Origin of the sequence: Mesorhizobium sp. CA4, assembly GCF_020165075.1 — a bacterium.
Classification (GTDB): domain Bacteria; phylum Pseudomonadota; class Alphaproteobacteria; order Rhizobiales; family Rhizobiaceae; genus Mesorhizobium.
In genome coordinates this window covers 1-57,671 of record NZ_JAIUHK010000030.1, presented here as the reverse complement: position 1 = coordinate 57,671, position 57,671 = coordinate 1, and the positions used below count along the sequence as shown (strand labels likewise).

46 protein-coding genes and 5 pseudogenes (1 of these 51 running past the window's edge) are annotated in these 57,671 nt (G+C 61.3%); 23 read left to right on the top strand and 28 right to left on the bottom strand.

The annotated features are described in order from the left end of the window. Together LB528_RS22475 and LB528_RS22470 are read right to left on the bottom strand one after the other, a co-directional pair. A protein-coding gene (locus LB528_RS22475) for an ATP-binding protein (protein ID WP_224716335.1) crosses the window boundary here: on the bottom strand, positions 1-653 show its start. The gene continues 1,789 nt to the left of window position 1, outside the view; only the first 653 of its 2,442 coding nucleotides appear in the window; the start codon lies at positions 651-653; its stop codon lies off the left edge, out of view. A gap of 678 nt (positions 654-1,331) precedes the next feature. Beyond that, positions 1,332-2,282: pseudogene (locus tag LB528_RS22470) on the bottom strand (IS110 family transposase); the annotation flags it as partial. Positions 2,283-2,512: 230 nt separating this feature from the next. Here LB528_RS22470 and LB528_RS22465 point away from each other — a divergent pair. Beyond that, complete coding sequence (locus LB528_RS22465; protein WP_224516843.1) at positions 2,513-2,749, top strand: hypothetical protein; 237 nt, start codon at positions 2,513-2,515, stop codon at positions 2,747-2,749. 29 nt (positions 2,750-2,778) lie between these two features. On the opposite strand, the gene LB528_RS22460 is transcribed toward LB528_RS22465, so the two are convergent. Together LB528_RS22460 and LB528_RS22455 are read right to left on the bottom strand one after the other, a co-directional pair. Beyond that, on the bottom strand, positions 2,779-2,946 hold the full coding sequence (locus tag LB528_RS22460) for a hypothetical protein (protein ID WP_224516842.1): 168 nt from the start codon (positions 2,944-2,946) through the stop codon (positions 2,779-2,781). Between the two features lie 1,111 nt (positions 2,947-4,057). Further along, a pseudogene (locus tag LB528_RS22455) lies at positions 4,058-5,148 on the bottom strand (ISAs1 family transposase). A 198-nt stretch (positions 5,149-5,346) separates the two neighbouring features. Between LB528_RS22455 and LB528_RS22450 the strand changes: the two are divergent. After that, the gene (locus LB528_RS22450; protein ID WP_224516838.1) at positions 5,347-5,655 is read left to right on the top strand and encodes a hypothetical protein; all 309 of its coding nucleotides are present in this window, start codon (positions 5,347-5,349) and stop codon (positions 5,653-5,655) included. 368 nt (positions 5,656-6,023) lie between these two features. Then, the gene (locus LB528_RS22445) at positions 6,024-6,251 is read left to right on the top strand and encodes a hypothetical protein (protein WP_224516836.1); all 228 of its coding nucleotides are present in this window, start codon (positions 6,024-6,026) and stop codon (positions 6,249-6,251) included. 237 nt (positions 6,252-6,488) lie between these two features. On the opposite strand, the gene LB528_RS22440 is transcribed toward LB528_RS22445, so the two are convergent. The 4 genes and pseudogenes from LB528_RS22440 to LB528_RS22425 all read right to left on the bottom strand — a co-directional run bounded on the left by LB528_RS22440 (position 6,489) and on the right by LB528_RS22425 (position 8,522). Then, entirely contained in the window at positions 6,489-6,782 is a 294-nt protein-coding gene (locus tag LB528_RS22440; protein ID WP_224516832.1) for a hypothetical protein, read from the bottom strand. A gap of 184 nt (positions 6,783-6,966) precedes the next feature. Beyond that, a pseudogene (locus LB528_RS22435) lies at positions 6,967-7,528 on the bottom strand (SOS response-associated peptidase). A gap of 126 nt (positions 7,529-7,654) precedes the next feature. Further along, positions 7,655-7,918, bottom strand: a complete 264-nt coding sequence (locus tag LB528_RS22430) for a hypothetical protein (protein ID WP_224516829.1) — start codon at positions 7,916-7,918, stop codon at positions 7,655-7,657. Positions 7,919-7,931: 13 nt separating this feature from the next. Continuing rightward, positions 7,932-8,522 carry a hypothetical protein gene (locus LB528_RS22425; RefSeq protein WP_224716334.1) on the bottom strand — a complete coding sequence of 197 codons (591 nt, stop codon included), beginning with the start codon at positions 8,520-8,522 and terminating at the stop codon, positions 7,932-7,934. A gap of 100 nt (positions 8,523-8,622) precedes the next feature. Here LB528_RS22425 and LB528_RS22420 point away from each other — a divergent pair, with 100 nt between their 5' ends. Next, on the top strand, positions 8,623-8,940 hold the full coding sequence (locus LB528_RS22420) for a hypothetical protein (RefSeq protein WP_224716333.1): 318 nt from the start codon (positions 8,623-8,625) through the stop codon (positions 8,938-8,940). 23 nt (positions 8,941-8,963) lie between these two features. On the opposite strand, the gene LB528_RS22415 is transcribed toward LB528_RS22420, so the two are convergent. Beyond that, positions 8,964-9,830, bottom strand: coding sequence for a sulfotransferase family protein (locus tag LB528_RS22415; RefSeq protein ID WP_411962241.1), 867 nt, complete (start codon positions 9,828-9,830; stop codon positions 8,964-8,966). 29 nt (positions 9,831-9,859) lie between these two features. Beyond that, a complete protein-coding gene (locus LB528_RS22410) occupies positions 9,860-10,315 on the bottom strand; it encodes a MucR family transcriptional regulator (RefSeq protein WP_224516822.1) in 456 nt (151 codons plus the stop codon). 643 nt (positions 10,316-10,958) lie between these two features. On the opposite strand from LB528_RS22410, the gene LB528_RS22405 reads away from it, so the two are divergent. Together LB528_RS22405 and LB528_RS22400 are read left to right on the top strand one after the other, a co-directional pair. After that, positions 10,959-11,426, top strand: coding sequence for a metallophosphoesterase family protein (locus LB528_RS22405; protein ID WP_224716331.1), 468 nt, complete (start codon positions 10,959-10,961; stop codon positions 11,424-11,426). Positions 11,427-11,721: 295 nt separating this feature from the next. Beyond that, positions 11,722-11,877: a protein phosphatase 2C domain-containing protein gene (locus tag LB528_RS22400; protein ID WP_224516921.1), complete on the top strand. Its 156-nt coding sequence runs from the start codon at positions 11,722-11,724 to the stop codon at positions 11,875-11,877. A 662-nt stretch (positions 11,878-12,539) separates the two neighbouring features. Here the strand turns inward: LB528_RS22400 and LB528_RS22395 are convergent. Next, positions 12,540-13,062: pseudogene (locus LB528_RS22395) on the bottom strand (transposase); the annotation flags it as partial. Between the two features lie 472 nt (positions 13,063-13,534). On the opposite strand from LB528_RS22395, the gene LB528_RS22390 reads away from it, so the two are divergent. Next, a complete protein-coding gene (locus tag LB528_RS22390; RefSeq protein ID WP_224716330.1) occupies positions 13,535-14,416 on the top strand; it encodes a hypothetical protein in 882 nt (293 codons plus the stop codon). Positions 14,417-14,609: 193 nt separating this feature from the next. On the opposite strand, the gene LB528_RS22385 is transcribed toward LB528_RS22390, so the two are convergent. Beyond that, positions 14,610-14,879, bottom strand: coding sequence for a hypothetical protein (locus LB528_RS22385; protein ID WP_224516815.1), 270 nt, complete (start codon positions 14,877-14,879; stop codon positions 14,610-14,612). Between the two features lie 148 nt (positions 14,880-15,027). Here LB528_RS22385 and LB528_RS22380 point away from each other — a divergent pair, with 148 nt between their 5' ends. From LB528_RS22380 to LB528_RS22365, 4 genes are read left to right on the top strand one after another with little or no spacing between them, the layout of a single operon-like run. Beyond that, positions 15,028-15,498 (top strand): hypothetical protein, encoded by a 471-nt coding sequence (locus LB528_RS22380; protein WP_224716329.1) that lies wholly within the window; start codon positions 15,028-15,030, stop codon positions 15,496-15,498. Between the two features lie 38 nt (positions 15,499-15,536). Further along, positions 15,537-15,914 (top strand): hypothetical protein, encoded by a 378-nt coding sequence (locus LB528_RS22375; protein ID WP_224516812.1) that lies wholly within the window; start codon positions 15,537-15,539, stop codon positions 15,912-15,914. After that, positions 15,881-16,456 (top strand): hypothetical protein, encoded by a 576-nt coding sequence (locus LB528_RS22370; RefSeq protein WP_224516811.1) that lies wholly within the window; start codon positions 15,881-15,883, stop codon positions 16,454-16,456. Before LB528_RS22375 ends, LB528_RS22370 begins: the two co-directional genes overlap by 34 nt. A gap of 10 nt (positions 16,457-16,466) precedes the next feature. Continuing rightward, positions 16,467-16,913: a hypothetical protein gene (locus LB528_RS22365; protein WP_263487416.1), complete on the top strand. Its 447-nt coding sequence runs from the start codon at positions 16,467-16,469 to the stop codon at positions 16,911-16,913. Between the two features lie 1,010 nt (positions 16,914-17,923). On the opposite strand, the gene LB528_RS22360 is transcribed toward LB528_RS22365, so the two are convergent. Beyond that, on the bottom strand, positions 17,924-19,897 hold the full coding sequence (locus LB528_RS22360; protein WP_224716346.1) for a putative bifunctional diguanylate cyclase/phosphodiesterase: 1,974 nt from the start codon (positions 19,895-19,897) through the stop codon (positions 17,924-17,926). Positions 19,898-20,194: 297 nt separating this feature from the next. Between LB528_RS22360 and LB528_RS22355 the strand changes: the two genes are divergently transcribed. Both LB528_RS22355 and LB528_RS22350 read left to right on the top strand, forming a co-directional pair. Further along, a complete protein-coding gene (locus LB528_RS22355) occupies positions 20,195-21,238 on the top strand; it encodes a class I SAM-dependent methyltransferase (protein WP_263484201.1) in 1,044 nt (347 codons plus the stop codon). Between the two features lie 665 nt (positions 21,239-21,903). Next, a pseudogene (locus LB528_RS22350) lies at positions 21,904-22,791 on the top strand (cation:proton antiporter); the annotation flags it as partial. On the opposite strand, the gene LB528_RS30620 reads toward LB528_RS22350, so the two are convergent. The 10 genes from LB528_RS30620 to LB528_RS22300 form a co-directional block, all read right to left on the bottom strand. Further along, complete coding sequence (locus LB528_RS30620; protein ID WP_411962240.1) at positions 22,743-23,078, bottom strand: tyrosine-type recombinase/integrase; 336 nt, start codon at positions 23,076-23,078, stop codon at positions 22,743-22,745. The pseudogene LB528_RS22350 and the gene LB528_RS30620 overlap by 49 nt on opposite strands. 110 nt (positions 23,079-23,188) lie before the next feature. Further along, positions 23,189-23,377: a hypothetical protein gene (locus LB528_RS22340; RefSeq protein WP_224516929.1), complete on the bottom strand. Its 189-nt coding sequence runs from the start codon at positions 23,375-23,377 to the stop codon at positions 23,189-23,191. A gap of 562 nt (positions 23,378-23,939) precedes the next feature. Then, positions 23,940-25,742: an allophanate hydrolase gene (atzF, locus tag LB528_RS22335; RefSeq protein ID WP_224516807.1), complete on the bottom strand. Its 1,803-nt coding sequence runs from the start codon at positions 25,740-25,742 to the stop codon at positions 23,940-23,942. Further along, a complete protein-coding gene (locus tag LB528_RS22330; protein ID WP_224516805.1) occupies positions 25,739-26,089 on the bottom strand; it encodes a cupin domain-containing protein in 351 nt (116 codons plus the stop codon). Before LB528_RS22330 ends, atzF begins: the two co-directional genes overlap by 4 nt. Further along, positions 26,082-26,750, bottom strand: coding sequence for a cysteine hydrolase family protein (locus LB528_RS22325; protein ID WP_224516804.1), 669 nt, complete (start codon positions 26,748-26,750; stop codon positions 26,082-26,084). Before LB528_RS22325 ends, LB528_RS22330 begins: the two co-directional genes overlap by 8 nt. Further along, on the bottom strand, positions 26,750-28,282 hold the full coding sequence (locus tag LB528_RS22320) for an ABC transporter ATP-binding protein (RefSeq protein ID WP_224516802.1): 1,533 nt from the start codon (positions 28,280-28,282) through the stop codon (positions 26,750-26,752). Before LB528_RS22320 ends, LB528_RS22325 begins: the two co-directional genes overlap by 1 nt. 10 nt (positions 28,283-28,292) lie before the next feature. Next, entirely contained in the window at positions 28,293-28,994 is a 702-nt protein-coding gene (locus LB528_RS22315) for a cysteine hydrolase family protein (RefSeq protein ID WP_224516801.1), read from the bottom strand. Between the two features lie 14 nt (positions 28,995-29,008). After that, a complete protein-coding gene (locus LB528_RS22310; protein ID WP_224516914.1) occupies positions 29,009-29,935 on the bottom strand; it encodes an ABC transporter permease in 927 nt (308 codons plus the stop codon). Further along, positions 29,935-31,059 carry an ABC transporter permease gene (locus tag LB528_RS22305; protein WP_224516799.1) on the bottom strand — a complete coding sequence of 375 codons (1,125 nt, stop codon included), beginning with the start codon at positions 31,057-31,059 and terminating at the stop codon, positions 29,935-29,937. Before LB528_RS22305 ends, LB528_RS22310 begins: the two co-directional genes overlap by 1 nt. Before the next feature lie 20 nt (positions 31,060-31,079). Continuing rightward, positions 31,080-32,207, bottom strand: a complete 1,128-nt coding sequence (locus LB528_RS22300) for a BMP family ABC transporter substrate-binding protein (RefSeq protein WP_224716328.1) — start codon at positions 32,205-32,207, stop codon at positions 31,080-31,082. A 290-nt stretch (positions 32,208-32,497) separates the two neighbouring features. Here LB528_RS22300 and LB528_RS22295 point away from each other — a divergent pair, with 290 nt between their 5' ends. Continuing rightward, entirely contained in the window at positions 32,498-33,172 is a 675-nt protein-coding gene (locus LB528_RS22295) for a GntR family transcriptional regulator (protein ID WP_224516795.1), read from the top strand. 1,120 nt (positions 33,173-34,292) lie between these two features. Here LB528_RS22295 and LB528_RS22290 read toward each other — a convergent pair. The 3 genes from LB528_RS22290 to LB528_RS22280 form a co-directional block, all read right to left on the bottom strand. Further along, positions 34,293-35,159, bottom strand: a complete 867-nt coding sequence (locus LB528_RS22290; RefSeq protein ID WP_318011523.1) for a glucose 1-dehydrogenase — start codon at positions 35,157-35,159, stop codon at positions 34,293-34,295. A 1,287-nt stretch (positions 35,160-36,446) separates the two neighbouring features. Further along, positions 36,447-37,634: an NADH-quinone oxidoreductase subunit D gene (locus LB528_RS22285; RefSeq protein WP_224716327.1), complete on the bottom strand. Its 1,188-nt coding sequence runs from the start codon at positions 37,632-37,634 to the stop codon at positions 36,447-36,449. A 483-nt stretch (positions 37,635-38,117) separates the two neighbouring features. Further along, positions 38,118-38,585: a hypothetical protein gene (locus LB528_RS22280; protein WP_224716326.1), complete on the bottom strand. Its 468-nt coding sequence runs from the start codon at positions 38,583-38,585 to the stop codon at positions 38,118-38,120. 318 nt (positions 38,586-38,903) lie between these two features. Here LB528_RS22280 and glgX point away from each other — a divergent pair, with 318 nt between their 5' ends. From glgX to LB528_RS22250, 6 genes are all read left to right on the top strand, one after another. Beyond that, on the top strand, positions 38,904-41,009 hold the full coding sequence (gene glgX / locus LB528_RS22275) for a glycogen debranching protein GlgX (RefSeq protein WP_411962242.1): 2,106 nt from the start codon (positions 38,904-38,906) through the stop codon (positions 41,007-41,009). Next, positions 41,002-42,831 (top strand): malto-oligosyltrehalose trehalohydrolase, encoded by a 1,830-nt coding sequence (treZ, locus tag LB528_RS22270; RefSeq protein WP_224716325.1) that lies wholly within the window; start codon positions 41,002-41,004, stop codon positions 42,829-42,831. The genes glgX and treZ overlap by 8 nt, the downstream gene beginning before the upstream one ends. Continuing rightward, positions 42,815-44,659: a 4-alpha-glucanotransferase gene (gene malQ / locus LB528_RS22265; protein WP_224716324.1), complete on the top strand. Its 1,845-nt coding sequence runs from the start codon at positions 42,815-42,817 to the stop codon at positions 44,657-44,659. The genes treZ and malQ overlap by 17 nt, the downstream gene beginning before the upstream one ends. Further along, the gene (gene treY / locus LB528_RS22260; protein ID WP_224716323.1) at positions 44,659-47,295 is read left to right on the top strand and encodes a malto-oligosyltrehalose synthase; all 2,637 of its coding nucleotides are present in this window, start codon (positions 44,659-44,661) and stop codon (positions 47,293-47,295) included. Before malQ ends, treY begins: the two co-directional genes overlap by 1 nt. A 1,037-nt stretch (positions 47,296-48,332) precedes the next feature. Continuing rightward, positions 48,333-48,632 (top strand): hypothetical protein, encoded by a 300-nt coding sequence (locus tag LB528_RS22255; protein ID WP_224516778.1) that lies wholly within the window; start codon positions 48,333-48,335, stop codon positions 48,630-48,632. A gap of 28 nt (positions 48,633-48,660) precedes the next feature. After that, a complete protein-coding gene (locus LB528_RS22250; RefSeq protein ID WP_224716322.1) occupies positions 48,661-52,038 on the top strand; it encodes a helicase-related protein in 3,378 nt (1,125 codons plus the stop codon). Between the two features lie 99 nt (positions 52,039-52,137). Here LB528_RS22250 and LB528_RS22245 read toward each other — a convergent pair whose 3' ends face one another. Together LB528_RS22245 and LB528_RS22240 are read right to left on the bottom strand one after the other, a co-directional pair. Further along, positions 52,138-52,494 (bottom strand): hypothetical protein, encoded by a 357-nt coding sequence (locus LB528_RS22245; RefSeq protein WP_224516774.1) that lies wholly within the window; start codon positions 52,492-52,494, stop codon positions 52,138-52,140. A gap of 417 nt (positions 52,495-52,911) precedes the next feature. Then, complete coding sequence (locus LB528_RS22240; protein WP_224516772.1) at positions 52,912-53,448, bottom strand: hypothetical protein; 537 nt, start codon at positions 53,446-53,448, stop codon at positions 52,912-52,914. 335 nt (positions 53,449-53,783) lie between these two features. Here LB528_RS22240 and LB528_RS22235 point away from each other — a divergent pair, with 335 nt between their 5' ends. The 3 genes from LB528_RS22235 to LB528_RS22225 all read left to right on the top strand — a co-directional run. Further along, positions 53,784-55,814, top strand: a complete 2,031-nt coding sequence (locus LB528_RS22235; protein ID WP_224516771.1) for an AI-2E family transporter — start codon at positions 53,784-53,786, stop codon at positions 55,812-55,814. A gap of 469 nt (positions 55,815-56,283) precedes the next feature. Then, positions 56,284-57,222 (top strand): ubiquinol oxidase subunit II, encoded by a 939-nt coding sequence (gene cyoA, locus LB528_RS22230; RefSeq protein WP_224716321.1) that lies wholly within the window; start codon positions 56,284-56,286, stop codon positions 57,220-57,222. A 2-nt stretch (positions 57,223-57,224) separates the two neighbouring features. Continuing rightward, a partial coding sequence (locus LB528_RS22225; RefSeq protein WP_224716320.1) for a cbb3-type cytochrome c oxidase subunit I occupies positions 57,225-57,671 on the top strand: 447 nt, incomplete at its 3' end.

The window sequence follows — 57,671 nt, the reverse complement described above, 5'->3', positions numbered from 1 at the left end:
AAGCGGCCGTGGACATCCTTCACGTTGAGGCAATCCGGCAGCTCGCGAACCATGGCCCGGTAGATCATATTGGACACGGCGAGATCGCGACGCCTCTGCTGCCGATCAAGCAGCACGGAGATGATGAACGTGCTGAGGAAGCGGAGCACGAGGGAGGGGAACGTGCTCTGCTGAACGAAACCGGTCACGACGTGCGACGGTATGACTAGAAGCATGATCAGTCCGGCAAGCGCGATCGACACGCCGAGGCCGAAAACGTCGAACATGGAGCGTGAGCGCGACCCAACAATGTGGTGCCATACTAGACCGACTACAGCGCTGATCAGTATGCTCATGATGCCGACGCTGGCACCCTGCCCGCCAAGATAGAACCGATAGACGATTGAGCCGGCGGTAGCGATGAACATCGCCGGCCAACCGCCAAAGAATGCGGCCGCACCAATAAACGCGGCGCGCAGGTCGACAATGAAACCTGAGACAGACAGGGCCGTCGCCATGGAAATGATCGAACCCACGGCCATCACCACGCCGAGAAGCAGCGATTGCATCAACCGCGACAGACGCCCGGTAAAATCCGCCACGAGATCCCAGGCGACGACTAGGATGGAGACCAAGGCAAGATTGGCGAGGAGTGAGTGCCATATCTCGGACATGACTTCCGGCTCCTTTTTCCAAATAAATACCGTCAAAACCTATCCGAGGTCTAAACGCCTGCTCACTTGCCGTAGTGCCTGAGCGGTGGCGCCCCGAGGAGACAATGGCGGGCGCCATCAGCGCGGTTCTGGAAGCATCAGGTAAAATCTTGGGCGAGACTGACCGCTTGTGGTCCCCACAACCTCCATATTGTTTTCTCCGGACTCTGTTTCCCCGGCGGCGGCCAAAAGATCCTCGTATGGCCTAAAATTGCAGCACTGCTGCTCGGCATTTTAGTGGCATCGCCGGCTCCGGGCGAGACTTTAGAATTCACTGCTCTAAGGCGGCCCAGTTGGGGCCGGAGCGCGTTTCTGGCGTGCGCCGCGAAGGGGGCCACGCGGCTCTCAAAGCTAATTTAAAACCGACGGAGATCTACTGGATCGCACTCGATCGGGCTGCGCAACCCCGACCAGCTGACGCCCGATCGGGCGCTCTCGTCGCGGCCGGCAGGTAGTTTGCTGAGAGTTCTGCAAATTCGTTGAGGGAGGCGGTCATGGCACGCCGGTGATGTTCAACGTTACCTGATTCCCACGAAGGAACGCCACCGAAGACCAAGACTGAAAACAAGACTGCCATAGCTGCGTCAAAGACATTCTGCTTTCGAACCCGGATGGGCTGCCCGAAGTGATCCGCGCGGCGATGCAGGAAGTGCGCGCCACGGCGACACAGGCCTTGCAGTGGCATGATCGTTTGGCGATCGCCTGGCCCTTGACCTTATCGGAGCCTTGAAGCGCGTCATCAGCCCCGACGCCGCCTCGTAAAGCGAGCGCCGCACATCCGCGTCGCCGGCTTTCGATATGCGACCCTGAACGTCGATCGAGGTGCCCGACTGCCAGCGCCGCGAGGTCAGGCCGCGACGTCGCGCGAGCGACGGAAACGCGACGGATCGTCGATCGCCGTCATGACGAGAGTGCCGGCCCCGGCCCGACGCCGGGGATTGCCATGAAGCGCCGGCACAGCTCGCTGCGGGCCACAATTTTGACGACGAGATCGTGCAGCCGGCAATACTGTGTCCACAGCGCTGCGCGCGCCGACAGCATGGCGTCCATCAACTCGGCGGACAGCGGATCCTCCGCCACCGCGGTGCGCACCGCTTACTCGAAAGCCCCTCGCCCGACCTTGCCCAGTCGCATGCCGAATGCCTTCAGCGAATGGCGTATGGCGTTCTCCAAGTCGAGGAACTTTGGCTTCCAGATTGCGCCGATGCGTCAGCAAAAGCTTCGTCCGGTAGCAGCTTTGCGACTTGAGATGGGTCTGCCGGGACCAGCCGGAGCGCATGATGTGGGCGATGCCCAGCGCATCGGCCTTGTCGGTCTTGTTACGCTTCGCCGACACCGCGGCGCGCACGTGCTGCGTCTCCAGGCAGACGGCCGGCAGGCCGAGTTCTTGAGCTCTGGATGCAGCCACGGCGACAACGCGCCGGCCTCGTACCGACACGCCGCAGGTGCGGCAGAAATGGCTTCAGCACCGCAAACAGCAGCGTCGGGATCAGTCACCGCCGTTATCTCAAGATGCACGACGCCATGATCGTCGACGACGCACACCGCTGTCTCGTCCATCGCTACGTCCAGTCCGCAAAAGAATTCCATCGTTCGCCTCCTGCGTTGCTTCACAGGAGCAGATTTTGCCGCCGAGTCGCCGGCGATCGCCAGTTGACCTTCAGTCGACGCACAGTTTTGCTGCTTGGCCAGGCGCTTGCCCCGACTACGGGCGGCAATCGGCCGGCAGCGCGATCTTTCGATCAGGAGCATTCGAGCTGTGGATGCACCATCTGGTGAGCAACGATGACCTGCGCTAGCGTGCGAAAAAGCTGCAGAATTTGCGTCGCAAGAAGACCGGACGCCAGCGCAAGGCGCCGCAGCCGAAGGGTTACCAAAGGCGGTCGCGCTATCGCTACGGCAAGCGCACGGACAGCGGTCCGATCGCGCTTCGGGCGTTGTGGAGCATGCATGTCGAGGCGATGAACTGGAGCGGCATGCGCCATGCCGAGTACGCCGCAGCGCTCGGACTTTCGCGACATGCGCTGCGGATCGATCTGCTGAAACGCTGCACCTGAGGGTGGGAAGTCGCCACCCTTGGGCAGGACTACTTTTTCAGCAAAAGCGCTTCACGCACCAGCGACGGCAGATTGCCCACACCGAGCAAGTCAATAAGCTCATAGGCCTGTGTATTGGTGATGCCAGTTCTGTCTACAAGCCAGTTGACTTGCTTTTGCTTAGCAGTCTGAGTTTCGCGGCCGCTCTCGCTGGGCATGGCTTTCCTCCGGTTGGGCGAAAGCCTGATCGTCTCTTCCAAGCGTCCGTTGCCAGTTATGCGCGGGCGACCAAAACAGCTTACGCCCTAACAAGACTTATGGCTAGCGTTATGGATCCGGTAATGTCTCAGTTTGATTTGACGTTCTTAGATTTGTCGGCAACTGTGAGCCGTATCAGCGTTATGGGGGCAAGCGGGCGATCGTTAGGAGTGTAGCCACACCGCGCTTGCCTGCCCAACTTCGGCGCAACGGCGTCCATCTGCTCGCATACGTGTTCCATCGACCTTCGCAGCGGGCTTGGGCAATGGGATGGGAGCCACAGTTTGAGCTGGTGTCGTCTGTCGTCGGCTTCCTCGCCAGTGGCGATGCGGCATAACGCGAACGGCGTTGCCGATCACGTCGGCGGGTCTCGCTTCAGGCCTTTAGGTCCGGTTGGCATCTTGCTTGCCTTTGTTGGGCGGACAAGCCGGCAGATCATCGATACCGGGCGCGTAAGCCTTTGCCTCATATTCCCTGGCTGGCATCTCCAATTCCTTGCCGTCGCCGTACCGAACCCACACGCTATCCTGCGTGGCCCAGCCATTCTTTATCCTGCAAATTCCGATCGCCAACTGAAGACCTCGCTTATGCTTTGTCCGTTAAACATATAGGCGGTTCGGTCTATGGGAGCAAACGCGGTGAGGCGGTTCGGCCTGCCGTCAAATTTCGAAATGAGACACTACCGGGACCCGGCTGGGTCTGCCAAATATATGTCGCCCTCAGCAGCAGAAACGATATCCAACACAGGCTGCCCATACGCGCCCGTGTGCAGCGCTTGAAGCACTGGCGGCCCAAATCCGCGGTCAGTGTAACCGTCGTTACCTCCGAGCAGGAACAAGGCTTCGCGATCATCGTTGGTCGGTGACCGACGGGAGCACTGCATGAAAAGTTACGTTGTCGAGACAGTGGCCGGTGAAGTGGTGACAGCCAGTCAAAGAGTGGTAGCCGAAACACCGCTGTGTGCGGCCAGAATAGGAACTGCCAGCTAGACTAGGTTCACGAAAGGCGCGAGTTACCGACGAGACGGAGGCCGCCGTGTTTTGGTTCGCCTTCTCCCGGGTTGCACCAGGGCTATCGCATATGGGTTAGCGCCTGGACTAGGTAGTCGTCGTTCCATGCGCATTTCTTAATGCGATGACTGATGGGGACTTTGTCAACATCGGCGGCCTGAAGGACGTTTCTAGCGATGCGGGTGAGAAGCGCGGTGTTGGCCGGGGCATTGTCCTTGCGGGCACGTGATTGATCCTCATCCAGATGAACGTCGAGCATCCAATGCAGGCCGTTCTCGATCTGCCAATGAGCTCTCGTGAGCTCGAGCGCCCGCTGTGGCGACAGTAAGGTGGAAGCCATGAACAGGCGCGTCATCGGCTTGGCCTGATCGCGCTGGCTGGTGATGCGGATGAAGGCTTCGTGGCCGGCCATCAGTGGCTTGATGGCGGCCACGACCTCGGCCTGCCGCCATTCGCTGCGACCATGGCTGGTTTCGCTCCGCTCCGCCACAGCGAGGGCTGTTTCGGCCAGATGTTGTTTGGCATGAGCGACCCAATGGCGGCGGTTGCCTTTGAGCGCGAGTAAGTAGTCCCCGCCGCGTTCGGTGATGGCCTGTGCCATGCGTTTGTGACAGTGGAGCGCATCGGCCGTGACCATTCTGCCCGCAAGATGAGTTCGACGACCTTGAGGGCTGCCTCGACCTCATTCTCTCCATCGCCCGGCGACACCGCCGCCAGGCACAGCCGCGTCTCGGCGGCAAAGGCCGACACCGTCAGGGGCGGGCTGGCCGCAAGGCCCTTCTCATAGGCTCGCCGCAGCGTCTTGCCGTCAAGCGAGACCACCTCTTGGCAGGCCCGCGCGAAGCCTGCGGCAAAGGCGGCGAAGGCCCGACCGAATGCCTCCGGATCAAGCAGCCGCAGCAGCCGGGAAAAGGTGTCGTGGCTGGGCGCCACCTCGTACTCGATCAACCGCGACAGCGCCTGCTGGCGCTCCTGTGCGAACAGCGAGAACTCAGTCGCATTGCTTGCCCCACACAGGCTTGCGGCGATCATCATCACGATCAGATCGCCAAGCCGATGCGTGGCGTTGCCAGCGCGCGGATCGGGCAGCGCGCCGAAATAGCTCTCAAGGCTGGAAATGGCAGTCTCTCCCTCGTTCGACTGCCTGCCCAAAGAATCCCTTCTCAGGCCAACTTCAAGTCCCAAAAAGCCATATGCGATTCCCCTGCGGGTTGCACGGACAGACGGGTCGGGAGACGGCTGTTCCCTGGCGTATGTACCATTGTAGCTCGTCCAAGCTTCAGAACACCCGGCTGCGGCAATATGTTAGAGGTCGCTTGACGAAGCCGTCGGCCGCACCAGAATCCCGGGATGGTGAAGGGCAGCATCAACATCGGCGATGAAGTTGCTATCACAGCCACGGTTCGCAGGCGGGTGACAAAAGACTGGGTGAGCGTCTGGATCCCGTCATACAATCAGCCGCATTCCACCGTGGATCGGACATCGACCGTGAAGCAGGGCCAACCGATCAAGCTGATAGGCGATGTCACGCGCGTCGGCGATGGCAAAGTGACGGTCAATCTCGGCGTGCCGCTCACTGTGAATGCCGATACGGTCAGGCTGGTGACTGCCTACGTGCCACCTAAGAGAAAGACGCCGCTGGTCGACAAAGCCACCTAGTGGGGCGCTTTCTCTGGCGGTCCAGGTCATTTAAGAACCAGGCGAGCTCATCCGTCATCTCGAAAGGTGAAATGCTTCCAGAGGAAAACGCTGGAGATCATCGGCTACCAGCGTGACCCTGGCCAGGCCACGCGCGTGCTGATGGCCGACAAGGGCCGTTACGTCGGCGCGGCGGTCGTCCACTCAAGCTCGACCAGCGGCAGAAATTATGGGATCAGGTCCAAGGCCTGACCGGCGCGCCGTCCCCAAAGGAATTGAAGAAGGAAAGAGCGCAGTGGCTGAGGCCTGGCCTCGTTGGCCAGGTCGAAACCCTGAAGGGCGAGGAGAAGCTGCGTCACGCTTCGCTGAAACGAGCCTGGAGACAATAAATGGCAGTCGCCAAGAAAGGCCAGGAGCGCGTCACCTACGGTTGGATGTATGGACAGCAGGCGCGCAAAGACGGCAAGGAACGTGCCGTGCCGGACTATTGGGCAGAGCATGCCGACGCTTGGCTGCAGGGCTTCGACGGCGTGCCGATTGGCACCGAGGCGAAGCCGGTGAGTGATCCGTTCGAAACAGAGCTCGACGAAAGCGCGCTCGCGAAGGGCGACAACTAAAGCGCCTTTCCCGCCCGGATCATCGCCCGAGCAATGGCAAGCTCTGCCTCGACCTTGGCGTTTTCCTTCTGGGTCATGTTGTCGGCGGCGATCAGGCGTCGCAGGGAGCGCATGACTTCGGCGCGCCCCATCCTGCTTCAAGCATGCAATCCACGATCGCCTGAAAACCGGGCTCCATAGCTTCCTGACTGTCGACCTCTCGGTCGGGGTAGTCGCCTTCGCGTCTCGGTCTGCTGATCATCCGTTGCCGTCCACCGTGCTTTCTTCGTCCAACTGGCGCGGCACCGGCAGATAAGCATTGGCGACGAGCCATTCGCCGACGATCTTTTCCACCAGATCCGGCTTAGCAGTGCCCATCTCGGCCGCCAGGCTGGTCAGCGCGTCGTCGGTGCGGGGATCAAGGCTGACCCCACCGGCGTTTCTGATCAGCAGCGCGGCCCGCCGCAACAGCACCTGCATGTCCGCCCGAGAAGCGTCCGCAATGTGGTCGGCGGTGCTTTCCAGTTCATGCACGAATTGATATCGGGACATCGGTCATGCTCCTACAGGAAGTGCTCGCCTTCAGCCCTATGCTCAAAGCAGAACCAGTGCGGCGCCTGCTTCGGCTTGGCAAAGCCCCAACCGGCGTCCTTGCTGCAGCCGTCGTGCTCGCAAACGTGGTGCTGGACGCCAGCCGGCGTAGCGTATTCGGGCCGTGGAAGTCTGATTTCGTCGCTCATAGCGGGTTGATGGGTCCCACAAGGCCGGAATGGTCGTTGGGCTGCTTGTTGATCGTGGCGGCGTTGACCTCCCGTTCGACGCGGTTGAATTGAAGCTGCCCGTCAATGTCGCGGGAGAGCAGCGCCTTAAGGTCGCTCGCCGGCGTGTCCGCATTCAGCCAGACGTCGTAGTAGGCTGGATCGAGGATTAGCGGCTGTCTGTCATGAAGCTGGCGCATCGGCTCGCCGGCGGGCTCGGTGATGATCGTGCAGCTCGTCATGTCCAGCGTCTTGTTGTAAGCCCACAGGCCTGCGAAGGAGAAAGGCGCGTGACCGGGCAGGAAGATGTGCCAGGGGTCCTTGCCGCGATCGGCCGGGCTGATAGTCCATTCGTAGAAGCCATCGGCAGGGATCAGGCAGCGTTTAGACTTGAACGCATCTCGAAAAGCGGTATCGACGCTCTCGATGCGCATTGAACATCGGTGCCTTTGGCATTTCCTTCGCCCAAAAAGGCACAAGCCACCAACGGCCCGAGCGAACCTTATGGTCACCGTCATCTGCGGCGGTGATGAAAGGCACCTCGTCGGTCGGCGCGATATTGTACGCGGCGCATCGTTGCGCCCGACATCGGCCGCGCCGTCAGCCGATAGAGGCGATGGATTTCCGACCAAGGGAGATAACGGGTGTAGCGCCCACACATGTCTATCACTCCATGTCGGGCACATCACCGCTCACAAACAAAGTGTTTGGCGGGCCGTAGTCCCCAAGCGCCGGATCGGCATCCCTGCTCCATGCGATGACGCCCGCATGCTTGCCGGCGAGTGCTTTTGCAGTTCGGATCGCCCGGTCTTCGCTTTGCTGGTCGGCCGGGCCGTACATAGGAAACAACTCGCCGTCGTCGCCGCGATCGAATGCGACCACAACAATCAGCTTCGGCTTTCTCTGCTCCGGAAGGACGTGCGTGGACATTCAATGGCCTTTCTCAATTGAGCGGCGCTGATCCCGCCTCAAGAGCGTCGATCGCGTCGAGCACTGCCTGGCGCTTTGACACGATAGGCTCATTTGGGTGGAACCCTGCGAGCGACAGAGACGTATAGGCAACCGTTACGGCGCTGACGAGTTGCTGCGCTTCCGAACTATCCGGAACCTCAGCAGTGGCGGCCAGAGCAAGCAAGAAGACCCTAGGGTCATGATATTCGTGCTTGCCGTCCTCGGCCTGGATGAGGGCCCGCATCCGGCGGAGTGCAGTGGTGCGGTCGGCGAGTTGCACATCCGGATTATGCAGCAACTGCAGGCCGCTGACCTGCATACGCTTCTCGTCCGGCCACCCTTCGCAACACGCCTTGATTGCGGCATTGCTAGCCGCCCACCAAACGTCAGCCGCAGCATACTCGTCTTCCGATGGCTCTTGGTCCGGCGGGAAACCCATCTCATCCCAGCCTTCAACTGCGAATGAGCCTTCCGCCGCTTCCTCGGCCGTCAGGCCAGATTGCTCGATCACGGCCCGAGCTGCGGCGAGGCCGCGCTGTTTTTCTTCAGGGGTGGCTCCCCTGGCGTTCATAATAATGTCCATGACCGGCCTCCTGTGGCTGTCAGAGCATCAGTGAACAAAATGAGAACACTGGAGTCAAGAGCCTCTTGACCAGGCAGGAATATGTTCCTCATTTCAGAGTATGCCGGAACAACCGCAAAAATGGCCGAGAGGCGCCGCCTGGACCCTGACGCATGCCCATGACGCGGGGCAGGTGGCGGGCATCCGCTGCGCCCGCTGGAATATCACGCGCTACTATAAGCCGCTCGAGCTACGGGAGGTGATCGGCAACGTCACGATCGATGAGGTGAGGGACAAGGCGCGCTGTCAGAAGTGCGGCAGCCGGGACTGGATGAGCGCGCAGCTATTCCACGCGACCGGCGAGCAGGCCCATACGATCCGCTTTCGGCGCCTGGTAGAAATCCGATGGGAGAGGCGGGTGATTTGGCGGGATGAGTAGCGGAGGGCCCCACGAAACCATCTTCAAAAATACCGACCATACGCAAGCTTCTCGAACAACGTCGCACGTCGCGCCGGAGGGATCGCACCGCGTTGTGTGTATCCGAGATCGGCCAGTGTAGGCTCCATTATGGCGGCCAAAGAGTCGAGATCAGTCGGCGATAATCGACGCCATTTTCCAATCGACTTCGCTGAGAGCCGCGGCTTCTTGGGCGGAGCCTCTGGCAAGTTCAAGCGGGAAAAGAGCCTGTCGAGAGTGACATCGCAATTAAGAACAAGGTCTTCGTATTTTACCTCGATATAATGGTCGCCAAGCCATTGAGAAAACCCTCTGGCGAGGTCGACGTGATACCTCCACCTGTGCGCATTGAAGAGCATGCCATTGGCTCGGTATGCTCGTTGCGTCATCGGAAATCCGTGCCACGACGAAAGTTCGGAACTGCCGAAATAGACTTTTCGCCACAATGGCGCCTTAGGCGCCACGAAAGGGCTCAACGCCACATCACGACCATCCCTGATCAGGTGAACGAATTTCGCTTGCGGAAAATAGGCCTTTATCAAAGGAACAATGAGAAGCGTCTCGCACAGCTTCCATCCCCACCGCTCCGCTTGGCCAATGTTCTGCAGGTGTTTGCCGATATGACATTTCGCCAGGCGCCGGCTTTCCGGGTCGCGAAGTTCGTTCCCTGTAGGCACGCCGCTTCTCGAAGATAGAATGGCGTGCTCAACCAATGGCACCATCTCCAGGCAGTCTAGTGAGCCACTGACGTTACTGCCCATGTAGACGCCAGCGTCCACCAAAATGCTAGTGAGAAGTCGACTGCCCGAGTGAGCAGTGTTGACGATCACGATAGGAGGCGTCGCTTCCGAAAATAGACTTGATGAGTGCATTGCAATTTACAGTGAGCGGACCTTGGCTTTTAGGCTTTTTGCATTCGCCTTCTGGTCTGTTTAGCAACGCGCGTTGCTCCCGTTTTTCGACCGAGTCCGCTCGCCTTGGCCAATTCTGACCGTTGGGCGGCATAATTTGGCGCCGTCATTGGATAGTCGCGCGCCAAGCCCCACTTGGCCCGGTACTCGTCAGGCGTCAGGCCGTAGTGCACGCTGAGATGACGCTTCAGAGATTTGAACTTATTCCCGTCCTCGAGGCAGATGATGTAGTCAGGGAAAACCGATCGCTTCGGATTGACCGCGGGCGCCTGGGCCGGCGTTTCTGGTTCGGCCGATCCTCCGATCTTCGAAAGCGAGAAGTTCACGTTCGCGATCAGATCCGAGAGAGACGCAACCGGCACCGCATTGTTGCTGACGTACGCGGACACTATATCGGCAGTGAGTTCGATCAACTGGCTTCGGCTGTTCTCAATCTCTTCCGGCATGCATATCTCCGATCCTCGCAACAAATAGCCTAACTCTCTTAGCCGGTTTCTGGCCAAGCGCAACAGCCCGAGGATGCGCGAACCTGAAGCTCAAGCGTTGAAGTCATAACGATAATCCAGCTGCCTGAGAGTGATCAGTCGTGCTACTGTGGGGCGAAGAAAGGGAACGTCCCCTCCGGTGCCGTGGCGCAAAAAATGCATTGCCTTTTGATTGGACGTAGTCAGGACTGCGGCCGTTATCTCAGCCCCCAATAAAAATTACTGGGCATCGGTAAACGGAAATGTCAGGTCGAATTATTGCGGTGACGTGATCATGCGAAGTACAGATTAGCAAGGGCGTATGTTTATTCTCACCGAGCCCGTTTACAGGTTTTGGTGAACAACACGTTAGGATGATCCCTCCATTTTACTCACCTCGCCAAACCACCCGCTTCTCCCCTCAGATCCCGACCGGCGCCCGAGCGGATCGAGTGGGCCCGCTCGCCAATCGCGTGAAATCCGGCGGGTCAGCCAACATTTTGGCTAATTGAGCGGCGAGCCATCGGACCCGGAGATCTCCGCGCGCGCGTACCAGATTTATGGGGACGCGCCTTTACATCGATTGTTTCTGATCACAAACACCTTGGGTCCCATGGCTCAAACGATGATATTCAGGATCGGCATCATTTCGGACACGCACGGCTTGTTGAGGCCTGAGGCAGAGCGTCGCCTGGCCGGTGTCGATCACATCATTCACGGCGGAGATATAGGCGGGCCGGAGATCATCGCCGCGCTTCGCAGGATTGCGCCGGTTACCGCCATCAGAGGAAACGTGGACACCGGAAGCTGGGCCGCGCAATACGCTGACACTGAGCACGTGCGGCTTGCGGGGCGAACCATCTATGTGCTTCACGACCTAAAGACGCTGCAGATCTCGCCCGCGGCGCTTGGCGTCGACATGGTAATCTCGGGCCACTCTCACGTGCCGATGATCGAGACCGTTGATGGGGTGCTCTACTTAAATCCTGGCAGCGCCGGCCGGCGGCGCTTCAAGGTGCCGATCACGTTGGCGACAGTCGATGTCACGCCCAGCCACATGCAACCGGTCATTCACGAGTTGGGCGACGGTTGATACGTCGCACGCAGATAGAGGCGCCCGTGATCATGGCCGAGTGGGCGGCCATCAGAACTTTCTAAGCGGCCGGCAAACAGCGAAAGAACCCGTCGCAAGGGTTCTACGGCGGGCAGGCAACCGGCTGCAATCCTAATGGGGGAAATGGGACCGGGTCGTGTGCGTCAAGGCCTAAGAAGGGGCGGCCAAGGCGCGGCGATCGAGCATGGCTTGGAAATGCTCCGGCGCCGCAAACAAGGCCAACGGCATCTCCTATTACCCCCTTGGGTGTTCCTAATCACGGACGGAGCGCCGGCTGAAAGCGTGGCGGCGGCCGAACAGGCGATCAAGGCTTTTCGACGGCCCCGAAGGTCAGGTTCTGACGGCTGTCGTATGCGATGGCGCTGGGAGCGCAGCCTATTCTGAAGTCGGGTCCTGGCTTGCCAGCCAGACACTGCTTGAACTCGTGTGACCACCCGTCATCCTGGCCGACACCACCATCGCGCCGTCCCCGTGAGACGGCTGACAGTCGGCACTCCGCCCCAACGCAGACTGATGACTTCGCTGCGCCGGCAGCCCACGGCTATCACCCGGATGAGTGCCGCGGTGGTCCTGCCGGTCCTCGGCCACACTGCATTAAGACGCGGGACTCACCGCGACATCGCGCTTCTCGCAATGTGCGGTAAACCCCCGCACATTGCAAAACCGCGTCGTAATTCATTGCAAATACAACCAACCGACTGCGGCACAATGTGTGTCATTTTACCTTGCCGTCTTAATCGGTCGTACTTTGGAGGACTTATTAATGCAATAATATGCCACTCTATGCTCTATACCACGATTCCGTTTGCTGGCGCTGATTTCGGATGCGCCGTGCAGTCTTCCGCGCTCTGGGACGGCGTAGCTGCGCTGCTTATTTGCAGCACTGGAACCCTCGCGGCGCACTTTCCCTCGGGCAGACGGAGCATCGTCATAGGCAATCCGGCGTGGTCCTGCCGCCTCGCAATCGGGCGGCCGCAAGCGAGATAACGTGCGTTCCATCGTTCCTAGTCCTCATCCGCCGGAGCGGTTTCCTTGTGTCAGATGGCGCCCGACAGCGCGCCGACGCCACGCGTTTCAACGTCCGTTGCGCGTTCATGGATGCGCTCCCGGAAGCCGGCGGTCCTTCCTATGAGCGCGCCGGGCAGCATCGCTTCGGTTCGTCGCGGAATCGCCGGCATGGACCATTCCGTCGCTTCACATGGCGAGCATGGTCACCGCCAGTTTGCACGCCACGGCGACACAGGCCTTGCGGCGGCCAGGAGCGTTTTGGCGATCGCCTGACCTCAGCCCTTGACCTTGTCGGAGCCTTGAAGCGCGTCATCACCCCGAAGCCGCCTCGTAAAGCGAGCGTCGAACATCGGCGTCACCGGCTCCTGATATGCAACCCTGAACGTCAATCGAGGAGCCCGATTGCCATCGCCGCGAGGTCAGCCCGAAGTGGGCCGCGACATCGCGTGAGCGGCGAAAGCGTGACGATCGTCGATCGCCGTCGTAAACGAAAGTGCCGTGACCGGACCGACGCCGGGATCGCCATGAAGCGTCGGCACAGTTCGCTGCGCGCCACTTCTTTGACGACGAGATCGTACAGCCGGCAATACTGCCTCCACAGCGTAGCGAGATTGGGTTTGAACCGTCGGCACGACGGATGCGAGATCGGCGCACTTTTGATAGCAATGAGACGTGTCGCTATCTTATTCTTGGTTTCGCTCCGCGTCGACCTAGCATTATGCCGTAATTCGGCGCCTCTGCTTTCGTGAAGCGAACAACTTCATGCTTGCATTTCCTACGCAAGTCGAACTGCTAGCGCATGCGTACGCACAATCGAAATCAGGGCAGCGCAGATCGATGACCAAGGGAGCGAGTGTGATTGATGTCAGGTCGATCCGGGAGCGTGAGATCACCCTTCATGGCCTTGCTAAGGCTGATGATAGGTACATAATTTACTACGACGAGACGAACAACATTCGCCGGTTGCACGTGCGATCGGACGGGCTCAACGTGCGCGAGCCAAAGTGCTTTGTCGTGGGCGGCATTGTGCACCGCGGGACGCCGCGACCGTTGCCGATTGCCGAGCTTCGGCTCTACGTATGCAACTCAATGCCCCCGAGATAAGACTCAAGCATGTGGCGGCCGGAGAAATTCTTGAGCTGCTCAACGCGCCAAGGTTGGAGATTTTCCTGAAATGGCTCATCGAACAGGAGCTGTTCGTCCAATACTCGATTATTCCGCTCTATTGGTCGATTGTGGATACAATCGACTCAATTCTGAAAGCGCGAGCCGCGGCCGCTCTGCTGGCGGTTGCGTCTCAGCTCAAGAATGACCTTTATACGCTCCTCCGCCACGACTGCGACGACACCGTTGATATTTTCATTCGCTACCGGTACCCGGATGTGGGGCCAGAACGGCGGCCGGCTTTCGTGGCCGAACTCCTCGATCTCCTGGAGCACCGGCGGGAGTTGCTCCCGCAGTTCAACCACATGATGCTGAAAGGTGTGCTTCAGATTGCGGAACCGCTCGATGCCCTTCCTTATCTTGAGGACGAGACAGCCAACGTGCTGGTCGAGAGTTGCGCGCCCTTTTATGTGCAGAGGCTCTGTCTCTTCAAGAACTCCCAGCACATCCTCGGCGTTGAGGAGATCGTGAAGGAGCGTATCGAGCGGTTGTCATTCACCGACCGCGATCGCGAGCTGAAACACTTTGCGATTTCCCATGACGAACCTGGTATTCAACTGTCCGATATCATCGTCGGTATTCTCGGCAAATTCCTCTCGTTCGTCTGCTCGTCAGACGACGCGGGATTAATGGCTGCGCGGCGCGGCCTGGGGGAGCGGGAACAGCGAAGCCTGAGCCTACTGAATGCATTGCTCGATCGGTCGGTCGCGGAGACCAAGGCGTTTGAACACTACCTGCTGAGCCTAAGAGATCGGGAAGCCGCAGCGTTCTTCCTGGATCCGTCGGTCTCGCCTTAGGCGCGTGATCGTACTTTGTGGCCGACCGGATGGCCGCCATACTTGGCCTAGAGTCGTGTCGCATTCACAATGTCGGTCAGGAGGTCGTCGATGCTTCCAGACGATGTGGTAAGCCTTCCGTCAACAGCATGAGGAAGATTGTGCTCTTCTTCATAGCGATAGCTCGCCTCGAATTCTTCAATCGCCTCTCCCGCTAGAGGGACGCCACGAATTTCAGGCGCTCATATGCTGCAACGACGAAGTTGAACAGGGCCGGGTTGATGTTCACCACCGAACCATACCAATGGAACATGCGCCGGCAGGCTTGCCGAGTCTCTTCTTGGCATCGTCTAGTGGTCTCAATCGCTGCGACAACGATGTCGCGCGGAACGAGGCACAACGTCATCAGATCGGCCATGATCGGGCAGGTCGCGCATTGAAGAATAAATTGGGACAAGACAAGCAGGTGAACCGTTTTAACCATGAAATGCAACCTGTAACAACCTGGGGTTCAGACCGACATTCTTGGAACTGCTTACCGAACGTATATTAATTAACGCTAAATTAACCACGACGAATGGATGATAAGCACTACGTTGAGCCGCATCGTCCGGCTCGAAAGAGGGATCTCAATGAAGTTCTTTCGCGCCATCATGGCTGCGAGCCTGCTGGCCGTCTGCGCTGGCCAGAGGGCATCGGCCGCCACCGGAAATGTGCTGTTCAGCGGCACGGTCACCGCGACCTGCACTATCACGATCAACTCCAACGGCACTATGACCGTGAGCAGCAATCTTCAGTCGCTGAGCTCACATAATGCCGCCGGCTCGGCAGGCAGCGCTCAGGTCGATACGACGGGCGGCGTCTCGCTCAGCGTGGACCCCGTGACCACGACGACCGTGCCGGTCTCGGACACCACGGCGACGACATGGATCCCGACCTTCGCCACTTCAGGCGCGCAGACGATTGCCGAAACCGGCACCGCAACCGCGCTGACGGTGCCGGGCACATCGACGGTGGCGGTCAATCTCGCCGGCACCAAGAGCGGCACGAACCGGTTCTCCGCCGGCAACTATCAGGCGACGGTGACGCTGCGCTGCGAATAGTCCTAATGCGAAAGGATCGGTCCTTGAGAAGAATTTCAATGCTTGGGGCGGGCCTGATCGCCGCGCTGTCTCCCGTTGCAGCGATCGCCCAGTCGATGACGCCGATGCGGGGTGAGGTGCGATCCTTCACCGATGCCTTTGCCGTCCGCGTCTTTCCGGGTAATCCGTACAACCAGCGCATCCGGGTCGAGGTCCATGTCTACGACCAGGATTTCCAGCCGGTCGCGGCCAGGATCACGCCGGGCACCTTCCTTCTGGCCGGCCAGGCCTCGCGCCCTGTCCTAGTGGTCGTGCCGTTCGACGGCGCGAATGAGCGCAAAGTGCGCATCTGTACCGAGAGTATCCCCTTTCCAAGCGAGCAGACCCAGATAAGGGCACAGATATGCGGAAAGTTCTTCGGGCATCGCAGGTTCTGACCTTGTCCTTGCTGCCCGCCCTGGCTGCCGTCAGTCAGGGGCTTGCCGAGGATATCCTGAACCTGAACCTGAACCAGAACCAGACCGGTTTCAGCCTGCCCGGCGTCACCCTGCCCCAGGGCCAGGACGAGGTTCATGCCAGCGATGGCACCACCTGCCGCTCGGCCGTTTCCGGCAGCGGCGCCTATCTCGACCTCGGCATCATCCGCGGCAATAACAACAGCAACCAGGCCAACAGCGACATCGCCACCTATGGCCGCGTGGTGATCCCGATCGGGCGGACGCCGAAACGCGTCGATTGCAGCCGCCTCTACGAGCTGGAAGTCGAGCGCCTGCAGCTTGAATTGAAGCTGCTCAAAATGGGCCTCGGCGCCGACGGCCAGACCGTGGGGAGTGTGGCCGCCTCTCCACCCCAGGGCGCCGAACCCCAAGCCGGCGCGGCTCAAGTCAGCGCGGCCCAAGCCAAATCAAGGGGATGGGCCAACGAAGGCTGGAGTATCAGAGGCACGGCCGGTGGTGAAAAGAAAAAGAAACGGAAATAGCCGCGCGCTGTTGGCGTTGGCAGCGCTTGCCTGGGTCTGTCTCCCGGCGCAGGCGGCGATCATCGGCACCTGCACAATCGTGATCGGGGCACCGGGAACGATGAAATCGAACCCCGCTATCAACATCTTCGGCTCCAAGCAGGCGGGCGGCTCGAGCGCCGGCGCCACCATCACCGCGAACTCGACGCTGTGTTCCATCCTAAACCTGCTAGACTGCTATACCGTTTCCGCGCCCGCGCCGGCCGCATTCACGTCCGCGCCGACCGGCGGCGACACCAACCTCACCTTCGCCTCCGTCTTCCGCCTCGACGGCTCGGGGCTGGATGTCCCGGGCAGCTCGCCGCAAAAGCTGACCAACGGGACCCATACGATCCAGGTCGATCTGACCGCCACAAAGTCGCCGGGCATCTTCCCGGCAGGCAGTTATCAGGCCGAGGTCACTGTCCGCTGCGAATGATGCCTGTGGGCCACGGGCGCGCGCAACCGACATGATCTGGAAACCGACGCTCTTTCCAGCTGGGCAATCCCAGGAAAGTGGTGACCCGGCCCGGGGCAAGATGCCGATCGACAGAATCGGCCTGGTCCAGGCTAATTTAAATGACAACGACGGAGAGCCTGCGTGTTCCCGGCACACCTGTGCCTTGCCCCGCCAGTCGCAAAGCGCGTGAGACGAACGCCTTATCCGCCAACTCGTAAATCCCGACGGAAAACTGCTTCCGCAGATGTTCATTCAGGTGCTGGCGAGCATAGCCCCGTCATAGTCGGCTGAAAGGCGCCCGCTGACGCCATCGAAAGCGTCCTATCAGCCCAAAGATACCAGATTGCAACGCCGCGCTCAGGCTTGGATACCCCGAAAACCTCCACCTCTTTGAGAAGCCCAAGCATCTAAGCAGACGGACCCACGATGCCGATGTTGTAAGATGCACGCCGGTCCAAGCCAGCGTGTGGAATGCAAGGGTTCAACCGCACGGTAGGGCCGAGCGCTACCGGCAGCTGGGTTCAAACACGGCGGCGACTCCTGAGACCCGCAGCGGCGATGCCGTTGCTGCTGGGGCGACCAATGGAGCTACGAAACCGGTGGAAAGACATAAACATCTATATCAATGCGGGGGCGCTAATTTAGCCTCGCGTTTTAGCCGACTCTTCCCCTACCGAGTCGGTTAGGCCCGGCGGTTCAACCCAACGCACCCCAACGCGGAGCTGTCGGGCCGCTACTATGAAAGACGACATCCAAGCTTTGCGCCGCCCGGAAGGAGATATCAAGAGCAGACAGCACGAACATTAGCATGGCGAACCGCGCATCAAGCGACGCGATCATGGCGACGGTGCGCCGGCGAAGCAGCGAGGATCGTGTCAGCGTCCCGTTCCCGTCCGCCATTCGATCGCCGATCAGAGATCAAAAATCAGCAAGGCCGCCCGGTCGGAGCCCCGGCGGCTTTCCCACCCTGAACGCCGCCGCCTGCTCGGTCATGCGGACTTTAGCACGGTAAATGGCCGTTTCTGGTTGGTCCGCTTTGCCTGGAAGCTTCCGGCGGCAGCAGGGCGGCCAACACGGTAACCTTGGACCTTGTCGATGGCGAACTCGTGCATGAGCGCCATCTGCTCGTCGGTTTCCACCCCCTCGACCAGGATTTTGGGGCCGCGATTTCGGACCAAGGCGACGATGTCCTGGAGCATCGCCATGCCCTTCTGGGTACCGCAGGCGTGAAGGAACGAACGGTCGATCTTGACCGTATCGAAATCGATGAGACGCAGCCACGAAAGGCCTGCGAAGCCCGTCCCGAAATCATCAAGCCATATCTTGATACCCAGCACTTTCAGGTCGCTGATGCAGCGTAGAACGTCCGAATGCATCTCCATCTCGAGGCCTTCGGTAATTTCGAAGGCCAGCCTGCTGCCGGCAACACCGGTCTCGCCCAATATGCCGGCGACGGACGTTGCGAAACCGGGCGTCTTGAGCTGGATCGGCGAGACGTTGACGCTGACGACGCCGATGTGGTCGTCCGCCAGGAGCTCGGTGCAGACCGATCTTATCACCCAGCGCCCGAGTTCCAGGATGGCGCCGGTTCTTTCCGCCACGGGAATGAACAGGCTTGGCGGAACCAAAGTGCCGTCCAGCATCTTGAGGCGCATCAAAGCCTCGGCGGCGTGGACCTTGCCCGAAGCGACATCCTGGATGGGCTGGTAAACGAGCGAGACGAGATTCTGGCCGATCGCGATTTTCAGCAAAGCCGCGATGTTCTCGCTCTCGTCGCTGCTCTGGGGATCGGTCGGATCGAACAGCCGAGCGCAGTTCCTGCCGCCGGCTTTTGCCAGGTAGAGCGCGCGATCAGCCTCGTGAATGATCTTCTCCAGCTTTGCGCCAGCCTGCACTCTGGTCAAGGCGGCGCCGACGCTGGCCGTGACGATCGAGATGCCGTCACGCCGCAGCTCGTGGGTAAGAGCCAGCCTTTCCACTGTGAGGCAAATGGCTTCCGCTAGCTCCGCGACCCGCTCCTTCTTGTCCATACGGACCAGCACGATGAATTCCTCGCCGCCGTAGCGCCCGATCGAACCGTCATATTGCTTAATGAGATCGCGAAGCGCATTGGCGACATGGATCAAGCAACGGTCGCCTTCCTGATGGCCATAGCAGTCATTGAATTTCTTGAAGAAATCCACGTCGATAAGGATGGCCGCGAAACCGTTGCCTAGCTGTTGCCAGTCGCTCCAGTAGTCACGCAGCTTCTCATCGATTGCCCGCCTATTCTCCAGCCCCGTAAGCGGGTCTGTCCGCGATAGCCGCAGCAGGGCCTTGCCGCGCTCTGTGGCCTCCCTGTGCTGAATTTTGGCTTCCAGGGCGTTCAGGAAGACGTTGTAGCGCTCCCCATTCAGCTTCCAGTTCACATATGACGTGAACGTAAAGCACGACACGTAGAAGGTCGCGAACACCATCTTGTAGGTTAATGTAGCGGGCAAAAAATAGTTTACCAGGTACAATATTAACATTATTATTGTTGACGTTACTATCGACAACTTGAAGCTGAACGTGAAGAAAAGATTGGCACTCATCATGAAAATCGTGCCGAACACCATGTAGTACCCAACGCTTTCCTTGTCGGCGCCGGTAAAGGCTGGGCAAAGCCAACCGACATAACCGAAAATGATGGCTCCGGCGCAAGTCAAATCGAGCCATTCCGTCGCGACCCCGCGGCGAAGCTGTTCTTCCAAAATCAGCAAGGCTGTTATGCCGACGACGAAGCGGGCTACAATCGTATAGGCCGCCACGTCCGGTATCAGCAGCAGATCCGTTGCCGAAAACGTCAAATAAATGGCGACTGCCATCCATAGCCCAGGCCTGGCTTCCGTTCTTCGTTTCGCCTGGGCTTCCGCTCGATAGAGGACGCGGAGCTCGTCACGCCCCGGCTCGCAGCGGGATTCGTGCGGCTCCACATGCGCCATATCGGCCAATGCGGAGGAGACGCGGTAGTTCACAGCACCCCCCCGCTGAACGGGGTTTTGCGTTGCGAGATCCTTTCCAGCTTCTGCCCCACGCGTCGACTCCTTGGGACACGGTTTGCCACGCAATCATTGCACTGGCGCAGGCCAAGTTTGCATTAACTGGAACCCGGACTCCGAGCCAGGAGATGCTCAAACATCTGAAATGGTTAACGGAGAATTAATCATATCGGTAAAATGCGTCCGAGCCGGCATTGGCAAATGACGCATTCTACGCAATAAGTTAACTGCCTGTTAACTATGGAGCGGCGCGTGCGAACCGTCTTAGATGGCCAAAGCCTGATTACAGCCGAGATAATCGCCGCCAACCTACATCGAAAACCAGAACATCATGGCGAAGCGTTCGAAACCGCACGCGCTGAGCTTGCGCTCATCCTGCACACGACCAGCCAGCAGATCGAACGAGGTAAGAACCCGGCCGATCTTGTTAGCCGCCTGCTGTCGACGCTCAACGCACTGCGATCCAGGCTTCGCCCCGATGTCTGGCAATCCTTAATACCGGTGGCGCAGAACCATCCAATCCTGGAATACTTTCTCGAAGACCCGCTGACGCGCTGGTCTTTCACAAAGCCCAGGGGTTATTCCGGCGACGCGCAGCTGCTCGACTACATCTATTGCGACCCTCATGTGGCCGACAGCGTGGCGAACGCCTCCGAGATCGGCACGGCGCTCTACAGCCATACCAAGAATGTGCCGTCCTGCATCGCTGCACGGGAGCGGCGCGATCTTCTGACCCGCTATGTCGATGAGACCGCGGCCAGAAACGGGCCGGAAACCGAGGTTCTGGCAATAGCTGCCGGCCATTTGCGGGAGGCCAATCGTTCGGCGGCGCTGGCGGAAGGGCACATCAAGCGCTGGGTTGCACTCGATCAGGACCCGCAGAGCGTCGGCCTGATCGCGCGCGAATTCCAGGGCACAGCGGTCGAGGCATTGGACGGTTCGGTGAGGACCGTGCTCGCTAGGGGTCATAGGCTCGGCAAGTTCGATCTCATCTATGCCTCGGGCCTTTACGACTATCTTGCGCACAATGTCGCAGTGAAACTCACGAAACACTGCATGCAGATGCTGAAGCCCGGCGGCACGTTCCTGTTCGCGAACTACGCCGAGGGCAATCCCGACGCCGGATACCGCGAAACGTTTATGGACTGGGTGCTGCTGCTGCGATCTGAGGCCGATATGTGGAACATCATCAATGGGAGCGTCGACCGCAACACGGTCGAGGCGCAAGTGTTCTTCGGCGAGAACCGAAACGTGCTTTACGGCGTCATCGGAAAACGGGGTTAGACAGCGCACGCGGTGGATCGCGATGCGGCTGGGCGAGATCATTGTAAACACGTTCACAACTATCTTGGTGATATGCGGCCTCGCCCTGATTTTTCCGGCAGGCCAAATCTTCCCCAGACGCCGAGCACGAATGGTCGTCCTTCGGCCAGCCGATCCCGACACGACAGCGTCGATCCGTGACAAGCGCCAGCAACTGCCAGGCTACTTCGATCTTGCGCTCGCACCAAGAGGCCAACGGCATTGCGATAGGACCTTCACGTCCAGCGTTTTGGTCAGATGCGCGCAGAACGCCCTAACTCCCCTCCGAGGGCAGGTTAGCATTTGGATCCCTGGGGACTGAGTTGCGAACCCGGGTCCGGGTGCCGTGCGTGCGAAGACACTGGTATCCGCCGGCGTTCGCCGACTTCGATGTCGCACCGTCAGACGGCAGGTTAATTAATCCGTCCTCGAAGGAAAAATCGGCCGAGACCTTCCTGGCCTGTCCACAGCTGCCGCCATCCACGACCGCGCTTGTTGACAATGGCTCTTGCTTGCCGAATCCTATCCCGTCCAGCCATGATCCGGCATGGACGAACTCTCGATTCCCACGCTGGGGCTGATCCTTCTGACGGCCTCGCTTGTCGCCATGATCTCAAGGCGGCTGCCTTCCCTACAGCGTCGGGCTGGTGGCCGCCGGGATAGCGCTCGGCTTTGTCCCGGGCGGAACCGAGCTGCCACTCAGCCGCGAGCTGATCTTCACGGTGTTTCTGCCGCCGCTGATTTTCCAGGCGGCGCTTGAAATCGAATGGCGCCATTTCCGCGTCAACCTTCCGGTGACTGCTTTGCTCGCCTTTCCTGGGGTGGCGATCGCCGCTGCTGTTGTAGCGCTCGGAATGCATTGGCTGCTCGGATGGAGCTGGACCGGCGCAAGCCTGTTTGACGTGCTGATCGCGGCGACGGATCCGGTCTCGGTGTTGGCTGCATTCAAGGAGCTGAAAGTGCAGCCGCGCCTTGGACTACTGGTCGAATCCGAAAGCCTGCTCAACGATGGCGCGGCGGCAGTCGGTTTCGCCATCCTGATCGCCATGGCGTCGGACGCCAGCGCCACGCCCGTGGCCATCGCCTCTTCCTTTGTCTGGATCGTCGCCGGCGGCATCGCGATCGGCGCGGCCGTCGCAGCAGTGCTCCTTCTTATCGCGGGGCGGACGGAGGACCACCTGGTGGAGATCACTCTCACCACGATCGCGGCCTATGGATCTTTTTTGATTGCCGAGAAATTCGGCATGTCAGGCGTTCTTGCGACGCTCACCTCCGGACTTCTGGTTGGGAATGTGGGCTGGAAGGGCGCGATATCGGCCAACGCGCGAAGCCACGTGCTGGCATTCTGGGGCTATGCCGCGTTCCTCGCCAACTCGATCGTCTTCATCTTGATTGGCGGCCATGAGGCGCACCAGCCTCTCGCGATCTTTGCGGGTAGCTCTGCAGTAGCCGTCGCACTCATGCTGCTGGGCCGGGTACTGGCCATCTATCCGCTCTGCGCCCTCCTCAACCCGACTTCGCTGAAGGTGGATCTCAAGTACCAGCATGTCCTGGTTTGGGGTGGACTGCGCGGCTCGCTCGCGCTTGCCCTTTCGCGTGCGCTGTAGCGGCTGGTCACCGTGCCTCGCGAATGCCCAACCAGGGCGGCGATCGTCGCTTCGGTGAACCCAAGGTCATTTCCGATGCTAGCGAAGCTGTGTCGCAGAACGTGCGGCGTGATGTCGGCCAAGTCGGTGTCCTTGAGCAGCTTCGTCCACTGCCCTGGGGAAGCTCTCGAACGGCATGCCGTCCTCCCAGCCGGGAAAGACGCAGTCTTCAGCATCCTGTTCCTCGTCGCGGCGACCTTCGAGGTATTCCAGGGCTGGCAAGCCGATGGGACGTACTGATGCTCCCTCCTTGCTGTCGGCGAGGCGCAGGCAACTGCCCGCGATATCAACTTCGCCCCAACGCAGGCCGATGACTAGCGACGCGACCGGCCTGCAGAACGGTATTGCACGACGTAGCTTTTCTTCCCGAGGCAAAGACGCGCAACCCGAAACCGGGCAACTCCTCGTCCCAAATGACATAATCGGCGGAACGAATTTCCGTGGTACCGACAGTTCGTTTGGTCAGCTTCGCCATGCTCGGGCGACTCCTTGAAAGATTCCGCGCGTAAGCAAAGCGTAAGCACGACAGGGCAGGGTTTCGACCGCCTTGTCGTAGCCTTGGCGCTTACTGAATTCGAATTTGTTTGTGACTTCAGCGGTATAGCGCGCGATCGGATAGAAATGGACAGGTTCTGCGAAACCGATTATCCATTCTCCGAAGGCAGAGGTCGCAGATTCGAATTCTGCCGGGCGCGCCAATTTCTAGTTGCGGAGCAAGCAGTTAGCCCTTCACGTTGCTCACCTGAAGTCCTTTAGTGCTGAGCGGCGTAAGCGCTGAGAACCCGAGTTAGGGCAAAGCTAAGTCGCCGCATCCCACTGATTTTCGAGTAAAACAGCGCAAAGCACCAGTTTCCGACGGACGAGCTTCAAAAACGAAGGTTGAGCGTTGCCCACGTGGGCAGCGCTCAAGATGACAGAAATGGGGCCGCAAGCGGAATGGCGGCTTTCCGGCTTCGCAACGAAGGATGTCAGAAGTTAAAACTGCCTCGGTCGGGCCGCCAGCTGTTCTTGCTTCGCGGCATCCGTTGACGGCGCGTTCAAACGGGAACGCGATCTGACAGAAAGCGGCGCCAGCCGCCGAATGACGAGATGTCGGAAGCGCCAAGCAAGCCCGCGGATTCCACCAGAAAGCCTTTGGCGGTGCTGCCGTCGTCAAGCTCTATGTTTCCAATGCCCAGCGGCGGCGGAATGGCGGCCACAAAGCGGCCGAAGGCGTCGGCAGGCAGCCGCCAGACCTCTACCTCGATCGCAGTGCCGCCGCTCTCCACACGGACTAGCCCCGGCTTGGGCGTGGCCTGGCCGGCGAGCTGATAAAGCTTGTATGAAGCGGCCGTCCTTATGGCCCGGCAGAACCGGGCGCCGGCCTCCTTGAGCTGGCCATTGAGCGGCATTCCCGAGAGGTGAGCGCCGACCACCACCAATTCGATCGTCCCGTCTTCGGCCGGTGCGCCGACGGGCTGCGCGCTCGGCTGCCGCCAGCCGGTCGCGCCGAGCGTGAGACCGCTCTCGGCATGGAGATCGCGCGCAACGGACGCCACAAGGCCGTCCAGTCCGGCGGCCGCAAGCAGCGTCACGCTCATCGGCAGGCCGTCATCGCGCGTGCCGGTCGGCACGGCGATGCCGCACATGTCGAGCAGATTGACGAAATTGGTGTAGGTGCCGAGCCGGCTGTTGGTCTCGACAGGATCGGCGAGCACGGCGGCGGTGGTGTAATGCGTCGGCGCGGTCGGGACGCAGAACAGGTCGACGGAGGCGATGAGCGGGGCGAGCTTGGCCCGGTAGGCCTGCAAGGCATAGAGGCCGCGGAAGACGTCCGCCGCCGACAGCTTCCTGGCGCCGCCGATGATCCTGCTCGTCACCGGGTGCATGGCGGCTTCGTTGGCTTCCATGAAATCGCGGATCCCAGCATAGCGTTCGGCCACCCAGGCGCCCTCATAGAGAAGGTTGGCGGTGGCGTAGAAATCGCCGAACGGGATTTCGACCAGCCGGCAGCCGAGCCGCGACAGCATGGCGAGCGAGGCCTCGAAGCCGGCCTGCATAGCCGCATCGCCGAAGAATTTCCGGTCGGCTTTTGCCGGGATGCCGACGCTCAGCACAGGCGGACGCGCGGCGAGCGGCCGGACGGCGATGTCGCGCGAATAGGGATCGGCGGTATCGCGCCCTGCCGCGACGCAGAACACTGCATAGGCGTCGTCGACGGTCAGCGCGAACACCGACACGCAGTCGAGCGTGCGGCAGGCCGGAACGACGCCGCCCGTCGACAACGCGCCGACGGTCGGCTTCAGCCCGACGATGTTGTTGAGGCCGGCCGGGATGCGGCCGGAGCCGGCGGTGTCGGTGCCAAGCGCGAAGGAGACGATGCCGCGCGCCGTCGCCACCGCCGACCCGGAGGAGGAGCCGCCCGGCACCAGCTCCGCGTCGATGGCGTTGCGCGGGATCGGCCAGGGCGTGCGCACACCGACGAGGCCGGTGGCGAACTGGTCGAGATTGGTCTTGCCCACGACCAGCGCGCCGGCGGTCTTGAGCCGCGCCACCACGGTGGCGTCCTTGTCGGGCCAATAGGTGTATTGCGCGCAGGCCGCAGTCGTCGGCATTCCGGCGACGTCGATGTTGTCCTTGACTGCGAAGGGAATGCCCCACAGCGGTTTTGCCACCGGATCGAACGGGCCGAGCGCTTCGACCGCGGCAAGCAGATCCGCCCTGGCGGCGAGATGGATGAAGATGCCCGGATCGTCGGCTGCCTCGATGCGGGCATAAATCGCCGCGATCACATCGCCGACGCCGATGCCTCCACGATAGGCGGCGCGCAGACTCGCTATGTCGAAGTGGATATCACTCATTTCGTCTCCCCCAGGATGATCACCGGCAGGTCCCACTGGATCAGCACGACACAGCCGTCCTTCGTCCACACCGAATGCTCGGTGCCGACCGGATTGAGGATCACGCTGCCGGCAGGATAGTCGCCGTTCTCGTCGCTCTGGGTGCCTTCCAGCACGACGATGGTCTCCAGCGCGACATGGCGGTGACGCGGCACGCCGGCGCCGGGCCGGTATTTCAGGATTGCGACCGACGGCTCGACCGGCCCGCCCTTCAGCAGCCAATGCACGCCGATGCCGTCGCGGAAAGGCTCGAACGCCAGGTCGCGCAAGCCGCCGTCGAGCAGGCCGGCAAAGGCAAGATTAGGCATTGGCAATTCCCTCGAGCACCTGGTCGGTCGTCGCCGTCCAGCCGACGATGGCGCCCTGCGCCATGATCATGGCGATCGCCGCCGCCTTGAACTCGGGAAAATAACTTTCCGTGGCGTCCTCGGCGAGCAGGCACTCATAGCCGCGATCGTTGGCCTCGCGCATCGTCGTCTGCACGCAGACTTCCGTGGTGACGCCGGCAAAGACGAGCTGCTCGGCTCCGAGCCTTTTCAGGTCATCGCCGAAGGAGGTCGCATAGAAGGCGCCCTTGCCCGGCTTCTCGATGACGATCTCGCCGGGCAGCGGCGCAAGCTCGTCGAGGATCGCGGTGCCCGGCTCGCCGGCGATCAGCACGCGACCCATTGGCCCGACGTCGCCGATACGAACCGACGGATTGCCGCGATTGCGCTTGGCTGGCGGCAGGTCGGAAAGGTCGGGCCGGTGGCACTCCATCGTGTGGATCACCGGAAGGCCGGCGGCGCGAAAGCCGTCGATCAATCTCTTCACCGTCGGCACGATCGCGGTCACCCGGCTGACGTCGTTGCCGAGGCTGGCGCCGAAGCCGCAGGGCTCGGCGAAGTCGCGTTGCATGTCGATGACGACCAGCGCCAAGGTCCGCGGCTTGAAGGCGAACGGAAATGGCTGTGCTGCGATTTCCGCCATCAGTGGTGCCCCGCCATATGCTCGCCGATGGTCTGCACGCTGGCCTGCGCGATCGGCGTCTCGTAAACCAGCGCACCGTCCGACATGACGAAGATGCGGTCCGAGAGCTCGAGCAGCTCGTCGAGATCCTCGGACATCAGAAGCACGGCGGCACCGGCATTGCGCGCCTTCATGATCCGGGCGCGGATTTCGGCCACGGCCGAGAAGTCGAGGCCGAAGCACGGGTTGGAGACGATCAGAAGGTCGACCTTGCCGGTGAGCTCACGGGCAAGCACGGCACGCTGCACATTGCCGCCCGACAGCGATGCGATCGGCGAGGCAAGCGATGCGGTCTTGACCTTGAACTGCTCGACCAGCCTGGCGCTGAATGCTCTGATGGCGCCGGCACTGATCCAGCTCACCGGTTTGCCGTTGCCGTCGATGTCGAAGGTGCGGAAAGAAATGTTTTCGGCCACCGTCATTTTAGGCGCGCAGGCATTCTTCAGCGGCTCCTCGGGAATGAGCCGCACATTGAGAGCGCGCGCCTCGGCCCGCGTTGCCGTATAGGCGGCGCCGCGCACCATGACCTCGCCGGCATGGCGGGGGCGCTGCCCGGCCAGCACTTCTAGGAATTCCTTCTGGCCGTTGCCGGAAATCCCGGCGATGCCGACGATCTCGCCGGCGCGCACGCCGAGATCCTCGATCCGGATCGACTTCAGCCCGGTGCGGTCCGGCGCCTTCAGCGCCTTGACCTTGAGCACGATCTCGGCGTCCGGCCTGGGCTCGGCGCGGCTGTCGAGGGCTGCGATCGGCTGGTCGCCGATCATCATCGCCGCCATGGCTTTGCGGTCGAGGTCGAGGACGCGGCCAGTGCCGGTCAGCCTGCCCTTGCGCAGCACGCTGACATCGTCGGCGAATTGCGTCACCTCATGGAATTTGTGCGAGATCATCAGCACCGTCAGTTCGCCGGCCCTGGTCATGGCGCGCACCAGGCCAAGCACTTCCTGCGCCTCGCCGGGGGTGAGCACGGAGGTCGGCTCGTCCAGCACGAGGAAGGAGCGGCCGAGATAAAGCTGCTTGATGATCTCCAGCTTCTGCTTCTCGCCGGCAGCGAGCTCGGCCACCTTGACGTCGAGCGGCAGCTTGAACGGCATTCGATCCATGAACTTTGCAAGCTCGCCGCGCTCCTTGCGCCAGTCGATCACGCCCGGAACCTTCTCACGCGAAATGACCAGGTTCTCGGCGCCGGTCAGCGACGGGACAAGCGTGAAATGCTGGTAGACCATGCCGAGGCCGAGCGCCGAGGCGTCCCTGGGGCTGGCGATCGCCACCTCGCGTCCGTCGACGAGGATGTCGCCGGCGGTCGGGTGATAGAAGCCCATTGTGCATTTGACCAGCGTCGACTTGCCGGCGCCGTTTTCGCCAAGCAGCGCGTGGAAGGATCCGGCCGGCACCTTGATCGAGACGTCGCCCAACGCCGTGAAGGCGCCGAAACGCATGGTCATGCCGATGGTCTCGACGCCGACGGCCTTGTTGCCGGTGATCGCGCTCATCCTGGTTTCCTTACGGCAGCTGGGCGACGAAGGATGCCGAGCTCGACACCGCGCCGAAGACGCCGCCCTGCATCTTGGTCATCTTGATCGCGGCAAGATGATTGCCGTAGTCGGTCGCGCCGCAACAATCCTCCAGCATCACGCATTCGAAGCCGCGGTCGTTGGCCTCGCGCATGGTGGTGTGCACGCAGACATCGGTGGTGATGCCGGTGAGCACGATGTTTTCGATGCCGCGCTGGTTGAGGATCAGCTCCAGGTCGGTGGCGCAGAAGGAGCCCTTGCCGGGCTTGTCGATGATCGGCTCGCCCTCGGCCGGGTAGAGGTCGGGAATGATGTCCCAGCCCGGCTCGCCGCGCACCAGGATGCGCCCGCAGGGGCCGGGGTCGCCGATGGCGGCATTGATGCGGCGCGAGCGCCAACGCTTGTTGGCGGGCAGGTCGGCGAGGTCGGGCCGGTGGCCCTCGCGGGTGTGGATGACGGTGTAGCCTTTCGCGCGCATGGCCGACAGCACGGACTTGATCGGCTCGATCGGCGCGCGCACCAGCGACAGGTCGTACCCCATATGATCGACATAGCCGCCCGGCCCGCAGAAATCGGTCTGCATGTCGATGACGATCAACGCCGTGTTGTCGGGGCGAAGCTCGCCATTGTAGGGCCACGGATATGGGTCTGCGTCGATATAGCACCGGGTGATTTCCGCTTTGGCGTTCATGGCAAAAACTCCAGTTACTTGGTGATCGACAATTCGCCCGGCGCGCCCGCTAGCGAGCGTGTCGGCGACGAGGTGGCGATCATGATTATGAGGGTGAGGATGTAGGGGGCGGCGTAGAACAAATAGTAGCCTTGCGTGACGCCAACCGACTGCAGCGCCGGTCCGAGCGCTCCGGCGCCGCCGAACAGAAGCGCGGAGGCAAAGCAGCCGAGCGGATTCCAGCGCGCGAAGATGACCAGCGCCACCGCCATCAGCCCCTGACCGGACGAGATGCGCTCCGTCCAGCTGCCGGGATAGTAGAGCGACAGATAGGCGCCGCCGATGCCGGCCAGCGCGCCGCCGACGCCAGTGGCGATGAGGCGCACTGTGTTCGGGTCGAGGCCCATGGCGCGCGCGGCGTCGGAACTGTCGCCGACGACGCGCACGATAAGGCCGGCGCGGGTGTTGCGGAAGGCCCACCACAGGACCAGCGAAAGTGCTGCCCCGATCAGGAACAGGACGTTGACGTCGAGTGCCGCCTGCACCTGCGGAATGTCGGACCAGGCGCCGAAGGGAATGGCCGGAAGGTTGGGCGCTTTTGGCTTGATGAACGGCTTGCCGAAGAAGAAGGCGAGCCCTGAGCCGAACAGCATCAGCGCGATGCCGATGGCGATGTCGTTGACCTTCGGGAATTTGCAGATCCAGCCATGGAACAGGCCGAAGCAAAGGCCGGCGGCCGCAGCGGCCAGCAGGCCGAGCCATGGCGAGTTGGTCATGACCGCGACTGCATATGCGGTCATGGCGCCGAAGACGAGCGTGCCTTCCAGCCCCAGATTGATGCGGCCGGAGCGCTCGGTGATGGCTTCGCCCAGCGAAACGAAGATGAAGGGCGTCGACACGCGGATCGCGCCGCCGAGTATGGCGAGCGGCACGCCCCAGAGGCCGATCCCGGTCGCATCCATCACGAGGCCCTCCGCCACAAATCGGGATTGAAGGCCTTGACGCGGCCGTACAAGGTTTCGCTGAGCAGGATGACGATGAACAGCATGCCTTGCAGCACCAGCACGGCGGCGTCGGGCAGGTCCATGCGGCGCTGGATCAGCCCGCCGGACGCGTCGATGCCGCCAAGTAGGATCGCGACCGGGATGATGGCCAGTGGGTTGTGGCGGGCGAGGAAGGCGACGAAGATGCCGGTGTAGCCATAGCTGGCGGCGAGCGAGCCGTTGGCACTGCCTTGCACGGCTGCGACTTCCAGCATGCCGGCAAGACCGGCAAAGCCGCCCGCGAGCGCGGTAAAGCCGACGATGAGCGGTCCGACCGCCAGCCCCTGCACCTGCGCTGCCCTGACATTGCCGCCGGCGATGCGGGCGGCAAAGCCCCAGCGGGTTTTTTCGATCAGCACCCAGGAGAGCACGCAGGCGACGACGCCGACCGCAAGCCCCCAATGCACCTCCATGCCCGGAATGTTGCCGATGCGGTAGATGTTGGCGAGCGGCTGGGTCGAGGGCTTGTTGAGCGAGGCCGGGTCGCGCAGCGGCCCTTCCACCAGCTGGTTCATCAGGGCGATGGCGATGTAGGCCATCAGCAGGCTGGAAATGGTCTCGTTGATGGCCCGGTAGTGGCGGAGCGCGCCGACGGCACCGATCCAGATGCCGCCGGCGGCCAGGCCCGCCACGCCCATGGCAACAATGACGATGAAGGAAGGCGCGCCGCTCAGCGCCACGCCCATGGCAGCGGCGCTGACGCCGCCGAGCACGATGGCGCCCTCGCCGCCGATGACGACGAGGCCGAGCCGCGCCGGCAGTGCCACGCACAGCGCCGCCAGCAGCAGCGGTGCGGCCCGCGACAGCGAATTCTGGATGGAGAACCACGAACCGAAGCCGCCCCGCCACATGGTCTCGTAGAGCAGGACCGGCGACTTGCCGACCAGGGCGATGAACAGGCTGAACAGCGCCATGCCGACGACAAGTGCCCCGAGCGGAATGACGAAAGCTTCCGCCCGCCGCGCGATCCCTTCCAGCGCCGCCGGATATCCTTTGGCGCCGAGCAGGGCCGGCGCATCCGCACTGCTGACCGTATCGGCCATAGTCCCGTCTCCGCTCGGCTTCAGGCGGTCGAGCCGACGACGCCCTCGACGAGATAGTCCATGCTTTCGAGCTCGATGGCTGTCTCGGCGAAGGCCTGGCCCTCCGTCGCCACGACGGCGCCCTTGTTGCTCTTCAGCGGGCCCTTGATGACGGAGAAGCCGCCCTTCATCATTTCGGCCAAGGTGGCGTCGAATTGCTTGCGGGCCGGCTCGCCGACGGCGGGACCGAGCGGGCTCATCTTGACGAAGCCGTCGGCCAGTCCGCCGCGGGTGAAATTGGGCAGCGGCGTGCCGGCGATGAGGTCGTCGACGAACATCTTGTAGACCTTGGCCCAGTTCCACTCGGCCCCGGTGAGGTATTTTTCGGGCGCCAGCGGGCTCTGGTTGGCGTGGTAGCCACAGACGAAGGCGCCGCGGCCCGCGGCCGTCTCGACCACCACTTTCGGGCTGTCGACATGGCAAGTGATGACGTCGGCGCCCTGGTCGACCAACGCGTTGGCGGCTTCCGCTTCCTTCACCGCCAGCGACCATTCGCCGGTGAAGATGACCTGGCAGGTGATCGCCGGATCGACCGAGCGCGCGCCGAGCAGGAAGGAATTGATGTTGAGCAGCACCTGCGGAATGGGCTTGGCGGCGACGAAACCGAGCTTCTTCGACTTCGATGTGTGGCCGGCGACGACGCCGTTCAGGTACTGGCCCATGCCGATATAGCCGAAATAGGAGCCGGCATTCATCGGGTGCTTGGCCTTGTCCCACATGCCGCCGCAATGGCGGAACTGCACGTCGGGGAATTTCGCGCACATGGCCAACATGTGCGGATCGAAATAGCCGAAGGAGGTTGGGAAGATCAATGAGGCGCCGTCGAGATTGATCATCGATTCCATCGTCTTCTGGACGTCGACCGTCTCGGGAACGTTTTCCTCCTCGACGACGGAGATGCCTTCGATGCCGTTCAGCGCGGCCGCCCCTTCGGCATGCGCCTGGTTGTAGCCATAGTCGTCCTTCGGGCCGACATAGATGAAGCCGACAGTGGCGGCGGTGGCGAAGGCACGGCTGATCGGAAAGGATGCCGAGGCGAGGCCGAGCACGGCTCCTGCAGCGGTCGTCTTGAGCAGTTGGCGGCGGTTAAGCATGAATCTGTCGGTCATAGTGAATGCTCCCCTTTGAGACCCTTTTCCGGGTCGGTTAACATGCCGTCGAAGAAAGTGCATGCAATCACTGTGCCAGTTTGTGTCTTGAAATTAATCAATAAAATCAGTAACCAGCTCGAAGGCTTATGCCTATGCCGGAGGCATTGCATGCACTTTTTGCCTTGAAAGTAGCCAATTTGACAGGCAGATTAAAATAAAGGCATAGAGGGCATATCCGAGTCGAAGGCCAACGAGTCGACCGACTCCACGAGAGACGCGACGGAGGAAAATTGTCGGGGAAGCGCAGCTTGATCAGGTCGGGCACGACCGTGGATCAGATGGTCAGGGCGATCGGCGACCGGATCGTCACCGGCTACCTGCGTCCCGGCGAAAAGCTGGACGAGACCTCGCTCGCCGCTCGCTTCGACGTATCACGCACCCCTGTCAGGGAGGCGCTCGGCCGGCTGAGCGCCATGGGACTGGTCGAGAGACGGCCCAACAGGGGTGCTATCGTTGCCGTCGTGACGCAGGAGCATCTCGCCTCGATGTTCGAGAGCATGGCCGAACTGGAAGCGATCTGCGCGCGCTTCTCGGCCGAGCGCATGACCAGCAGCGAGCGTCGCGGGCTCGAGATCGAGCACCAGGCTTCGGCGCGGATGGTGCAGTTGGGCGCCGAGGAGGACTATGAGTATTTCAACACCGAGTTCCATAGCCGGCTTTATCGTGGCGCCCACAATGCGCATATCCACGAACTCACCGTGATGACCCGCAGCCGGCTGGCACCCTTCCGCCGCGCGCAGTTCATGCTGCCCGGACGGCTGGCCAAATCCTGGCAGGAACACGACCTGATCGTCACCGCAATCATGCGCGGAGATAGCGTGGCTGCGGGCCAGGCCGCCAGGGACCATGTCTCAATCGTCAGCGAGGCGAGCGCGGTGTTCGCGGCTGACGATCGCAAGCCAATTCGGCGGCACGTGGCCTGAAAAATTTCCGGACGGTCCGAATCTTAGCAGAAGATGTCGGCGCCCAGGCGGCGCAAAGTTTCGCTCCAACGACCGTGATGGGGCGCAGAGCTGCCGTTAATGGTCACCCATTTGGAGTTCGCTGAAGCGCGCACTCGGTTGGTTGAAGGGGCCGACAGCGGGTAGGCCCCTTTTGCTTGATCAGCGCATAAAGCCAACCTGCTGGAGATTGGGCTTTGGCTTAATCAGGCCGGGCGACCGGAGCTGGCATCCTCGAAATCTCGGCCGGATTACTGAATTCACGCGTGGGAAACGCCGGTCATCGGTAAACCGTCCGAGGCCTTTTCAAATACTCACGTATTGTACGGCAACGGGTCCGAACCTTTTCCAGCCCATCCGCCGAAAGCGTGGCAACGGTGGGATGCCTCCATCTGTCGACCGCGACGCGCAGCCTGTGGGACCATCGAGGCAGACGGCGACAGTATGGTGGGCAACCTCCATGCGAAAATGGTGCTGCCAAGGACTTGTCCCTTTCTCAGGGGGCGGCATATTCCGGCGCGGTCGGAGGCTGACCTCAAGGGGCGAGCCGGCGTTCCAATTGAGCCCCGGAGCCGAGCGTCAGCTTGCAGTGTTTCCGGCAGAAGCGAAGGCTGGGGAACAGAGCTGAGGAACCTTTCACCTAACGCCCAGTTCTGCTCGGTATCTGGGATCAAGTTTGCCGATAAACGATGCAGCGGAACAGGCGTACTACGGAACAGGCTGCATCACTTCTGCGACAGCAGTTCAAAAACGAAATAATGCGACGCCACTTGCGTGCGCTCCCGATTTTTCGCACGGAGAGATGGTTGCCCGACCACTTGCGTGCGATCATGGATCGGCTAAAGGCGAACGACATAAAAAACCGTAGAGGCTGAGCATTTCGCGCTAGAACTGAACTGCGTATGGATCCGCGAGTCATCCTTTGCAACTCTGCTAGGTTAAGCGGCGCCGACCAACGGCAGCAATCGCTGGGGTCAAGCGCGATAGCGGCAGAATGGACGCCCCCTTGGCCCTCTGGGCTCATCAGGGGAATCGCTGCCGATGACCTTACGCAAGGCAACTCGTCGCCAGCCTTGGCACAGGCGCGCGAGTTGCGGCGAGTCTACATGGGGCGGCCGCCGGTAACCGCGACAACCGCACCTGCCATATAGCTCGCGTCGTCGGACGCGAGCAGTACATACGCGCCAGCAAGTTCCGCCGGATGAGCTGGCCTGCCGATCGGGGTATTTCGGCCAAACTCCCTTACTTTCTCGGCGGGCATGGTCGAGGGAATGAGTGGCGTCCAGACCGGGCCCGGTGCGACCGCATTCACTCTGATGCCCCGCTCTGCGACCATCTTGGCGAGCCCCCTGGTGAAATTCGCGACGGCCGCTTTGGTAGCTGCATAGGCAAGAAGCGGCGGCGAAGGATCGGAAGCCTGGATCGAGGCTGTGTTGATTATCCTGCCGCCCTCGCCCATCCGCTCCAATGCAGCCTGAGCCAGCATGAACTGGGAGTAGACATTCGTTTTGAAAGTGCGATCCAGTTCCTCAAATGTCAGATCTGCGATGCTGTCGACACTCGCCTGATGTGCTGCATTGTTGACGAGAATATCTAGGCGGCCAAGTTCACTTACTGCTGTCTCAATAATGTGCCGGCAATGCGCTGCGTCGCCGACATCACCGGGAACGAGGACGGCTCTTCGGCCTGCCCGCTCGATCCATTGAGCGGTATCGCGGGCGTCCTCGTGCTCCTCCAGGTAGGAAATAAGCACGTCTGCGCCCTCTCTCGCGAACGCGATTGCAACTGCTCTGCCAATGCCTGAGTCGCCTCCCGTTATAACCGCCACACGACCAGCAAGCTTACCACTGCCCCTGTAGCTTTGCTCTCCGTGGTCTGGCCGGGGAGACATCTTACTCATGGTTCCAGGTGCGCTCTGCTGTTGCTCTGGAAGTTTTCCATCGAGATCGGGGTGGATAGAAGCGGACATTCTCATATCTCACGTGCTGTAAGAATCGCCAGAAGGCAATTCGAGGGTGGTGCCTTGCTTGCCGGGCTCGGACCGTACTCGCCCGATGCTCGGTTAGTCGGAACTGCTGGTTTCGTCGGGAGCCTTGAAGGCTCCTGTTTCAATGGAACGGGCAACAGCTGCGAAGTCCGGAAATTGCGAGGCCGAACTTGCCTGGCGGGCGAAGGTTCCATCTACCGCCGGTATTGCACCTCTAAGCTCGTTTGTTCTCGATCCTGCGCCCTGCGTGAGCCGGCTTCCTAGCGTTTCCGGCGCCGTTCCACAGCATTCCGATCTCACCGTACCGGGCCAGCATCTCGCCACCTTGCTCAGAGGCAGTGCGATGCTCTTGGGTGGTTCACTGACCTTGGCTTGGGCAACCGAAGCACTCGACCTGCTCGGTCTTCTTCCTGCGTTTTGTACATTGGCGCCTCCTTTTCGGGTCCATCCAATGCTCCGTATCGTAGCGCCGGCACCGGGGTTGCCGCTGGTCTCCTGCGCCATGGCGCCTGACGTCGAGGATAGGATCGCCTTTCAACTGTGCCGAGCCGGCTGACGGGGAAACGAAAGTGGACGCGCTACATCCGCCGGAGACCTTCCGAATAGATTGATATCCCCTCCTGACCCCGCCCGAAGCCAGCTTAACGTAGAGGCGCGCTGAGCGCGTTCTGCTTGGGCGCTCCCCGAAGGCGCCGTTGTACTGACCGCCAACCCCACGCCGTTGACCACATTGAGCTCCGGCGCGCGGCGCGGACCCGATAGAGCTGCGAATCGATGGCTTCCGTCAGGTGCAATGCGGGGTTGCCGGGCAGATTCTCGGCGGCAGCGAAAACGTTCCCACGATCTCCCATCGCTTGGGGGGAGAACTCGACGCAGGCCTTTCCGTAGGTGCGGCAACTGGCAATGTCGTTGACTGGGATTTCGGCTCCGACCTCCAGCGCCGGCGTCACGGCATAAACATGTTGTCGCTGCTTCGAAGCTGAAGGCGCCGACCGAGCCCTCCTCCTGGCGGAGAAGGCCACCCGTCGAAACTGGATCGTTGGGCTGCAGGTAGAAGCGCCTGATGCGCCATGCCGACCCGCGCCGAACCGCCGAACTGGGCGGTATCCTGCTTGTAGGTTAGCCTGTTGCCGATGCCGTCGAGCAGCCGTCCAGCGTCTCGCCGGGAATGCCGAACAATCGGTATTTGATGGAGGCTGTTTCGGAAGAGCACAACGGTGCCGTACCGGCCCAACTTGAACGTTGGGCTCGCGCCTCAAGGGCTCGGAGCTATCTGTCCACGTCGCCCAGCACGATATCGATCGACCCCAGGACGGCCGTGACGTCCGCGAGCAGGTGGCCTCGGCAGAGCAGGTCCATCGCCTGCAGGTGTGCGAAGCTCGGCGCCCGCAATTTGCACCGGTATGGCTTGTTCGTGCCGTCCGCGACCAGATAGACGCCGAACTCGCCTTTGGGCGCTTCGACAGCAGCATAGACCTCTCCCGCCGGCACGCGGAAACCTTCCGTATAGAGTTTGAAATGATGGATCAGCGCTTCCATCGAGCGCTTCATCGCGGCTCGGTTCGGCGGCACGATCTTTCCGTCCGGATTGGAGATGGGCCCTGGCCCCTCCTTCACCAGCAGATCGACGCATTGGCGCATGATGTTCGCCGACTGGCGCATCTCTTCCATGCGCACGAGATACCGATCGTAGCAGTCGCCGTTCTTGCCCACGGGTATATCGAAATCCATTTCGGCGTAGCATTCATAGGGCTGCGCCCTCCGCAAGTCCCATGCAGCGCCCGAGCCGCGCACCATCACGCCCGAGAAGCCCCATCCCCAGGCGTCCGCCTCGGAGATCTGGCCGATGTCGACGTTGCGAAGCTTGAAGATGCGGTTGTTGGTGAGCAGCCGATCCAAGTCAGCGACGGACTTCAGAAAGGGATCGATCCACTTGCCGATATCTTCGACGAGATCCGGCGGCAGGTCCTGGTGCACCCCGCCAGGCCGAAAATAGGCGGCGTGCATGCGAGAGCCTGAGGCCCGCTCATAGAACACCATCAGCTTCTCTCGCTCAATGAAGCCCCATAGCGGTGGAGTTAGCGCGCCGATATCCAATGCCTGGGTTGTGACATTGAGCAGGTGGGACAGTATCCGCGATATCTCGCTGTAAAGAGCACGTATCAATTGCGCGCGCCGCGGCACGGTCAGGCCCGCAAGCTTCTCGATTGCCAGGCACCAGGCATGCTCCTGGCACATCGGCGCCACATAATCGAGGCGGTCGAAGTAAGGCAGGGCTTGGAGATAGGTCTTGTATTCGATGAGCTTTTCGGTGCCGCGGTGGAGCAGACCTATATGAGGGTCGACCCGTTCAACCACCTCGCCGTCAAGCTCGAGCACAAGGCGAAGCACACCGTGCGCCGCCGGATGCTGCGGACCGAAATTGATATTGAAGTTCCTGACGGCGGACTCGGCCATGAAACTTTTTATTCCAAGCAGCGGCGCCAAACCCGAAAGTGGCGCTGGTGTTCCAGGCAAGGCGGGCGCCGTCGGTTCATGCGCCGCAGGCTGTTGCACACTGCCATCGCCTACCGGCTCGAATATCTATGCCGACCGAACCGGGTCTTACCCCGTCCGACGGTTGGATCGGCGGCGGCCCGATGACATTGCTTTCGCCGCTTCAACGCTGTGGCCCGATCGATCTCGATGCCCGGCTTAAGCCTTTGCCCGAGCACAGGTCGGTTCCAGGCATGCAGGGATGGCAGTGGCTGCGCACGTCCGAGCACGACGCGGTCACGTCTCGCCGTGGCGCGAAGAAGGTGGACGCAGCCCAGCCGGTCTCGCGGACAAATGTTCCTCTCTTGGACTCGGTAGCTCGGGATCGCTATCGACCTTTCGTTCGAAACGGACGGCCGTTGCCAACACCGGCCACGCCGGCCAGCGATGACCGATCGAGAGGCCTCAGCCATTCCACCAGGCCCCGGAGCCTGGTGTGGTCGGAGCGTCGGGGGAAGCCATCGGTTCCTCCGGCCGCGATTGCGGTTCAGAGGTATTCTGTTTGTGGGCATTGATTGCATCGGCGAGTTGAGCCCAGGCCTTAGCTAACAGGGCTGGCTCGTCGAAATCGCTGTCTCCGGCTTGCACTACGATCACGACCTCCGCCGCCTCGCCTGATCGGGACCTGATACTCACTCCATGCGAAAGCTTTGACGAGGATTCCTGATCTGACATTAAAACCGCCTCACATGTTGCGCCCGCTTCAATCTCTCGTCGGAGCTGATTGGAGCGGGCATTGATGTCGTCGATGATCTTTGTGAGGGCGAGCAGTTCTCGGCTTCCCTCCCCGTCGGCGCCAAGCACGCTCGTCGTCAGCTCCTGAAGCTTCTGACCGTCGGCACGCAATCCTTCGAATATCGCTCTGGCGCTCACATTCGCCTTCCATGCCTCAGCCGATGTTGGACGGCATTGCCCAGGACCAAAACAGCGCGCCGCAGTCCACCGCGCGGTGGTTCCCTGCCGCAGCCGTCATCTGCTCTGGCGGAAGCTTCTCCGGCTCAACCTTCTGCTCTCTGTGCGTGCCCGCCAGGTTACTACTCTCGCGCTCGTTTGCCATTGGAGTCCCTTCAACTATCGATTCTGCGACCTGCGCCCGTTCAACTGTTGACCGCCGGGCTTGTTCCGCCCGGACCCAAATTCAGCGAGGACGTGGAACCTCCTTACCCTTCGGAGGTTCGTTGCCTGACTGCGATGGGGACTTTGGTGGGAATCCGAAACACAACATTCACCAAACCCGGTTTGCCGTTTCCGCTTGGCGCGACATGGGACGGCTCCGGGACGAATTTCGCTCTGTTCTCTGCCAATGCGACCAAGGTGGAGCTTTGCCTGTTCGACCAAACGGGCCGTCGCGAGCTCGATCGTGTCCTTCTGCCCGAGCACACCGAGGAAGTCTGGCATGGCTACCTTGCGGAAGTCAGGCCCGGGCAGCTCTACGGCTATCGTGTGCACGGCCCCTATGCGCCCGAGGCCGGCCATCGCTTCAACCCCAACAAGCTGCTGCTCGATCCTTATGCCTTGGAATTGCGAGGTGACCTTCGATGGCACGACGCCGCGTTCGGCTACCGCATCGGCGGCGCCCGCGCCGATCTCGGCATCGACCGGCGGGATTCTGCTTTCGTCATGCCCAAATGCGTGGTGGTCGATCCCGCGGTCACATGGGGCAACGACATCCGCCCGAGAACCGCTTGGCAAAATACGATCATCTACGAAGCACATGTGAAAGGGCTGACGGCCAGGCACCCGGCGCTGCCGGAGCAGTTGCGCGGCACCTTCGGTGGTCTGGCCGACCTGCGGGTAATCGATCACCTTGTGAAACTCGGCGTCACGGCTGTCGAGCTGATGCCGGTCCAGACATTCTTCGACGACCGGTACCTGATCGAGCGCGGGCTCAAGAATTTCTGGGGTTACAATACTATCGGTTTTTTCTCGCCGGCGCCGCGATACCTATCGCCCGGCAGCAACCTTCATGAATTCAAACTAATGGTAAGGCGCCTGCACGAGGCCGACATTGAAGTTATTCTCGATGTCGTCTACAACCACACTGCGGAAGGCAACCAGATGGGGCCCACCCTGTCCTTCCGCGGCATCGACAACGCCAGCTACTACATGCTTGCGGATGACCGCCGTTACTATTTTGACACAACGGGGTGCGGCAACACGCTGAACCTTCGTCATCAGCGCGTCTTGCAGATGGTGATGGACTCCCTGCGGTACTGGGTCGAGCAGTGCCATGTCGACGGTTTCCGCTTCGATCTCGCCAGTTCACTGGGACGCGACCGCGAGACTTTCGAACCTGACGGTGTTTTCTTCGGCGCAGTCCGCCAGGACCCTGTGCTCTCCACGGTAAAGCTGATCGCAGAACCCTGGGATCTTGGGCCTGACGGGTATCAGGTGGGCGGTTTCCCCCCGGGATGGGCAGAGTGGAACGGCAGTTTCCGCGATGTCGTGCGCGGCTTCTGGAAGGGCAACGAGGCTCTCGCCGGCAAGCTCGCAGGCAAGCTGCTGGGGTCTTCGGACCTTTTCGAGAAGCGAGGCCGGCGACCATGGTCGAGCGTCAACTTCGTGACTGCCCATGACGGGTTTACGTTGCTCGACCTCGTCAGCTTCAACCACAAGCACAATGAGGCCAACCAGGAGGATAACAGGGATGGCCACTCGGACAACCTGAGCTGGAACTGCGGATCCGAAGGGCAAACGGACGATCCTCAGGTACTCGATTTGCGCGACCGGATGAGACGCAATCTCATTGCAACGGTGCTCCTGTCCCAAGGGACGCCGATGCTCCTTGGGGGCGATGAGATCGGCCGCAGCCAGGGCGGAAACAATAATTCCTATTGCCAGGACAATGAAATGAACTGGCTCAAATGGGACGAGATAGGCGAACGCGACGCGGCTTTCCGGAAATTTGTCAGCGGCGTTATCGCGATCCGTCGTTCGCGACCGCTGCTGCGGCTGGACCGCTTCCTGCATGGCCGGCCAACGACAAATGGCGAGCCGGACATTACCTGGCTGCGGCCTGACAGCGAGGCAATGGACGACCAGGATTGGATCAACCCGCACACCCGCACGGTTGCGGCCAGGCTGAGCAACAGCCGCGGCTCCTTGCTCCTGCTTCTCAATGCTCATTACGAAACCGTGCGCTTCGCGCTGCCCTCGTTCACCGGACCTGGCTGGCAGCTCCTGATCGACACCGCGAGCGGCACTGCCAGCCCGCTGGGCGGCGAGCTTCCGAAGAGCGAAGCCTGGGAGTTAGATGGCCGTTCGCTCGTCGTTCTGGAGGCTCCTCATCATGCCTGAGGCTCCGTCCGATTTTCGCATTTTCCCGAAGCAGTGGGGCGCCGAGTTCGTAGGCTCCGGCGATGTCCACTTCCGGATTTGGGCGCCCGGAGTCGATACACTGTCGCTGCGCTTGGGCGACAAGGTAACGCCGATGAGCTGCGACGACCAAGGATGGTACGAAATACTGGCGTCGGGGGTTCAGCAGGGCTCGACATATGGTTTCGTTCTGCCCGATGGCCGGCTTGTGCCGGATCCGGCCTCGCGGGCACAATCCGGTGACATTCATTCACCCTCACTGCTGGTCGATCCAAGCTCCTACCAATGGCGAGCGAGAGACTGGAGTGGCAGACCCTGGCGCGAGGCCGTCATCTATGAGCTTCATGTCGGAACATTCACGCCCGAGGGTACCTTCAGCGCAGCGGCCAGGAAACTAGATCACCTCGCAGGCCTGGGCGTCACAGCTGTCGAACTCATGCCTGTCGGTCAATTCCCGGGAACTCGAGGCTGGGGCTACGATGGCGTTCTGCCCTATGCTCCGCATAATGCCTATGGCCCCCCCGACGCGTTGAAGGCGTTGGTCGACGCCGCGCACGAACGCGGCCTGATGATGCTCCTCGACGTGGTCTACAACCACTTCGGTCCGGAAGGTAATTATCTGCCAAGCTATGCCCCTGAGTTCTTCGACAACGGGCGCCGCACGCCGTGGGGCGCCGGAATCGCCTATCAACGCCCGGCTGTGCGGCGGTTTTTCATCGACAACGCGCTCTATTGGGTCGAAGAGTTCAACTTCGATGGGCTGAGGCTCGATGCCGTGGACCAAATCCAGGATCCGTCGCGCCCCGAGTTGTTGCTGGAACTCGCTGAAGCCGTCCGCCAGGAATTTCCCGAGCGCCACATCCACCTCATCACCGAAGACAATCGCAACGTGACGTACCTCCATGAGCGAGCGGATGGGCGATGCCACCACTATACTGCGGAATGGAATGATGACTTCCACAATGCCGCGCACGTGGTGCTGACCGGAGAGAGCGAAGGATATTACGCCGACTTTTCGGCCGACCCGATCGGCCAATTGGCCCGGTGTCTAGCCGAGGGTTTTGCATTCCAGGGCGAGCCATCCGGTCCAGAGAAGAAACCGCGGGGCGAGCCAAGCGGTCACCTCCCGCCAACAGCTTTCGTGGACTTCCTGCAAAATCACGATCAGATCGGAAATCGGGCGAGAGGCGAGCGTCTCTCCTGCTTGGCCGACCGACTAATGATCGAGGCACTGACGGCGATCCTGATCCTTTCTCCACACATCCCGCTGATCTTCATGGGAGAAGAATGGAGAGAGACGCGGCCCTTCCTCTTCTTCACCGATTTCACCGGCTCCCTGGCCAAGGCGGTGCGCGACGGACGCCGGAAAGAGTTCGAGCATTTCGCGGCCTTTCAGGGAGAGAATGATGAGACGCAGATCCCGGATCCCAACGCATTGGAGACGTTCCATTCCAGCAAACTGGACTGGACGCGGGCCACCCGTGAGAGGGAATGCCGGCAAGAGTTCATCCAGAACCTTCTTGGTCTGCGCAAACAGCACATCGTGCCCTTGCTCCATGATGTGGGCGGCCAAGGCCGTGTAACGAAAATCCAGGACGCTGCATTCGCGATCGAGTGGTCTTTCGACGACGTCCAACTGCATCTGCGAGCGAACCTTGGCAAGCGGTCGGCGCAACTGCCTCCGCCACGCGGCCACATCGTCTTCCCCAATCCTGAGCAGATCCCAGCGGCCGGCGAAACCGAGTTCGAGCTCGCGCCGGGAACCGTCATCGTTTCGGTATCCAATGATGTCGTCGATCGATGAGTTGTCCCAACGCTACGGCATAGTTGCGTCTTATCCCGGTGGTGACGGGCAGCCGGTACTAGTATCTGAAGAAACCCGCCGTTGTTTCGTTGCAGCACTCGGTGGCGGCGACCTCGATTACGAGGCTGGCGTGATCGGTCAGACCCGCAACGAGCCACCCGATCGCCCCCGGACCGCTCCTGAATGCTATTTCCCTGATTGGCTGCGTGAACGTAAGGCCTGGGGCCTTGCAGCCCAGCTCTACGAACTGCGTTCCGCGAGGAACTGGGGCATTGGTGACTTCGAGGATCTCGGCAGGCTGTGCGAGATCGTCGCCGATGCCGGAGCGCAGTTCGTCGGCCTCAACCCGCTTCACGCGTTGTTTCTCGCTGAACCGGACCGGTGCAGTCCCTTCTCGCCGTCCGACCGACGCTTCCTGAACCCGCTCTACATAGCCGTCGATCGCGTGGCGGGATTCGATGGCGCCATGGCCGGCGAGGCGGAGCTCGAGCGGCTGCGGACACAGGAATTGGTAGACTACGACGGTGTTGCGAAAGCCAAGCTCGAAGCACTTTTGTGGATTTGGCGAAGCCGGCCCGATGCCTCTGCGGATGCCTTTCTGACATTCAAAGCCGAGGGCGGGGACCCCCTGCGCAGGCACGCGCTATTCGAGGCATTGTCGTTGCACATGAAGGCCGCCGGTTATGGGGCGGGTTGGAAAAGCTGGCCCGACGGCTTTCACCGCTTCGATGATCCCGACGTAATGGCCTTCGGCGAGACGCATGCGGAGCGGATCGACTTCCATATCTGGCTTCAATGGATCGCCCGGGACCAGTTGGCTCGCGCCGCTGCCCGCGCCAAGGCAGCGGGCATGCAGATCGGGCTGTATCTCGATTTCGCAGTTGGCGAGGCGCAGGATGGTTCCGCAACCTGGAGCGATCCTCTGCTTGCTGTCCATGGCATTCAGATCGGGGCGCCCCCGGACGTGTTCAGCGCCGGCGGCCAGGATTGGGGATTGTCGCCGCTGTCGCCGTTGAAGCTTGCCGAACATGATTTCGCAGCTTACCGGGCCCTGATCCGCAGCGTCATGGATCAGGCTGGCGCGATGCGCCTCGACCATGCCATGTCGCTGATGCAGCTCTTCTGGATTCCGCAGGGTCGTTCGGCAGCCGAAGGGGGGTTCGTCCGCTATCCCACCGAAGGTCTGCTCAACGTGCTTGCGTTCACCTCGCAGGAGAACCGCACAATGATCATCGGCGAAGATCTCGGCCACGTACCGGACGGCTTTCGCGCGTTGATGGCCAAGACGCAGATTTCCTCTTACCGAATTCTTTACTTCGAAAAAGCGGGACCGCGATTTCGTCCCGCGCGAATGTGGCCTGCGCTGGCTCTTGCCTGTCTGTCGACGCATGATCTCGCGACGCTGAAGGGATGGTGGTCCGGCAGCGATGTCAGCCTGCGGCTGCAGCACCGGTTGATCGACGCTACGGCGGCAAAGCAGCAGACGAGACAGCGTCTTTCCGAGCGGAAGACGCTGCTGCGTACATTTCTCGAAAACGCGCTTTTGGCGCGAGCCGATTATCATCGGCTGAAGCAGGCCGCCCGACCGGACGAAAGCTCGTTTGAAGCACTCGCCGTCGCGGCTCACCGGTTCATCGCCCGCACCCCATGCAGGCTCGCCAGCATGCGGCTCGCCGATGCCGTTGGCGAACAGGAACCAACCAATCTGCCTGGCACCTCCAAAGAGTATCCAAACTGGCGGCGCAAGCTCAACGTCGACATCGAAGAACTAGCCTCTCTGTCGCTTTATCGGGCAATCACCGCCGCATTCGCGAAGGAACGTGCGTGATGCATATACCGATCGTCGCCACGTACAGGCTGCAGTTTCGCAACGGCATGACATTCTACAGAGCGGCAGAGATCATCCCCTATCTGAAGCAACTCGGGATCAGTCATCTCTATGCCTCTCCAATCTTCTCGGCGGAAACCGGATCGACGCACGGCTACGACGTGGTAGATCACAACGAAATCGACCCGGCTATCGGCGGCATCGATGGTTTTCGCAGGCTTCATCGGGCGCTGCGGAGTCACGACATGGGGCTCATCCTGGATATCGTGCCCAACCATATGGCCGCGTCGCTCGAAAACCGGTGGTGGCGCAGCGTGGTCGAGCGTGGCAAGGCCAGTCCGTTCGCAGGCCATTTCGACATCGATTGGGGCAGGAAGCTCACACTCCCTCGCCTTGGACGACCTTACCGCGAAGCACTCGAGGCCGGCGAACTGAGGATTGAGGCGGATGCGAAGGAAAGTTGCCTGGCGCTTGGCTACTTCGACAGCAAGCTGCCGCTGCTGCCCGCAAGCTACCGGCTGATCGCGGAGCGCTTGGAAGGCGACGTGGCAACAGCCCTCCGCGATGTTGCGCTGATCGGCGAGCGCCCGGAAAGGGACGCAGATTTCCACGACGCAGTAGGAGTACTTCTTGCCCGCGACAACCATGTGCTTGCGGAGAGTCTGGACGCCCTTTCTCGCGAGCTCGGTTTAATCGACGACCTGCACAAGCAGCAGCCCTGGGAACTTATCTATTGGAGGGACGCTCGCCGAAATCTTTCCTACCGGCGCTTCTTCGAGGTCACGGGACTGGTCGGCGTCCGCGTCGAGGATGGGCAGGTATTCGCAGATGTCCACCGGCTGGCGCTGTCGCTTGTCGCCGAGGGCCTGGTGAATGGCTTGCGCATAGATCATGTGGATGGGCTCGCCTGCCCGACGAGCTATTTACGCAAGTTACGACAGGAGGTAGGGCCGGACATCCCGGTGTTCGTGGAGAAGATACTGGCGGAAGGCGAAGAACTGCCGGGCGAATGGCCGATCTCCGGCACCACGGGGTACGAGTTCATTCCAACTGTCGCCGATCTGCTTGCCGACGTCGACGGTCTCGCGGAACTGGTACGGGACTACGAACGCTTCATCGGACGACATGTCGACCTTGATGCGGAGACGCGCGAGGCCAAGCGCCTGATCCTCAGGCGAAACTTCGAAGGCGAGTTGGCGGCGCTTGTGCGGCTGGCCCAGGAAATCCGCCAACGCGCTGAAGTGCAACAGGCCGGAGACGACGACATCCTGAACTCGATCGCTGAGATTATCGTAGGCTTCGATGTCTACCGCACCTATGCGGAGCCTGGTCGGTGGACCGGACGAGACGAAATCGAACTGGATCGAGCAACCGCCTCCGCGCTGGCCTCGGGTCGAGCCGATCCGGAGCTGATTGCCTTCATTAAAGCAATGCTGTCGGGAGCCGGCGACGAGGACGCCACCACCTTTTTTATCCGTTTTCAGCAGTTGACAGGTCCGGTCATGGCCAAGGCTGTCGAAGACACCCTCTATTACCGGGTCAACCCCTTCATCGCCGACAATGAGGTGGGCTGCTCTCCGGGCAGCGCAAGGGGCGGTGTTCGTCAATTCCATCGCCGCATGGCAAGCTGGGTCAAGGGGCGCTCCGGCATGCTGGCCACGGCGACGCACGACACCAAGCGGGGGGAGGATGCCCGCACGCGGCTTTACAGCCTCACCTGTGCGCCTTCGGTCTGGGCCGACTCGGTCGGGCGCTGGGCGAAGATAAACGAGGAAAACCGGAGAGCTCTTCCAGGCGGCTTCGCGCCGGAACCGGACGTGGAATGGCTCCTCTATCAATCTCTGGCAGGCGTCTGGCCACCCTTGCTCAGGATCGAAGACGAACACGGGCTGGCTGAACTGTCCGGCCGTTTTCTTCCCTATGTCGAAAAGGCTTTGCGCGAAGCAAAGCTCCGCACGGACTGGCTTGATGCCGACGAGGCATACGAGAAAGGCGTGCTGAGCTACGCGAGGGCTCTTCTTGAACCGGCCAACCGCACCTTCCTCGAAGACTTCGCTGCAACATTGCGGCCATTCGTGGAGGCCGGAAGCATCAACTCGATTACCCAGACGCTCGTAAAGCTCACGGCTGCGGGCATTCCGGATTTTTACCAGGGCTCCGAAGGGCTCGATTTCAGCCTTGTCGATCCAGACAATCGCCGTCCGGTCAACTTCGCAAATCTTGAACGCCGCCTCAATCAGCAGCAGGCCGCACCCGGTTGCGAGTATACGCTTGTCGACGGAAGCTTCAAACAATGGATGATAAGTCGGGCCTTGGCGTGCCGACGCGAAAACGAAACGCTCTTCGCGCGGGGCACATATCGGCCTGTCGAGATCGTGGGATCCGAGTCAAATCGCTTCACAGCCTTTCTCAGGGAGCTTGACGATCACGCCGCGTTGGTCGTCGTGCAGCGACGGGCTTTCGGGCGCGAGTCCGATGGCTTGCGGTCGACCTTTCTTCTACTGCCCGAACGATATGACGGCGGCACCTTCGAGGGGATTCTCACCGGCACGTCTTTTCAGGGTCAAACGTTTCTGCCGATCGGAATCCCTCTCGGCGGACTGCCCACTGCGCTCGCACTCGCGAGGCTTCGATAAGTCGGGTCCAAACAGCCTCTGGTGCTGGCAGGCGATTTCAATTCGGTGTCTACAAGCCCGAGCGCTGGTTGGAGGATGCTCTGTTCGCGCCTGAGGCGCGCGCCGCCTACGCGAGGCTGCTCAAACGAGGCTTGGCCGACGCGCTGCGCGCGGGCCGTCCCGGTGGGAAGATCTACACGTTCTGGGATTTATCCGCAACGCCTCGGCCGCAACGCCGGCCTGCGCATCGACCACCTTCCGCAGAGGCCGTCGCTCAAGAAGCGATTAGTCGACGCCCAGGTCGACATCGAGGTGCGCGGTGGGAAAGGAGCAGCGGACTACGCGCCTGTATGGATCGAACTGTCAGACAAGCCCGCACCAAAGGTTGCACAGAGAGGTCGCTACGCGCCCGTGGACTAGCCGGCCAACCCGCGCTGAACGGTGATGACGACTGCCGACGGAATGCCCTTCTTCCACGACGCCGAGAATATCTGATGTCTAGCCGAGTGGGTTCGCACCTTTGCGTTCATCGTACTGCGCCGGCACTCGGAAGTTCTGGCTGCCAACCAGAGCAATGCCATTTCGGAGGAATATCGCTGGTTCGGCGTATGGCAGGCTTGGTAGAGTTTTGCCCCAGACCTGCCGGGCCGCTTTCCACCCCGCCCCCGTCAGCCGAATTTTAGTTCACGCCTAGTGAACCCGCCCGGAGGCAGGTCGCCTTGCTCCCAAAGCTGCTTGCCCAAATTGACAAACTCGGCAGCGACATAGCGATCCCTTCATAAGCACCGGAGTAGCCTGGCCCGGATCATGCTGCTAGCTGATCATTCCGGCGGCTGGTCTGGGTCCCCTCGTGCCATTCCACGGTTGGCCCGCTGCTAACAGCTGCGCACCCGCTGAGAAGTTATGTGTCGACACCGGCCTGTCGACCAAGCGGAACAACCGCGTGGCCAGGCCCGGCATTAGCTTATGCAGCGCATGGCTGCACAGTCCCTGCGCCGTCGAACTACCGTCCGCACCGCTTCTGGACCCTCGCCAACATCGGCTACAAAAGCCCAGTCTTGGAATCCCTCGGCGTCACCTATTTCGCGCTTCGTCTTGAACTTTGCTTGCCGACCCACGTTGAGCGGGAGCAGACCCATCCAGCGGACCCAAATGACCAATCAATTGAGAGCTGGAGCGATACCTATCGCCCAGCCGAGCTTGCAAAGATGTTTGGTTTGACCATCGAGCAGGCGAAGATCGTAATCGGCTCGAATGGGCCTTCGAAACATGGTTGCGAGGTGGGTGCCCAAGCCTTCCGTAATGCCTTGAAAATGCGAAGCGGGCGGCAGACATCCCGTCGCCGCAACGGCGGTTAGATGGCTTCTCTGTGCGGATCGAGAGGGCGTGCTTGTTCAATCGGGGGTTCGATCTCTACCGGGGAGCGCAGCAGGTGATCTTGCTTCAGGCATTTCGAATGCCAAAGGGGAAACATTATCTCGGCCGGAGACCCGACGACTCGCCGGCGAAAAAGTCCAGCCGGCCGCGCTGGCGAGTGTCCCCCTGGCCAGGATGTCGGAGAGCGAAGTAGCGCGCGTGCACCGCAAGGAGATCAGTGCCGACATGACACCGTTGAACCCAGTGGGCGCTGTGGCAGCAATGATGCACCGCCGCATCCGCACGTGCGTTGCACCGATCCTTTATATCGCACAAGACACCCGCAGAGCCGAGCAGCTAACAACAATCCTCAAGACGATGGCCGGCGAGTTGGCGGCTGCGTTTTATCCGCGTTGGGATGGTTCAGCAGCTGACGCTATTCCGGCGAGCGCGGAAGCGGTTGGGCGGCGCATGAGCGTCCTGCGATGGCTGTTGGATCGAGACAAGCGGCCGCGCGTGCTCGTCAGTACACCTGAGGCACTTTTGCGCCGTGTCCCTCCTCGTGACATCTGGAATAACGTTCACCTCGAATTCCAAGCCGGCGACGAGGTGGTCGCAGAGGATGTTCAGGATAGGCTGCAAGAAATCGGATACGTATTCGACGACCGCGTCGACGAGCCCGGCGAAGCAGCGATCCGTGGCCGCGTGATAGAGGTGTTCCCTGCCGCCTCGCCCCGCCCCTGCCGCATCGAAATAGAGAACAGCACTATCATCTCGATCCGCTCCTATGATCCTTTGTCGCAGCGCTCAGTCGCGGAAGCCAGGCACCTCATCGTGGATCCGGCGTCGGAATCGGTCCCGGTCCACGGCACGTCGCCGGATGGTCTCACCCGGCCGGGCGAGACCCTTTTCGACTATCTCGATGATGCCGAGGTGATCGCCGAGCGTGGCGCCAATCAGCGGGGTCTGGATGCCATCTCAGCGCTGCAGGAAGATGGCGAGAACATGTCCGACTTCCTCTCCCGGGATGAGTGGGAATCCATCTCCAGCAAGATCGCCGCTGAGGTGCTGAACGATCCCGACGCAAAGACGCAAATACCCGTTTTCGCCCGAGAAGCCGATGCTGCTGGTGCCTTGCGATCTTTTGCGGAAAATCTGATCGCAGAGGGATTGCGGGTCGTTCTCATCGGACCGGCCGGACATGTGCTGCAGCTGTGGAGGCGGCGTGTCGAACGCGCCTTGGCGTTGCCGCTAGCTCCCCAGGACGATTGGGAGGCCGTGTGCACAGCGCCATCTGCGTGCTTGTATGTAGCCCCAATCGAGCATGGCTTTGTTGATCGTGAGGACATGCTTCTTTGTGTCGCGCTGAGAGATCTTGCTGGACAGGCACTCCCAGTTCACCAGCCTCGGAATGATTTATCGCACTACCCGGACGCCCAGCTTCGCTTCGGCGACGTGGTGGTTCATTTCGAACACGGCATCGGCATTCTGGAAGGGCTTGAGCCCGCAATCGGAGATGATGAAGCGCTGCGCCTGCGTTACGCCGATGACGCCGTCCTGCTGGTCCCGCTGCGGGAAATCGGGAAGCTGTGGCGGTATGGCGGCGCCGAAACGGAAGTCACGCTTGACCGCCTCAAGGGTGACGCCTGGAGACAACGCCGCGACAAGACAGTGGCGAGGATCGAGCAAACGGCCAAACGGATGGTGCGAATGCTCGGCGAGCGCGACCTACGCCGGGCCACGCCGCTCAACCCCGACCGGGTACAATTTGAACGCCTCTGCGCCGGCTTTCCATACGATCTGACCCTGGGGCAAGCCGATGCCTCTGCCGCCATCGCCACGGACCTCGCCTCCGGCCGGCCGATGAACCGGCTTCTTTGCGGAGATGTCGGTTTCGGCAAGACCGAGATCGCCGTGCGCGCCGTAGCCGCTGCGGTCTTCTCGGGGCGGCAGGCGGCGCTGGTCGCTCCGACCACGGTCCTTGCCCGCCAGCACTTCGAGCTGTTCAGAAGGCGTTTCAGGCGACATGGCATCGAGGTTGCAATGCTGTCTCGCCTGCAAACCGTGTCCGAGACCCGCCGAACGAAAGCCAGCCTAGCGGAGGGCTCAGTCCGAATTCTTGTGGCTACCCATGCCATCTGCGCCAAGGACGTCCGGTTTAAGGATCTGTCACTCGTCGTGATCGATGAAGAGCAGAGATTTGGGATGCGCCACAAGAAGGCGATGCGCGATCTGGCCCGAGGACAGCACGTCCTTTCGATGACAGCAACGCCCATTCCGAGGACGCTACAAGCAGGCTTCGTGGGGCTCATGGATTTGAGTGTCATCACCACGCCACCGGTAAGACGTCGCCCGATACGGACAGCGACGGTGACGTTCGAAACCGAAATCGTGCGAAAAGCGCTGCGCGCTGAAAAAGAGCGGAGCGGGCAAAGCTTGATTGTGTGCCCGCGCATCGAGGACCTCGCTCCGCTTTCCAGACGCATCAACGACATGGTCCCCGAGCTCTCACTCACGGTTCTTCATGGCGACATGTCAGGTGCGAAAATCGATCGTGCGATGCTCGACTTTGCTGCGGGCAAGGGCGACATATTGTTGGCAACCAACATAGTTGAGAGCGGCCTCAATGTTCCAGGAGCCAACACAATCATCGTTTATAAGCCCGAGCGGTTTGGCCTTGCCCAGCTCCATCAGCTACGGGGTCGCGTGGGACGTGGCTCTCGCCGGGCAAACATGCTGATGGCGCTAGAACCCGGCGCTGACGTGTCCGAGGGTGCGCGACGTCGGTTCCAGGCGTTGGAGCAGTTCAATGCCCTCGGCTCGGGGTTTGACATCAGCACTCGCGACCTCGACATCCGCGGTGCCGGCGACTTGCTAGGCAAAGAGCAAGCCGGACACCTTTATGCAATCGGTTTGTCGCTCTATCGAAGCCTGCTCGAGCGTGCTCTTGCCAAAGTTCGAGGCGAAAGAACAGAAGCAGCGAACCGCGCTGAAATTGACCTTGGCTTTACTCCCGCCATTCCGATTGACTACATCCCCCATCCCGAACTGCGGATCGAGTTAGCCGCCGCGCTCGATAGGGCCGAAAGCGAAGTTGCGCTCGCCCAAACTCGTGAGGAATTCAGCGATCGGTTTGGGCCGATCCCGTCTTCGCTCGAGACAGGCTTCGCCCTTGCGTCGCTTCGAATTCGCGCGACGATGCTTGGAATTAGCAAAATCGATGGCGGACCCAAGGGGGTTGCGCTGAGACTTCCTGCCGAGCACGCGGCAGAGCTGCAGAAGCGCCTCAAAATTGGGAAAAACGATCCGCTCCGATGGTCGGCCCATCGGCTCATTCTTGACCACGGCACCGATGTGCGAGAGGAGAGGCTGGCCGCAGTTGAAAGCCTTCTGGACCGGATCGCTTGACCGCTTTGCATGCCAGAATCGACGCTCTGTTAGGCTGTCGGAAATGGTTTCCACGGCACGGCGCTGACTGAGCAACCATTGAGGCATTGGCCGAGTGAGCTACTGCGAGGCGGGCTGTGACGGTTGCTTGCCCGGTTGGTCGCCGCCTGTGCTGGATCGAGGCGTTGGGTCCCTGTCCACCTGTGGATTCCGGTCGACGGGGGCGACGTTCATATTATCGGCTTTGGACTTTGCCGGATCAGCTTCCGCGGGATTCGGACTGGCGGTCGAGGGCGCCTGACCATTCTCCTGCGGCGCCGGCTTTTCCTGGGTTGCAGGCGTCTTTGCCTGCTCACCATACATCTCTGCAATGCCCCACGCGATGATCGCCAGCACCAGCCCACAGATGAGAACGGCAAGGACCGGAAGTCCGCGGCCACCCTGGCGCGCTTTCTTTTCGGGGATGTCATCGGCCATCGAAACACCATTTCGGAGAGGGATGCGCGTGCTGGCAGCACGCCCCAGGATTCTGCTGCGACTAACCAGTGATTCCGACGGATGTTCCCCAATTGACCAATCAAGAAGCTACGGCGGGGGATGTACGTAAGGCGCCGTCGTCGTGCGCAGCTTCGACTTGGGCACTGACGTTAACTCAGCTCCGCAGGAAGGAAGCCATGATTGAAAGGCCACGGTGTCGGAGGGAGCGCATTCCAGCCATGTCGCGCACGCGGCCTCGAGCAACGGAGGTCCTCCTCTTCCAAGTTGCCACGGCTGCCATAAGCTGTAGCGGCCTTGCTATCCTTTCACGGGCGTTTCACCGAGGCGCGGCGCAGTTTCGCTCGTCTTCCTTCGACACCATGCCTTCACGCCGGTCACGTCGACCCGGTGGAACACTCAGTCGCCGGTGCCCGGCATGGCCTCGCTGAACTGGATCCGATGTTCGGGTGGCATCAACGTGGAGGATCGCGCGGCGCCGCCGGGTGCCGTCGCGATCGTTTGATCACCTGCGTTCAGTAGCCGTGCTGTTTGACTCTTGAAGCCAAAGGTCGCCCTTCGGAGGACTCCTGAAGAGCTTCGGTTCCATAGGCTGGATGAAGTAAGCTCGCCCCTGCCCACGGGCTTACACATGTGCACCAAATCACTCGGGTTCAAATTCAACAGCATGGAGTGAATCTGTCCTATTAGCAGTAGCTGACTCGACAACGGAACAATTTCAGGGGGCCGGCATTGTTGGACTAATTCAACCGAGGGCCTGCCAATGTCCATCATTGAGAGCATCACCGGCATTTTCTCGTCGAAGGAGGAGCCGAAAAAGGCGCGTGCAAGAAAGGCTGCGCCGAAGAAGACCGCCGCCAAGTCGTCAGCAGCGAAGAAGACTGGTGCAGCTCCGGCGATGTCGGCCCACTCGAAAGGCGCTGCCTCAAAGAGCAAGTCAGGGCAGCCGAAAGCGCCGGACAAGAAGAAGGCAGTCGACTGACCGAAGAGAACCCCGCAGAAGCGGGTTCCTTTAGCAGATCGCGGCTTGAGACTGCTCAGGGCTGCTTCCGTGCCGGCACCAAAAGCCGTTGGCGCTGCGCGAACGCTTCGTCCGAAATTGTGTCATTTCGGACTCCACCTTGCCGGGGGGCCTAGATCCGGCAAAATCCTTCCTCCGCATAAAACCGTGTCCCGAGCTATTTATTAGCGCATCTGCAACCCACCGGGCCACGGCGCGTTGCACGCGGCGAACATATCGGATCATTACCAGGCAATATGGAGTCTCGGTGGTGGCGGCCAATCGTAGTAATGGAGTGTCGGAGCCGAGGCTGGCGAGCCTGCTCGCCGCTTCCAGAGGGCATCCGCGCACGGTGTTGCCGACAGTGGCGAGCGTCGTCACCATTGTCGCCGCACTTTATTTCGGGCGCGAGGTGTTTCTGCCGATCGCGGTCGCGCTGCTCTTGACCTTCGCCATCGCGCCGGTCGTGTCCTGGCTGAAGCGCGCCGGCGTCCCTCGCATCGTCGCCGTCATCGCCAGTGTGGCGGGGGCCTTTGCCGCGCTGTCGCTGTTCGCCTTCATCGTCGCCACCCAGGTCAGCGATCTCGCGCAGAACATCCCGGTCTACCAGATCAACATCCTGACCAAGGTGCGCGCTTTGAAGGAAAGCGGCCTCGGCGGGGGGATCGTCTCGCGCCTCAGTGGCGTCATCGAGCGCGTCGGCCAGGAGATCGACCGTCAGGAACCGCAGCTGCCTTCCGCCGCCCAAGCGCCGACGCGCGATCCGATTCCGGTCGAGGTCGTCGCACATGAGAAGCCCCTGGAAGTGCTGCAGAACCTGATTGGGCCGCTGATCAGCCCCCTGGCTTCCGCCGGCCTGGTGATCATCGTCGTCATCTTCATGCTGATGGAGCGGGAGGATTTGCGCGACCGCTTCATCCGCCTCGTCGGCTATGGCGACCTCCATCGCACCACGCAGGCCCTGCAAGACGCCGGCAAGCGCGTCGGCCAGTATCTGCTGATGCAGTTGGTGGTGAACACCGTCTACGCGGTGCCCATCACCGTCGGGCTATGGGTGCTTGGCATTCCCAACGCAGTGCTCTGGGGCCTCCTGGCGCTCGCGCTGCGCTTCGTGCCGTATATTGGGCCGATCGTAGGCGCGCTGCTGCCGCTGTTCCTGGCGCTGGCGGTGGCGCCCGGCTGGTCGCTGCTTTTGTGGACCGTCGCGCTTTTCATCGTCGTGGAGCTCATCACCGGCAATGTCATCGAGCCGTGGCTCTATGGCTCGCATACCGGTCTGTCGCCGTTGGCAATCATCGTGGCCGCGATTTTCTGGACCTGGCTGTGGGGGCCGATTGGCCTGGTGCTGTCGACGCCGCTCACTGTCTGCCTGGTGGTGCTCGGGCGGCATGTGCCGCAATTCGAGTTCCTCGACGTGCTGTTCGGTAACGAACCGGTGCTGGAGCCGCATGCTCGACTCTACCAGCGGCTGCTGGCCGGGGATCCCGATGAGGCGACCGATCATGCCGAGGAGATGCTTGAGGAAAAATATTTGTTCCAGTTCTATGATCAGGTCGCCATCCCCGCGCTTCTGCTTGGCGAGCAGGACCGGGGGCGCGGCGTCATGGATGACGAGCAGCGCAGGCAGGTTGCCGACAGCGCGAAGACGCTGGTCGCCAATCTCGACGACAGCGCCCAGCAGGAGGCTGAGGAGGAAGAGGAAGAGCAGGTGGCTGAGGCGCACGTGAAGGCAACAGACAAGAAGACGGCGGAGAAGAAGGTGCTTGATAAGAAGGCTGCCGAAAGCAAGCCTTCCGGGGAAGACCACGAGGAGGAAGACATCGACCTGCCGGACGGCTCCGGCATGGCGGTTCTCTGCGCCGGCGGGCGCGGCGAGCTCGACGATGCGGCCGCCGCCATGCTGGCGCAGGTGCTGGAAGTACAAGGCGCCTCGGTGTCGAAGGCGAGCTTCGCAGACCTCGAGCCTTCGGCTATCCGCCGCCTCGACCTGAAGCCCACCAACGCCGTCCTCATCGGCTTCCTCAACCGCCAGTCCACCCAGCACGCGCGCTTCATGGTGCGCCGGCTGAAGCGCCTTGAACCGAAGCTGCGCGTCGGCATTGTTTTCTGGTCGGAAGGCGGCAATGGCGATGGCAAGGCCGCGGCCGAGCTCGCCAGCACGCTCAACGCCGATTTCGTCGCTTTCGACATGGTTGGCGCCGTAACCGGCGCCCTATCCGCCAAACCGGCGGTCCCGCTCAGAACCACCCACCGCCGCCGCCAGCCGGTGCGCCGGAAGCAACTGCAGGCTGCCGGGAAGTGAGAGTGGCGCGTCTGCTAGTCGGCATGCCAGTGACGAACTACGGGGCCTGACTCTCAACGCCCACAGGCCGGGCGCCAGTTCTCCAACCAGGGCCAAAAGCACTTGGCTCGAGCTTCTTGCAAGCCCCACTCAGGGTCAGATCTGGCCACTGCGATAGGTCCCGCTCTTAACCCATGTAGCAGATTGCCTTGAGACCACTCGGTCAAGGCACTCGCTCGGTGATGCCGCCGATCAGAGCGGCTAGGGCCGCGCGATCGCATCGCCATCGAAAGCCGCCTTTCCTTCCGATCGCCTCAGTGCCCGCACCTCGTCAAAGGAGTGGAACAACCGCCCGCTGTGGCAGTTGGGGCGTGTCTCCGGGAGTTGTACGGCCGTCGGCAGCGAGAGCGTCAGCGCTCGGAGACTTGATCAGAGATTTCGACGCGCGCTTCGTCGGACACGCATTATCCCAAACACGTGACCAATCGTTGTGTTGTTCCCCAGTAGATCCGAACCACTGCGCCCGCTCATCTGGTTGCCTGTAATAGCGGCCCTGCCCGGCTGCGCCGGAGGCGTGCTCGACCCGCAGGGACCGATCGGCGCCGGCAACCGCACCATCCTCTTGAACTCGCTTGCCGTGATGCTGGTCATCGTCATCCCGACATTGGTCGCGCTGCTGGCCTTTGCCTGGATGTTCCGCGCCACGAACCGCAGGGCGCGTTATGATCCGGAATTCACCTATTCCGGCCGCATCGAGCTGATCGTCTGGTCCATCCCGACGCTCACCATCCTCTTCCTTGGCGGACTTATCTACTACGGATCCCATCACCTCGACCCGCGCCGGCCGATCGAGTCCGGCCAGCGCCCGCTGGAGGTTCAGGTGGTGGCGCTCGACTGGAAATGGCTGTTCCTCTATCCGGACCAGGGTGTGGGAACGGTCAACCAGCTGGTCATCCCCGCCGGTGTTCCGGTGCATTTCAGGCTGACCTCGGCCAGCGTGATGAACACCTTCTTCGTGCCGCAGCTTGGCAGCATGGTCTATGTGATGAACGGCATGCAGACCGAATTGCATCTGCAGGCCGACCGCGAAGGCGACTATTTCGGCCTGTCGGCGCATTTCAGCGGCGACGGCTTCTCGGACATGAATTTCCGCGTGCGGGCGGTCTCGGCGGATGCGTTCGCCGCGTGGGCTTCGTCCCTGCATGGCAAGGGCGTAATGGACGCCAACGCCTATCGCGCGCTTGCCCGCCAAAGCATCAACATGCCGCCTACCGCCTTCGGCCAGGTCGAACCGGGCTTGTTCGATGCGGTGCTGCGCCAGGCTCTGCCACCCGGACCGGGACCTGCCGAAACGGCCGCCAGCGAGCCGCAGGTGAGCCCGAAAACCCAGCCGAAGGCCATGACGAACCCGCCCAAAGAAGGAGGATGACGATGCTCGGCAAGCTCGACTGGTCGGCAATTCCCTTCGACCAGCCTATCCCGCTCGGTGCAGCCCTGGTCGTCTTCCTGGCGGCCGCCGGGGTGCTGGTCTGGATAACAGCGAAAGGCTACTGGCCCTATCTCTGGCGCGAATGGATAACGTCGGTCGATCACAAGCGCATCGGCGTCATGTACATCGTGCTGGCGATGCTGATGCTTCTGCGCGGCTTCGTCGACGCCATCATGATGCGCACCCAGCAGGCGCTCGCCATCCACGGGCCGGGCTATCTGCCACCGGAGCATTACGACCAGATCTTTTCCGCGCACGGCACCATCATGATCTTCTTCGCCGCGATGCCTTTCATGATCGGCCTGATGAATTTCGTCGTGCCCCTTCAGCTCGGCATCCGCGACGTCGCTTTCCCGACGTTGAACTCGGTAAGCTTCTGGCTGACGGCG

Excerpts from the sequence above, each read along its gene's own strand:
- LB528_RS22460 (WP_224516842.1), bottom strand. The coding sequence starts at position 2,946 with ATGCCCAGCGAGAGCGGCCGCGAAACTCAGACTGCTAAGCAAAAGCAA.
- LB528_RS22450 (WP_224516838.1), top strand. The coding sequence starts at position 5,347 with ATGGTGAAGGGCAGCATCAACATCGGCGATGAAGTTGCTATCACAGCC.
- LB528_RS22445 (WP_224516836.1), top strand. The coding sequence starts at position 6,024 with ATGGCAGTCGCCAAGAAAGGCCAGGAGCGCGTCACCTACGGTTGGATG.
- LB528_RS22440 (WP_224516832.1), bottom strand. The coding sequence starts at position 6,782 with ATGTCCCGATATCAATTCGTGCATGAACTGGAAAGCACCGCCGACCAC.
- LB528_RS22430 (WP_224516829.1), bottom strand. The coding sequence starts at position 7,918 with ATGTCCACGCACGTCCTTCCGGAGCAGAGAAAGCCGAAGCTGATTGTT.
- LB528_RS22425 (WP_224716334.1), bottom strand. The coding sequence starts at position 8,522 with ATGGACATTATTATGAACGCCAGGGGAGCCACCCCTGAAGAAAAACAG.
- LB528_RS22420 (WP_224716333.1), top strand. The coding sequence starts at position 8,623 with ATGCCGGAACAACCGCAAAAATGGCCGAGAGGCGCCGCCTGGACCCTG.
- LB528_RS22415 (WP_411962241.1), bottom strand. The coding sequence starts at position 9,830 with ATGCACTCATCAAGTCTATTTTCGGAAGCGACGCCTCCTATCGTGATC.
- LB528_RS22410 (WP_224516822.1), bottom strand. The coding sequence starts at position 10,315 with ATGCCGGAAGAGATTGAGAACAGCCGAAGCCAGTTGATCGAACTCACT.
- LB528_RS22405 (WP_224716331.1), top strand. The coding sequence starts at position 10,959 with ATGATATTCAGGATCGGCATCATTTCGGACACGCACGGCTTGTTGAGG.
- LB528_RS22390 (WP_224716330.1), top strand. The coding sequence starts at position 13,535 with ATGCAACTCAATGCCCCCGAGATAAGACTCAAGCATGTGGCGGCCGGA.
- LB528_RS22385 (WP_224516815.1), bottom strand. The coding sequence starts at position 14,879 with ATGGTTAAAACGGTTCACCTGCTTGTCTTGTCCCAATTTATTCTTCAA.
- LB528_RS22380 (WP_224716329.1), top strand. The coding sequence starts at position 15,028 with ATGAAGTTCTTTCGCGCCATCATGGCTGCGAGCCTGCTGGCCGTCTGC.
- LB528_RS22375 (WP_224516812.1), top strand. The coding sequence starts at position 15,537 with ATGCTTGGGGCGGGCCTGATCGCCGCGCTGTCTCCCGTTGCAGCGATC.
- LB528_RS22370 (WP_224516811.1), top strand. The coding sequence starts at position 15,881 with ATGCGGAAAGTTCTTCGGGCATCGCAGGTTCTGACCTTGTCCTTGCTG.
- LB528_RS22360 (WP_224716346.1), bottom strand. The coding sequence starts at position 19,897 with ATGGCGCATGTGGAGCCGCACGAATCCCGCTGCGAGCCGGGGCGTGAC.
- LB528_RS22355 (WP_263484201.1), top strand. The coding sequence starts at position 20,195 with ATGGAGCGGCGCGTGCGAACCGTCTTAGATGGCCAAAGCCTGATTACA.
- LB528_RS30620 (WP_411962240.1), bottom strand. The coding sequence starts at position 23,078 with ATGCTGAAGACTGCGTCTTTCCCGGCTGGGAGGACGGCATGCCGTTCG.
- LB528_RS22340 (WP_224516929.1), bottom strand. The coding sequence starts at position 23,377 with ATGGCGAAGCTGACCAAACGAACTGTCGGTACCACGGAAATTCGTTCC.
- atzF (WP_224516807.1), bottom strand. The coding sequence starts at position 25,742 with ATGAGTGATATCCACTTCGACATAGCGAGTCTGCGCGCCGCCTATCGT.
- LB528_RS22330 (WP_224516805.1), bottom strand. The coding sequence starts at position 26,089 with ATGCCTAATCTTGCCTTTGCCGGCCTGCTCGACGGCGGCTTGCGCGAC.
- LB528_RS22325 (WP_224516804.1), bottom strand. The coding sequence starts at position 26,750 with ATGGCGGAAATCGCAGCACAGCCATTTCCGTTCGCCTTCAAGCCGCGG.
- LB528_RS22320 (WP_224516802.1), bottom strand. The coding sequence starts at position 28,282 with ATGAGCGCGATCACCGGCAACAAGGCCGTCGGCGTCGAGACCATCGGC.
- LB528_RS22315 (WP_224516801.1), bottom strand. The coding sequence starts at position 28,994 with ATGAACGCCAAAGCGGAAATCACCCGGTGCTATATCGACGCAGACCCA.
- LB528_RS22310 (WP_224516914.1), bottom strand. The coding sequence starts at position 29,935 with ATGGATGCGACCGGGATCGGCCTCTGGGGCGTGCCGCTCGCCATACTC.
- LB528_RS22305 (WP_224516799.1), bottom strand. The coding sequence starts at position 31,059 with ATGGCCGATACGGTCAGCAGTGCGGATGCGCCGGCCCTGCTCGGCGCC.
- LB528_RS22300 (WP_224716328.1), bottom strand. The coding sequence starts at position 32,207 with ATGACCGACAGATTCATGCTTAACCGCCGCCAACTGCTCAAGACGACC.
- LB528_RS22290 (WP_318011523.1), bottom strand. The coding sequence starts at position 35,159 with ATGTCCGCTTCTATCCACCCCGATCTCGATGGAAAACTTCCAGAGCAA.
- LB528_RS22285 (WP_224716327.1), bottom strand. The coding sequence starts at position 37,634 with ATGGCCGAGTCCGCCGTCAGGAACTTCAATATCAATTTCGGTCCGCAG.
- glgX (WP_411962242.1), top strand. The coding sequence starts at position 38,904 with ATGGGGACTTTGGTGGGAATCCGAAACACAACATTCACCAAACCCGGT.
- treZ (WP_224716325.1), top strand. The coding sequence starts at position 41,002 with ATGCCTGAGGCTCCGTCCGATTTTCGCATTTTCCCGAAGCAGTGGGGC.
- malQ (WP_224716324.1), top strand. The coding sequence starts at position 42,815 with ATGTCGTCGATCGATGAGTTGTCCCAACGCTACGGCATAGTTGCGTCT.
- treY (WP_224716323.1), top strand. The coding sequence starts at position 44,659 with ATGCATATACCGATCGTCGCCACGTACAGGCTGCAGTTTCGCAACGGC.
- LB528_RS22245 (WP_224516774.1), bottom strand. The coding sequence starts at position 52,494 with ATGGCCGATGACATCCCCGAAAAGAAAGCGCGCCAGGGTGGCCGCGGA.